At 62.8% G+C, this 57,671-nt stretch carries 39 protein-coding genes, 2 tRNA genes and 1 pseudogene; 11 read left to right on the forward strand and 31 right to left on the reverse strand.

All coding sequences use genetic code 11. The features are described from left to right. The 7 genes from JQ629_RS23925 to JQ629_RS23960 form a co-directional block, all read right to left on the reverse strand. A partial coding sequence (locus JQ629_RS23925; protein WP_212414742.1) for a beta strand repeat-containing protein occupies window positions 1-1,599 on the reverse strand: 1,599 nt, incomplete at its 3' end. Between the two features lie 1,620 nt (window positions 1,600-3,219). Beyond that, complete coding sequence (locus tag JQ629_RS23935; protein ID WP_212414744.1) at window positions 3,220-4,251, reverse strand: alpha/beta hydrolase family protein; 1,032 nt, start codon at window positions 4,249-4,251, stop codon at window positions 3,220-3,222. A 94-nt stretch (window positions 4,252-4,345) separates the two neighbouring features. After that, window positions 4,346-6,481: a caspase family protein gene (locus JQ629_RS23940; RefSeq protein ID WP_212414745.1), complete on the reverse strand. Its 2,136-nt coding sequence runs from the start codon at window positions 6,479-6,481 to the stop codon at window positions 4,346-4,348. A 47-nt stretch (window positions 6,482-6,528) separates the two neighbouring features. Beyond that, window positions 6,529-7,638, reverse strand: coding sequence for a ComEC/Rec2 family competence protein (locus JQ629_RS23945; protein ID WP_212414746.1), 1,110 nt, complete (start codon window positions 7,636-7,638; stop codon window positions 6,529-6,531). Further along, window positions 7,635-10,163 carry a caspase family protein gene (locus JQ629_RS23950; protein WP_212414747.1) on the reverse strand — a complete coding sequence of 843 codons (2,529 nt, stop codon included), beginning with the start codon at window positions 10,161-10,163 and terminating at the stop codon, window positions 7,635-7,637. The genes JQ629_RS23945 and JQ629_RS23950 overlap by 4 nt, the downstream gene beginning before the upstream one ends. Window positions 10,164-10,522: 359 nt before the next feature. Then, window positions 10,523-11,008: an anthrone oxygenase family protein gene (locus tag JQ629_RS23955; protein ID WP_212414748.1), complete on the reverse strand. Its 486-nt coding sequence runs from the start codon at window positions 11,006-11,008 to the stop codon at window positions 10,523-10,525. Between the two features lie 2 nt (window positions 11,009-11,010). Next, the gene (locus JQ629_RS23960; protein WP_212414749.1) at window positions 11,011-11,832 is read right to left on the reverse strand and encodes an NmrA family NAD(P)-binding protein; all 822 of its coding nucleotides are present in this window, start codon (window positions 11,830-11,832) and stop codon (window positions 11,011-11,013) included. A gap of 99 nt (window positions 11,833-11,931) precedes the next feature. Between JQ629_RS23960 and JQ629_RS23965 the strand changes: the two genes are divergently transcribed. Continuing rightward, complete coding sequence (locus JQ629_RS23965; RefSeq protein ID WP_249135242.1) at window positions 11,932-12,588, forward strand: TetR/AcrR family transcriptional regulator; 657 nt, start codon at window positions 11,932-11,934, stop codon at window positions 12,586-12,588. 46 nt (window positions 12,589-12,634) lie between these two features. Here JQ629_RS23965 and JQ629_RS23970 read toward each other — a convergent pair whose 3' ends face one another. Further along, complete coding sequence (locus JQ629_RS23970; RefSeq protein WP_212414751.1) at window positions 12,635-13,561, reverse strand: SDR family oxidoreductase; 927 nt, start codon at window positions 13,559-13,561, stop codon at window positions 12,635-12,637. 106 nt (window positions 13,562-13,667) lie between these two features. Beyond that, entirely contained in the window at window positions 13,668-13,925 is a 258-nt protein-coding gene (locus JQ629_RS23975; protein WP_212414752.1) for a hypothetical protein, read from the reverse strand. Between the two features lie 252 nt (window positions 13,926-14,177). Between JQ629_RS23975 and JQ629_RS23980 the strand changes: the two genes are divergently transcribed. Continuing rightward, window positions 14,178-14,357, forward strand: coding sequence for a hypothetical protein (locus JQ629_RS23980; protein ID WP_212389300.1), 180 nt, complete (start codon window positions 14,178-14,180; stop codon window positions 14,355-14,357). Window positions 14,358-14,431: 74 nt separating this feature from the next. On the opposite strand, the gene JQ629_RS23985 is transcribed toward JQ629_RS23980, so the two are convergent. The 8 genes from JQ629_RS23985 to JQ629_RS24020 all read right to left on the reverse strand — a co-directional run bounded on the left by JQ629_RS23985 (window position 14,432) and on the right by JQ629_RS24020 (window position 27,037). Then, window positions 14,432-14,505, reverse strand: a tRNA-Cys gene (locus JQ629_RS23985). Between the two features lie 124 nt (window positions 14,506-14,629). Continuing rightward, a complete protein-coding gene (locus tag JQ629_RS23990; RefSeq protein WP_212414753.1) occupies window positions 14,630-16,462 on the reverse strand; it encodes a carbamoyltransferase family protein in 1,833 nt (610 codons plus the stop codon). Between the two features lie 147 nt (window positions 16,463-16,609). After that, window positions 16,610-17,029, reverse strand: coding sequence for an SxtJ family membrane protein (locus JQ629_RS23995; protein WP_212414754.1), 420 nt, complete (start codon window positions 17,027-17,029; stop codon window positions 16,610-16,612). A gap of 80 nt (window positions 17,030-17,109) precedes the next feature. Then, window positions 17,110-17,856, reverse strand: a complete 747-nt coding sequence (locus tag JQ629_RS24000; RefSeq protein WP_212414755.1) for a tRNA-uridine aminocarboxypropyltransferase — start codon at window positions 17,854-17,856, stop codon at window positions 17,110-17,112. A gap of 57 nt (window positions 17,857-17,913) precedes the next feature. Further along, window positions 17,914-21,027, reverse strand: coding sequence for an efflux RND transporter permease subunit (locus JQ629_RS24005; RefSeq protein WP_212414756.1), 3,114 nt, complete (start codon window positions 21,025-21,027; stop codon window positions 17,914-17,916). Further along, complete coding sequence (locus JQ629_RS24010) at window positions 21,027-24,173, reverse strand: efflux RND transporter permease subunit (protein WP_212414757.1); 3,147 nt, start codon at window positions 24,171-24,173, stop codon at window positions 21,027-21,029. The genes JQ629_RS24005 and JQ629_RS24010 overlap by 1 nt, the downstream gene beginning before the upstream one ends. Before the next feature lie 10 nt (window positions 24,174-24,183). Further along, window positions 24,184-25,602, reverse strand: coding sequence for an efflux RND transporter periplasmic adaptor subunit (locus JQ629_RS24015; RefSeq protein WP_212414758.1), 1,419 nt, complete (start codon window positions 25,600-25,602; stop codon window positions 24,184-24,186). After that, window positions 25,592-27,037, reverse strand: a complete 1,446-nt coding sequence (locus tag JQ629_RS24020; protein WP_212414797.1) for an efflux transporter outer membrane subunit — start codon at window positions 27,035-27,037, stop codon at window positions 25,592-25,594. Before JQ629_RS24020 ends, JQ629_RS24015 begins: the two co-directional genes overlap by 11 nt. A 583-nt stretch (window positions 27,038-27,620) precedes the next feature. Between JQ629_RS24020 and JQ629_RS37960 the strand changes: the two are divergent. Both JQ629_RS37960 and JQ629_RS24025 read left to right on the forward strand, forming a co-directional pair. Next, window positions 27,621-27,746 (forward strand): annotated as a pseudogene (locus JQ629_RS37960) (SAM-dependent methyltransferase); the annotation flags it as partial. 135 nt (window positions 27,747-27,881) lie between these two features. Beyond that, window positions 27,882-28,922 carry a cysteine synthase A gene (locus tag JQ629_RS24025; protein ID WP_212414759.1) on the forward strand — a complete coding sequence of 347 codons (1,041 nt, stop codon included), beginning with the start codon at window positions 27,882-27,884 and terminating at the stop codon, window positions 28,920-28,922. A 111-nt stretch (window positions 28,923-29,033) separates the two neighbouring features. On the opposite strand, the gene JQ629_RS24030 is transcribed toward JQ629_RS24025, so the two are convergent. Genes JQ629_RS24030 through JQ629_RS24045 form a run of 4 tightly spaced genes read right to left on the reverse strand, consistent with a single transcriptional unit; the run spans window position 29,034 to window position 33,552 of the window. Then, window positions 29,034-29,777 (reverse strand): amino acid ABC transporter ATP-binding protein, encoded by a 744-nt coding sequence (locus tag JQ629_RS24030; protein WP_249133123.1) that lies wholly within the window; start codon window positions 29,775-29,777, stop codon window positions 29,034-29,036. 10 nt (window positions 29,778-29,787) lie between these two features. Next, a complete protein-coding gene (locus tag JQ629_RS24035) occupies window positions 29,788-31,311 on the reverse strand; it encodes an amino acid ABC transporter permease (protein ID WP_212414760.1) in 1,524 nt (507 codons plus the stop codon). Beyond that, window positions 31,311-32,513, reverse strand: a complete 1,203-nt coding sequence (locus tag JQ629_RS24040; RefSeq protein WP_212414761.1) for an amino acid ABC transporter permease — start codon at window positions 32,511-32,513, stop codon at window positions 31,311-31,313. Before JQ629_RS24040 ends, JQ629_RS24035 begins: the two co-directional genes overlap by 1 nt. A gap of 22 nt (window positions 32,514-32,535) precedes the next feature. Further along, window positions 32,536-33,552 (reverse strand): amino acid ABC transporter substrate-binding protein, encoded by a 1,017-nt coding sequence (locus JQ629_RS24045; RefSeq protein ID WP_212261510.1) that lies wholly within the window; start codon window positions 33,550-33,552, stop codon window positions 32,536-32,538. An 842-nt stretch (window positions 33,553-34,394) separates the two neighbouring features. Here JQ629_RS24045 and JQ629_RS24050 point away from each other — a divergent pair. From JQ629_RS24050 to JQ629_RS24065, 4 genes are read left to right on the forward strand one after another with little or no spacing between them, the layout of a single operon-like run. Further along, window positions 34,395-34,712 (forward strand): CpaB family protein, encoded by a 318-nt coding sequence (locus JQ629_RS24050; RefSeq protein ID WP_212414762.1) that lies wholly within the window; start codon window positions 34,395-34,397, stop codon window positions 34,710-34,712. 17 nt (window positions 34,713-34,729) lie between these two features. Next, window positions 34,730-36,226: a type II and III secretion system protein family protein gene (locus tag JQ629_RS24055; protein WP_502753271.1), complete on the forward strand. Its 1,497-nt coding sequence runs from the start codon at window positions 34,730-34,732 to the stop codon at window positions 36,224-36,226. A gap of 37 nt (window positions 36,227-36,263) precedes the next feature. After that, entirely contained in the window at window positions 36,264-37,001 is a 738-nt protein-coding gene (locus JQ629_RS24060; protein ID WP_212414763.1) for a CpaD family pilus assembly protein, read from the forward strand. Continuing rightward, a complete protein-coding gene (locus tag JQ629_RS24065) occupies window positions 36,998-38,281 on the forward strand; it encodes a CpaE/TadZ family protein (RefSeq protein WP_212414764.1) in 1,284 nt (427 codons plus the stop codon). The genes JQ629_RS24060 and JQ629_RS24065 overlap by 4 nt, the downstream gene beginning before the upstream one ends. Window positions 38,282-38,330: 49 nt before the next feature. Here JQ629_RS24065 and JQ629_RS24070 read toward each other — a convergent pair whose 3' ends face one another. Then, complete coding sequence (locus JQ629_RS24070; protein WP_212261519.1) at window positions 38,331-39,161, reverse strand: tetratricopeptide repeat protein; 831 nt, start codon at window positions 39,159-39,161, stop codon at window positions 38,331-38,333. A 158-nt stretch (window positions 39,162-39,319) separates the two neighbouring features. Further along, window positions 39,320-39,568 carry a PilZ domain-containing protein gene (locus tag JQ629_RS37790; RefSeq protein WP_192735824.1) on the reverse strand — a complete coding sequence of 83 codons (249 nt, stop codon included), beginning with the start codon at window positions 39,566-39,568 and terminating at the stop codon, window positions 39,320-39,322. A gap of 315 nt (window positions 39,569-39,883) precedes the next feature. Here JQ629_RS37790 and JQ629_RS24080 point away from each other — a divergent pair, with 315 nt between their 5' ends. Further along, window positions 39,884-41,575, forward strand: a complete 1,692-nt coding sequence (locus JQ629_RS24080) for a Na/Pi cotransporter family protein (protein ID WP_212414765.1) — start codon at window positions 39,884-39,886, stop codon at window positions 41,573-41,575. Here JQ629_RS24080 and JQ629_RS24085 read toward each other — a convergent pair. From JQ629_RS24085 to JQ629_RS24110, 6 genes are all read right to left on the reverse strand, one after another. Then, complete coding sequence (locus JQ629_RS24085; protein WP_212414766.1) at window positions 41,572-41,910, reverse strand: lipid-A-disaccharide synthase N-terminal domain-containing protein; 339 nt, start codon at window positions 41,908-41,910, stop codon at window positions 41,572-41,574. The two genes, JQ629_RS24080 and JQ629_RS24085, sit on opposite strands and share 4 nt — an antisense overlap. Continuing rightward, window positions 41,910-42,665 carry a glycosyltransferase family 2 protein gene (locus tag JQ629_RS24090; protein WP_212414767.1) on the reverse strand — a complete coding sequence of 252 codons (756 nt, stop codon included), beginning with the start codon at window positions 42,663-42,665 and terminating at the stop codon, window positions 41,910-41,912. The genes JQ629_RS24085 and JQ629_RS24090 overlap by 1 nt, the downstream gene beginning before the upstream one ends. 77 nt (window positions 42,666-42,742) lie before the next feature. Further along, window positions 42,743-43,588 carry a phosphatase PAP2 family protein gene (locus JQ629_RS24095; RefSeq protein ID WP_212414768.1) on the reverse strand — a complete coding sequence of 282 codons (846 nt, stop codon included), beginning with the start codon at window positions 43,586-43,588 and terminating at the stop codon, window positions 42,743-42,745. Between the two features lies 1 nt (window position 43,589). Further along, window positions 43,590-45,332, reverse strand: a complete 1,743-nt coding sequence (locus JQ629_RS24100; protein ID WP_212414769.1) for an ArnT family glycosyltransferase — start codon at window positions 45,330-45,332, stop codon at window positions 43,590-43,592. Window positions 45,333-45,428: 96 nt separating this feature from the next. Next, complete coding sequence (gene pbpC, locus JQ629_RS24105; protein ID WP_502753272.1) at window positions 45,429-47,540, reverse strand: penicillin-binding protein 1C; 2,112 nt, start codon at window positions 47,538-47,540, stop codon at window positions 45,429-45,431. A gap of 107 nt (window positions 47,541-47,647) precedes the next feature. Beyond that, window positions 47,648-52,855, reverse strand: a complete 5,208-nt coding sequence (locus JQ629_RS24110) for an alpha-2-macroglobulin family protein (RefSeq protein ID WP_212414770.1) — start codon at window positions 52,853-52,855, stop codon at window positions 47,648-47,650. Between the two features lie 291 nt (window positions 52,856-53,146). On the opposite strand from JQ629_RS24110, the gene JQ629_RS24115 reads away from it, so the two are divergent. Then, window positions 53,147-53,223, forward strand: a tRNA-Arg gene (locus JQ629_RS24115). A 195-nt stretch (window positions 53,224-53,418) separates the two neighbouring features. Here the strand turns inward: JQ629_RS24115 and JQ629_RS24120 are convergent. Both JQ629_RS24120 and JQ629_RS24125 read right to left on the reverse strand, forming a co-directional pair. Further along, the gene (locus tag JQ629_RS24120; RefSeq protein ID WP_212261584.1) at window positions 53,419-53,664 is read right to left on the reverse strand and encodes a hypothetical protein; all 246 of its coding nucleotides are present in this window, start codon (window positions 53,662-53,664) and stop codon (window positions 53,419-53,421) included. Between the two features lie 204 nt (window positions 53,665-53,868). Next, window positions 53,869-54,051 (reverse strand): Trm112 family protein, encoded by a 183-nt coding sequence (locus JQ629_RS24125; RefSeq protein ID WP_312011001.1) that lies wholly within the window; start codon window positions 54,049-54,051, stop codon window positions 53,869-53,871. Window positions 54,052-54,664: 613 nt separating this feature from the next. Between JQ629_RS24125 and JQ629_RS24130 the strand changes: the two genes are divergently transcribed. Then, the gene (locus JQ629_RS24130; protein WP_249135243.1) at window positions 54,665-56,989 is read left to right on the forward strand and encodes a hypothetical protein; all 2,325 of its coding nucleotides are present in this window, start codon (window positions 54,665-54,667) and stop codon (window positions 56,987-56,989) included. Window positions 56,990-57,671 lie beyond the last annotated feature (682 nt).

The raw sequence follows: 57,671 nt of genomic DNA on the forward strand, positions 1-57,671 counted from the left end.
ATTGTTGAGCGTGTAGGTGTAACTGCCGTTGCTGTTGATCGTCACCGACCCATAGGTGCCGGCAACCGCATTTCCGACGTTGCCGGCCGAGCCGTTCACCGCCGCAACCGTCTTGGTGGCCCCGGTGTCGACGTCGGTGTCGTTGCTGAGCACATTGCCGGTGGCGGACGGATCGCCGCCGAACGGCGTGTTGCCGGGATTGACGCCGGACTCGGTGACCGCATCACCCGCATTGGTATCGGCGACCGCGACGGGCCCGTCGTTCGTGCCGGTAATGTTGATGGTCAGCGTCGTCGACGAGGTCGCCCCGAACTGGTCGGTCACCGTGTAGGTGAACACCTCGCTCGCCAGCACGCCCTGCGCCAGCGCCTGGGTGTCCGGATCTGCATTGTTGAGCGTGTAGGTGTAACTGCCGTTGCTGTTGATCGTCATCGACCCATAGGTGCCGGCAACCGCATTGCCGACGTTGCCGGCCGAGCCGTTCACCGCCGCAACCGTCTTGGTGGCCCCGGTGTCGACGTCGGTGTCATTGCTGAGCACGTTGCCGGTGGCGGACGGATCGCCGCCGAACGGCGTGTTGCCGGGATTGACGCCGGACTCGGCGACCGCATCACCCGCATTGGTATCGGCGACCGCGACGGGCGCGTCGTTGGTGCCGGTGATCGTGATGGTCAACTGCGCGGTATCAGTAAGCCCGTCCGGGTCACGAACTGTGTACGTGAACGCCTCCGTGACTGTGACCCCGACCGCCAGCGCGTTGGTGTCCGTATCGCTGTTGTTGAGGTTGTAGGAGTAGCTGCCGTTGGCATTCAAGGTCAGTGAGCCATAGGTGCCCACCAATGCAGTTCCGACCGTGCCGGCAGTTCCCGATCCGGATTCCGGACCGGTCCGGACCGCCGACACCACCAGCGACGCATGGCAGTCGCCGGAATCCGTATCATTAAGCAGCACATTCCCTGCAGCCGAGGAGTCGCCGGGAAACGATGTATTCCCTGGGCCAACGCCAGCCTCTCGCACGACATCGGCACCATTGGTATCGTTGACGCCAACCGGAGAAGTGGGGTCGACAGCGAAAGCAACCTGCTCGATCGCCGAGACTTTGAGATTGATACTCGTGAACGTGAATTCTGCCTGGCCTGCTTGACCGGTATTCTTGTTCTTGTTTGCGGCAATAAAGGCCTGAAATTGCGTGATTTCAGCGTTCAACGCCGCCATAAAAGTCGCATTAAGTAACTGCGCGTTGCTCAAATAGATAACGAGCCTATCGATTTCGGCAGTGCCCTGGGCAGCATTGCCATTGCCGCCGTCGTAAATGTCGTAACCGGAAAAGGCCGTTTGTCCGACCGTAGTCCCTACGCCGTAGACCTGGCTACCGATCTTGTATTGGTTTTCCCACGCTCGATAGATGAGCGTATCCGCGCCTGACCCACCGAGGACGGTGTCAAAACCACTGCCGCCATCAAGCGTATCGGCCCCTGATCCGCCGTTAAGGCGATCGCTGCCAGCGCTACCGGATAACGTGTCGTTGCCTGACCCGCCGACGTAATTGTCGTTGCCGCTGGTGCCTGTAAGTGTGGTGGTGCCGCTGGCGCTTGCCATTGATGCTCCAATATCAAGTTAGTGAAGAATCCTGCTTGTGAAAATTCGCGCGACTAACGGGTGGTTTGCCCCTGCGACAAGATGGATGTCGCGACTGCGGCCTGGCAATTTCGAAGGATGTCTTGATGAGACGGCAACGAAACGACGGAGTCGTCTGAAGCGAATGCCGGTGGATCATTTGATGGAGTGATCGACGGTCCGACCGGAGAACCAGAACAGCGGCAACCAGAATTTTCCTGGTGACACGATTCGATCTCGAACCAGTCGACTGCCTCTGTCTTTTTAGTGAACGCAACGCGACCCACGGCTCACTCCTCTGCTAACGCAGAGCAGGTGCGATCGCACTCGAAAGGCAACTCACAAGAGACCGCCGACCTTCGGCGCGCGATCTACACAAACGCGCTGACACTAGAGAGAATCTGGAACTATTGTGAATTTACTACGAACGCCATAATCCCTGCCCTATTCATGTCGAGTCTGAAAGGACCGCGCATGTTCGAAAATTTTTTTTGTCGCGTCTCTTGATTTGATCAGAGACAAAGTCGCAGACGTCATTCATTCGTGCTGCTATTCGCGAGGCCGTCCCTTAACTCAATGAGTGCAACTTGTCGCAAGTTCTCATTACCGTCTACATGAACGCGACATGGATTGATTGAACTAAATTGAGCGACCGTAAGACTACGGACGCAAGCGGCGAAAGAGGTACCTCGAAATAGCGATTGAAAGCAGCACAGCTCGTATTTGCCACTCCGCGGGCTCCTCCGGAAACTGCAAACGGCCCAACGAGGGATTTCGCTTTCCTTGCAACACGAGAGGATTAAGCGCGCTTCGTCACAGATGACAGCAGTGAGCTGCTAGGTGCTCGCAAATGAAATTGTGACGCTGAAGTCACCTACGCAAAGATTGCCCACTTCGCTGGCGACTCCAGCCCGGAGCGCCAGCATCCAATCTCATATTTGCCCGGCGATCGTTCATTCTCGCTGAGATGGCCTCACCGAGATCAGCCAAATCGAAGCCGCCGGCGTGCACCGGCGGGTTCGGAAATCAAGAGTCCGGCTTGGCTTATGGCTTTCGCAGGCACAAACCAACGGTCGGTGCCGTCCCGCATTTGGCGCCGTCAGCGGCGCCGCCACCCGGGCAGAACACCGACACCAAAATTTCCGTCGATTCGCAGCTTACCGCAGCGTCGGCCTGAACGGCTCGGACGGTGGCGACGCCTGCGTCGCCCTTGGGACCCGCGTCACCCTTGTCACCTTTGGGGCCCGGCTCACCCTTGGCACCCGGCGCGCCCTGAGGGCCCTGAGGCCCTTGTGCGCCGGGCTGGCCCTGCGCACCCGCGATACCCTGCACGCCTTGCGCCCCTTGAGGGCCGGCCGGACCCTGCGGACCTGCATCGCCCTTGGGCCCAGGATCCCTCCCGCATGCGCCTAGTGCCAGAGCCAAACCAATCGCGAGTATCGGGAAAATCCTCATGCGACGCCCCCTTTGTCATTTCCGCCGTTAATGGCGGTTGCAACACTATGCCTTCAACCACGCCGAAGCTCTAGTGTTGACGGCCGTCCAAAGGTCGAATGAACGCCCCAAAGCACTGATGACGCGTGTCGCCCTGTCTCACCGCAATCAAGGCCGCTTGAAGAATCCGCAACGGAAGAGAAAGTGCAGCAACCGCACGAACATCAGAACATTGAACGGCGCCCGCGCCAGCGAGTAGTGCCCGCACGGAAGTCGCATCCATCGATAATCCACCTTGCAGTGCCTTAGACGCTCGATGAATTCCCGCGTCAGATGGGGTTTGACCACGGTATCTCGGGTGCCGGAGAAAATCAGGGTGTCGTGACCGCAGCGCCCGAGCTCCCTGGCGAACGTTCCGGTGCTGATGATCGACCACACGGATTTGAGTTCATCGAGCGTCATTGCGGGCTCAACCGCGCGGCGAATGTGCTGCGTGGCGCGGCCGCTCCATACCACGTCGGCGAAATCGCCAGCGGTCAGAAGCAAAGCAGTGCAACGGATGCGCGGATCAAAAGCACCCGCCAATCCCGCAATGCACGACCCAAGACTAAAACCGATCACGGCGACCCGGTCATGGCCGCGCTGTCTCAGCCAGGTCACGACATCCTTGGTATCGATCACGGCCTGACGCACGGAGCGAATCGTCCGCCCGAGATTCGGACTCAGGAAATGATCCGAAATGAGGGACCCTTCCCGCATCCGCAAGCCGTGATACGGCGGCGCGAATTCGACGGCGGTAAGGCCGAGCCGGGCGAAATACCCTGCCAGGTTCTGGTAACCCCAGGTCGGCGCGCTCCAGTGCGGAACTATGATCACCGCCGATCGCTGCCGCTTCGACTCCATGACGCGCGCGCGCACCAGATCGCTGTTCGGCGTTTCGGTCGCGATCGCGCTTTGAAATGTGAGCAGATCCCCGTCAAACCGGAAGTGCTCGCTTGGCCTGGACGGCGAGGCATAGAACTCCGTCGCGCGGCTGCAATGTTTCAGAACAAGTTGCTGGAGAACCGCCAAGCCGGCGCTGTCAGGGGCTTCATCGAACGCCAGCGAGGCTCCCAACGCGACATGTTCCACAAGTTTGGCCGCGTCGTCCTGTGCGGCTTTCGCTTCATCCCACTGATCGAGAGACGAGAAATAGGACATCCGTAATTCCAGCGACTTTCAACTTGTCAGTTTGGCAGGGCAACTCCCGGCAAATGCGCTCCGGCGCGGGCGGCGGCGTTCGGAGTGCAAGTGATCAGAGCGACGGACCGCCTTTGCCTGCACCGTCCAATTGATCGTCCATGGAGCGCTTTCTGAGCCCCGGCAACAAAACAATAATGACGGCAACATAAGCCAGCGTTACCAGTGGGATGCTGCCGTAACCGATAAAAATCCCGGTTGCGACAGAGCCAACCAGGATTGCTCCGAGATGTTTGTACATCGGGAACACGGCTGCCATAAACGGCTGCCGACTAATATCCAGGACTTCCTGTTTGCTGTGCTCGATTCCCATCGTCAGGCGCCATTGGTCTTTTCTGATGTTGTCCAAAAAGTACTGCTTCGCTTTTGCCAAGGTGCTGTAAAGAAAAAAGCATGCAGCAAACACCATCAGCAGCGTGAACATGATTTCCACCAAGCCGGTCCACGATGACGGCACGGCCAAGGTGTCGGCGATCGATTTGCTGCTGTCCGGAGGCAGTCGTCCCATCCAGCTCAACACATCGCTGAAAAGGAGATCCGTGACGATCGAATAATTCGTCACGAGATAAACAGCCTGGAGCCGCATCAAGAATCCTGCACCCAATCCCAGGATTGCGGAACAAAAGATAATCATGCCGATATCGGAAAAACGCTTTCCGAACGTGGCGTCGCGCAAGACCAGACGAAATTCGCCCGTGGGATCGGCGACGGTATTCAAGAAAAAACAAATGGTCGCCGCATAGACGAGGATGGCCAGGTAAACGTACAGGGCAACCGCCATGTAGAAATAGGCCATGAACGAGAACGCTATCGATGCGGTCGCGGGGATCGATCTATCGACCGTTGCATATGTGGACCAGTCGATGACGCTGACCTTGCCGCCGAAAAACGGCATCAGACAGGTTTGGACCCATTCATTGCCGGCGTGGATAGCGATGATGACCAGCATGATCCAGAGCAACAGCGAAACTTTTCGTAACGCCTGTTTCCATGCTGCAAAGAATACTCCTTCAGTAATGGGCCGTCCTTTTGCGTCCACCACCAGCCGTTGCTCGACAAGGCTCGCCAGCGTAACCTTGACGCGCTCGGTCAGCGCGGCAAACAAGCAAAGGTAGAAAGGGAAAAGAAGCGTATAGGTGACCGACCAATTCGGCGCGGCCATGAATCCGATTTGCTTGCCCTGATAGGTTATCCACCCAAGATGGAGAATATTGCTGACGAGCATGAGTACAAACGCGACTGCAGTCGACATACCGCCGAGCAGAAGCGGACCGGTCTTCCGCGCCGTGGATTCGATTGCTGCGGCCAGACTCCATACTTCGACGACAGGTTGAGCCGGTACCGTATTCGTATCTTCATCCCCCGATGGGGGCTTCGCATCCTTGTCAGCCAATGGGAGCGCAACACCCGTAGGAAGCGACATCAATCCGCCAACGTCGGGCCAACCCGGGGGAACACGCACGCCTGCTCTTAGCTGCGTGCTAAAGTAGAATTCGCTCGTCAGGGAATCGTTCGACCACGGCACCTGCTTTCCGCCCGTCGCTTCGCGCACCGATTTTTTTACCCGCCGGATCATTTCGGTGACTCCCAGATAGGGCGTCTCGATATGCTCTACCAGCGCCATGGTGAAAGGACTCAAACCTCCTTCGTCTCCCTCGGTGGCGGTTTGACCTTGCTCCGCAGCGAATGCGATCAGGGCATCTTTCAATTCCGTCGACGCGATCGCCTTCAATCCGGCCTGCTTGACCACAACCCCTTTCGTGCCTGGCACCGCACCTCGCTCCTGGACCTTGAAGGGATCGTCGCGACAGGCGTCGAGGAACACCAGACTGACACCGGCCCTGCTGCGCATGGCAGCGAGTTGCGGCGTGACCGCGAATGCCAGCCGATCAAGGTCCTCCGGCCCCTCCAGTCCTGCATCCACCGGAATAAGATAGTTTTCGCCATCATATTGAACCGCGTGGCCCGAATAGAAGAAAAGCGCCACCGTAGCGCCACCGATGTCCTGTGAAAAATCACGAAACGCCTTGTGAAATTCATTGATCGTACAATTGCGTACAGCCCTCACGTCGAAACCCAGCCGATCGAGCGCTTCGGTCATTTTGTCAGCGTCGTTGACCGGGTTTTGGAGAGTGGTCGCGATTTCGTATTCGGCATTGCCGATCACCAGAGCGATTCGCTTTTCCGGCATGTTTGCCTCGTGAAGTTGCTAAGGTGGCTCACGTCGCAGTCGCGCGATTACAGATTTCGGATATCGATGGTCAGCCCCGGCTCGTCCTTGGGCGGGATCTCGCAGGAATATTTGTATTTTTCCTTCAGGTCGTCCTTGTTCCAGACGGTTGCGTGCTTCTGGTGTGTGTTGAAGTAGAGTGTCTTGTGCCGCGATGGATCGTTCACGAGGATGCGCGCAATCGTTTCGCCGTCCGGATGATCGTGCTTGGTGCCGTCGGTGGAGATCGCGAAGTTCACGCAGTCGATGATCTTCAGCAGGGTCGGTGAGGTGTTGGCTTTGCTGCCGTGATGGCAGAGCTTGAACAAGTGCAGCTTCAGCCGGTTTGTCTCGCTGTAACCGAGCTTTCGAAGACGCCGTTCGATCACTCCCGGATGGGCGTCGGCTCCGAGCAGCACCCGTCGCCCGCCGAACTCGGCAAGAAACGCGATACTCGATCCATTCGGCTCGGCCGCGTCCTCGACGAACGGCTTCTTTGCCAGCGCTTCCACGTTCACGCGTGAAAGCACCTCGAGTTCGCCGGACTCCTTGTCCGGTTGTTCGTCTTGATCGTCGGGATCGAGCGGCCGGAGATTGGCCAGCTCGAGCTCCTTCATCCAGACCGGCTCCAGGGCCGCAAGTTCCTCGTCGCCTGGCGAAACGAGGGTCACTTTGAGGTTGCCGGCGAGATCGATTGGATGTTGCCCTTGCGGGCTAGCGATCGAAGCAATTCCGTTCGACCCGAATGCGGAATTCCACGGCCAGCGAAAACGAACGATTCCGACTGATAGTTTTTCGCCTTGCTTGGCGCTTAGAGACTCCAGTTCCTCTGCGCGTTCCAGCCGGGCGGCTGCGTTCTTGAGGTGATGCCAGGCGTTGAACCAGACATCCCGCGGCTGGAAAGGTGCACTCGATTCTTTTACGAGTGGCATCGCGCCGGCGATGTGATCGGCATCGATGTGACTGATGGTGAAAAGCTCGAATTGCCCGGTTTGTTTCAAGGTCGGCCGCAACGTCTTGTAATCGCGGGTACGTCCCAGATCGATCAGGGCATGGAAGAGCTTGCCCTCCTCGCCCCAGCTGAGCGTCAAGGCGTCGCCTTCCGAAGCCGGATGCATCACGAGGCGAAAAACACTCATGGCGCTGACCTCGGTTGAACGGGAATCCGCAGCACCGTGAAGGCACGGGCGGGGTCACAGAGCTGTGCAAAGCGCCACATGGTTTTGGCCGGCGTTGCCACGTCAGGATCGCCGGCGAAATCGGCCAACCCCTGTGCAAGCCAGTCTATCGACAGGGAAAAGACGGGGACGCCGCGGCGATACGCGTCGAGCAGAAGCGCTTTGGCTTCCGCGCGCTTCGCCACATCCTTGCCGCCCTGCGACATGAGATGCCGCGCCAGGATGACCGGACCGTCCGGCAGTTGCGGAAACCAGTTCGCGAGGTTGCGCAACCAGGCTTCGGGAATCTTCAATTGGTCGAGTTGATTGGTCGCGACGGCGACCAATGCGCCGGCGGTGGCGGCCAACGGATTCTTGACCTTGAGCACCAGCGCGGTTTTGGCGCTGTTATTCGCCAGGATATCTCTCAGCGCGATTGCGCTGAGCTCGAAATCGCGCTGCGCCAGGAACGCCAGCAGCCCCGCCCATTGGCGCGTGTCGACAACCACGGCGAGGTGGGAGCCGGAGGCTTTCGGGTCAGGTTCAACAACCAGTACAGGCGTCCAGCTGTCCCGTTTGCCTGCGGGATCGTTTTGAAACTTGCCCTGGGCGCCGAGGGACGGTATCGCCGCGATTTCGTGCCAGTCCCTGCCGATGGCCGCCACCCAGACGGGTTGGTCGTCGGGGGTGGGTACGGCGGGCGCTCGGTCTCGATCAGGTAAGCGGCGGGACACGCTGTCCTGGATGGCGAAAACATTGCTCGTCTCGGCCTTGAGCTGCACCGGTGCTGGAGCGGTCGCGCCACCAGCCGCGATACCACGATCCGCTGCGAGCACCTGCGCGAAGGACAAGGGTATCGGCGCAGCAAAGACATCCGCCACAGGCGATCCGTTGCCGACGATTTGTTTTTCACTGGCACCCAGTTGCGTCAGCCGCGCACGTAAGTCGGCTTCGGATATTTCCAAAGCGGCTTTCGCCCCCCTTCTCGCAGGCCCGGCCGCCTTGGCCATAGCGGGTGCCATTCGCGGAGGTGTCCCGGGCACCGGCACCGGCAGTTGCAACATCACCGTAGCCGTGGCTCCGGCCTTCACCTGAACCTCGCTGGAGAGCGTTTGACTATCGGACACACCGAGACTGATGTCATACCAGCCGGGTTCGATCTCGACGGCCGCCTCGTCTGGGCTTGCCGGAACTGCAATCATCAGAGGTTTGGCTGCTTGGACTCCGCGCGGCCTGATCACGGCAACAAGGCGCTTGGGCACCGGTGTCCCGGCAGCAGCAGCAATGGAGAAGACGACCTTCCCCTTCCTCGAATCCTTGCCGATGCCCTTCGCAACGGGTGCGCGGCTCACCCTCACCTGCTCGGGAAGTTGCCTGAATGCCACGGGCGGCACCGGCTCAATCCGGGTTTCGCCGATTATGGCGTCGTTGGCGTCAAACGCGACGATCTTGCGAACTTGGTACTGGGGTAACTGCAGGCGCACGAACGATTCAATGCCGCTGGTCCCGGCGACCTCTTGCAGCACGGTGGTGCCATCCATCACCTGAAAACGGCTTGTCGAGAACTTGTGTCCCGGTGCCAGCGAGACGAAAACCGAAGCAACATTTGTCGGCGGCACAGCGCTGACGACAAAAGGTGCGTTGAGTTGCATATCCGGCTGCTGCAGCGGTTGACCATCGCGCACGTGCAGCTCCAACAGACGGGCGACAGTGCGGGCCAGAACGTAATTGTCGATGATCCAGTTCTCATTCGACGCAGCCGCGAGGCCTCTGAGCGCATCCAGCAATACGTTTGCGAAAATAGTGCCTTGCTTGAGCCCATAGGCTTCGCCGCCTAGTCCCGTGGATCGCAAGACATGTGCACGCTTGCGGCCACCACTGGCCACCGGCTCGATCAGCTTTGTCCCAAACTCCTTGTCGAACCCGAGAGCCAGCGGGGTCGGTGTCCGGCAACAATCAAAGATCAGCAATTGCTCATTGGCGTCAACATTTGCCAGTGCCTCGACGAACTGCTCGACCTCCGACATCCCCGCTGTCGCGTTGCGCTTGTTCGTCCCGTAATCCTCCAGCAGGAATGCGGTGCGCCGGCCAAAGCTTTCACCATGGCTCGATACGAACAGGAACAGGAAGTTATCCGGATTGGACCCAGCCCGATCGATCCAGTCCCACACTGCCTTCTGGACGTTTTCGAATGTCGCCCGCGGGACATCCGCACCGGCAACCTGAGAACGCGCACCTTCCGGAAGTTCCGACAACAGGACACTGAGGCTGCCGAGCGGCTTTGCCGGATTATCGAAACCACCGGGCGTTTCCGCGCGCGTTCCGTCGAGAAACCATTCCGTCACCAACCGCGCGGAAGCGGGCGGAGAACTCACCGGCGACAAGCTTTTCGACGCATACTGGCCGACGCCGATCACCAGTGCATGGGTTGCGGGCACGGCCTGGAGCCCGTCGTCACGGTAGACGACGCCAATTTCGCGATCAGCTTTCGAAGTAACGATCCCCATTGCGTCCGCGCGTCCGCAGCTTGCCTCCAGTCCCCGGGGGAAAGACGAAGGCATTGGAAATTGATTGATCGCCGCCCAACTTCTGCCCCCAGCAGAACCCTGTTGGTCAACGGTCGATGCGCCAGTTATTCTTTTTATCGAAAAGTCTTTTAGTGGAAATGGTTGTCAGTCCAGAAGCGTAACATCGGTACGTGTACTTTGAAAGCTGTCGTTCGGAACACGCGCTGGTTTTGCTCCGCCATTTCCTCGCCAATGGATCGGCGGATCGATCTCCCGTTCATGCGACGCTACGCAGCGGTAATATTGCACCCCGGTACACAAGGTTGATCGTCACTGATCCGCCATGTGCCGCCCCACACCTATCTCACCGCGATCGTCCAGATGAACAGCGCACACGCCAGCGTGGATGAAATCGTCCGGACATGGTTCCACAGCGTCCAGTCGGTCAGATAGCGCGCCCATAGCGGTGCGGCCTCGGTACTTGCGGGTTCGACGGCGGCCAGCGCGTTGTTCAGGGGCACGTTGAAGACGGCTGTGCATACGAACATGCCGATCACATAGAGCACGCCGCCGGCCAGCATCGCGATCGCGCCCGGCTCACCCCAGCGAAGCAGGCCTGCAACAGCCAAAAGCAGACTCGCAAGCGTGGTCCCAACAAAGAGCGGCATAAACAGCGACTGCACGATTACGGCGTTGATCGCGTTCATGGCCGTGATGCCTGGCACCTGACCGATGCGACCGAGCGCGGTCATGATGAAGGTCGAGAAGGCGAAGTAGAGTCCCGCGATCAAACCGCAGCCGATCGCGGAAAACCACAGCAGTCCGGTGATAACAGATTGAAGCATGGTCATCCCCTCCAGACGCCGGTCGCCGCGGTCCTGCGGGCATAATCGGCAAAATCGCGGGCCGGACGGCCAAGCGCCTGCGCGACGCCATCGGCAATGCGGCTGTTGCGTCCGTCGAGCACGACGGTGAAGAGTTCGTCCATGAGAGCGATGATCTCTTCAGGGACGAACGGCCGCATGCCGGCGGCAAACGCTTCCGGTGAGATCTGCCGGTAGCCGATCGGCCGGCCGGCGGCGGTCGATATCTCGGCCACGGCTTGTGCAAAAGTGAGCGCGCGCGGGCCCGTCACTTCATAGAGCTTGCCGGCGTGACGCTCGTCGTTGAGCGCCGCCACCACCACGTCGGCGATGTCGTCGGCGTCGATGAAGGGTTCAAGCACTGCGCCCGCCGGCAACGCGACCTCGCCTGCCTTGACGCCGTCGAGCAGATAGCCTTCCGAGAAATTCTGGTTGAACCAGCTGGCGCGGACAATGGTCCATGGCACGCCGGAGGCCTGCAACGCCGTCTCGGCGCGTTGCGCGCCGGGCTCGCCGCGGCCCGACAGCAGCACGAGGCGCTGCAGCCGGTTTTCGCGCGCGAGCCGGCTGAGTTCGGTGATCGCCTTGGTCGATCCCTCCACCGCCAGATCCGGCTGATAGGTGACATAGGCGCTGGATACGCCGTCCAGCGCGGTAGGCCAGGTCTGCGGATCATTCCAGTCGAACGGCACGGAAGTGGAGCGTGAAACCGGGCGGGTGGCGACGCCTTGCGCCTGCAGCAGCGCGCCAACGCGCGCGCCGGTCTTGCCCGTACCGCCAATGACCAGGATCGGGAGTTGCGACATCGGAATTCCCTTTCATTAAACACGAGGAGATCTCGTATTTGTAAAATGCGATAAGTTCTCGTATTGATTTGGTCAAGGGCTTTTTGAATGGGGTGCATTATGGCGGTGAAGAGGAAGACCGGACCGGGCCAGGCGGATGCTGGCGCGCAAGGCCTGGCGCGGCTGGTCCCGACGCAGCAACGCAGCCGCGAGCGGTTCGAGCGCATCCTTGAAAGTGCAGCGGAAATCATGGCCGAGAAGGGCAGCGAAGCGTTCCGGATGAGCGACATTGTGGAGCGGACCGGCGTGGCCTTCGGCTCGCTCTATCAGTATTTTCCGGACAAGACCGCGATCATCGGCACGCTGGCGGAACGCTACAACGCCGTTGGCCGAGACTGCGTCCGCCGCGATCTGGCGTCGGTAAAAAGCGCCCGGGACCTGCATCCGGCGCTCTGCCGTATTGTCGACAGCTACTACCGGATGTTCATCGACGAACCCGTGATGCGCGACATCTGGCAGGCCACCCAGGCCGACCGGGCGCTGCAAAAACTTGACGAGGAAGACGGTGCCTATCTCGCCGGTCTGCTCGACGAGGCGCTGCGGCGGATCGCGCCGGACGCGCCCTCGCCCGCGCTGGCGTCGTTTTCGCAACTGGTCATGACGCTGATCGCAGCCGCCGTGCGCCACGCGATCGCACTGGAGCCGAAGCAAGCTGCGCGCATGCTGACGCTGTTCAAGCGGATGCTGCCGAAGAATCTGGCGGCGCTGGAGATGTGATGACCGGCCGCGCCCGAGTCAGAATTAGCAAGTCAGCACTGGCAAGTCAGCGATAGCCGGTGACGTCGGCGGGCCGACCGGCGTCCTGGACCTCGACGACGTACCGCCACGCATCGGGCCGGCTGCCGTCGAGATCGGTGAAGCCGTAGATTTTCCCCAGTTCCCCGCTCGACAGCGATTTTCCGTTCCAGCGCGCCACGTCGGGATCGCCGGCAAGTGCGGCGACGGCGCGGCCGACGAAGGCCGGACTCTCCGATATCGCAAAGTGCGGCTGGACCTTGGTGGCATCGCGCCAGTTCGCTTCGGTGACGCGGTAGGCATCGAGCATGGCTTCCGACCGCAGCCAGCCCGGCGTCAGCGCAACAGCCGTTCCGCCGTGCGGCGCCAGTTCATGGGCTAAAGCGAAGGCCATGCGGTTCACCGCGGCCTTGGCCAGATCGTAGAAGAACGAAACGCGGTAGTTCGCGGCGTTGTAGGCGTCGGTACCGTCAGTCATCTCGACCACCAATCCGCCGCGTGTCTTGATCAGCAAAGGCGCGGCGAAATGGCTGGTGATGGCGTGGGTATCGATGGCGAGGCGGAGTGTACGCAGGCCATAGTCGAGCGAGGATTCCCAGACCGGCTTGTTCCACTCCATCCGGGTGGCGCCCCAGATGTCGTTCACCAGGATATGCAGGGCGCCCTGCTCGAATGCGATGCGATCGAGCAGGCCCTGCACCTGCGTGGGTTCGAGATGATCGACCTGAACCGCGATGCCGTGGCCACCGGCCGCATTCACCAGATCGGCGGTTTCCTCGATCGTCTCCGGCCGGTTCATTTCCGATTGCTGCTGTCGCGTCGTGCGCCCGGTCACATAGACCGTTGCTCCCGCCGCTCCCAATTGAACGGCAATGCCGCGGCCGGCGCCGCGGGTGGCGCCTGCGACCAGCGCGACCTTGCCCGCAAGCGGGCCCTTCAATCCAGTGGCTTTCATGGACGGCATCGCTCCCTGAATGCGAAGTTTTCATCGCATCTAAGGAAATGATCCCGCTTCGTAAAGGGAACGGACGTCGCGCCCTGGGGGCCGGTGCAGCAGCTGGCTACTGCTCGAACACCGCCGCACAGGCCGGGCTCAGGCTTGCCTTCTGCCGGCGCAGGCAGGCGGTGATGGCGCGCGCGTTGGGGATTTCGCCGGCGCACAGGCGGTAGACGTCGGGCGTGCAGGCCCGGCGTTGCTCAGGCGTGCCCTGTTGCGCGTTAGCCGACCCCGCTGCGAACAGCGCGAGGAACAGACCGACCATCGAAGCGCGGCGGACCCGGCTGCGTACCGCTCCAACTCGCGCCACGTGCGTCTTCATGTCCGCATCTCCCTGGTCGGCCCGGCTTGACAGCACGGACGTCATCCGACCGAATACGCGGAATAATTTTCGTGGAATGTGATTTTTCTCACACTTTATGCTGGGCGTTCGGGTCTACCGTGCCCCTCGGGGAATCAACCATTTAGTAACTACGTTTGCCGCGATTGGCCGATCGATAAAATTGGATCGATCCGTTCAATCTGGAAACAAATCGGTTTTGAGAACGTGCGCTCTGGAACCCCGGAGAGCGCGATGAGCGAAGTTGAGTTCGACCTATTGCTGGACGCCGTGAAAACGGCCATTGCGCCCGTACCGGAGGATGATTTCGTGGCCCAGACCCTGCCCTTTCGTCGAACGCCGCGCCCCGCCAACGACAACCGCGCCCCTTGGCCGCTGGTTCCGTTTCCTGAAGGCTGGTACGCCTCCTGCTAAGCGCCTGAGCCTGACGACGGCCTGAAGTTCGTCCGGCCTCTCATATAATCGATCTAAGTTATTGATTATATGGATGGAGGCCACGACCAGAATTGAACTGGTGTACACGGTTTTGCAGACCGTTGCGTAACCACTCCGCCACGTGGCCCCATCGGGGCGGATCAATACAGCCCGCCAATGGGTTAGGCAACCTTCCTCGTTTCCCCATCGACAAAGTTCTGCAACTCCAAATCCGTGGATTTCCGAAACGCGCGATCCGCCTCGCTGTTCGATCAATCGAGTTCGAACGCATTCTTGTAGTCGAGCTTCAGCGACGCCGGCTGATCTTCCTTGAGCAGGAAGCAATTGCCGACCACCAGCACTTCGATATCGCTGCCCATGAAGCAGCGGAAGGCGTCTTCCGGCGTGCACACGATCGGCTCGCCGCGGACATTGAAGCTGGTGTTGACCAGCACCGGGCACCCGGTTTCGGCCTTGAAGGCCGTCAGCAGCGCATGAAAGCGCGCATTGGTGTCGGCATGCACGGTCTGTATCCGCGCCGAATAATCCACATGGGTCACGGCCGGGATGTCCGAGCGCGGGATATTGAGCCGTTCGATACCGAACAGCTTTTCATCACCGGGATTGGCGGGCCGACGGTGCTTCTTCAGCACATCGGCGACGATCTGCATGTACGGACTGTCGCCGTCGAGTTCGAACCATTCGGCGACATCCTCGCGCAGCACGGCCGGCGCGAAGGGACGAAAACTTTCGCGGAACTTGACGCGCAGGTTGAGCGAGCTCTGCATCCTCGGTGAGCGGGGATCGCCGAGGATCGACCGCGCCCCAAGCGCGCGCGGGCCGAATTCCATCCGTCCCTGGAACCAGCCGACTGCTTTCTCCGCAACCAGCGCTTTGACGGTGCTTTCGATCAGCGCGACATCGGTGAGCGCAGTGAACACCGCCCCCGCCTGCGCCAGGCGCTGCTCGATCTCGGCTTGCGCGAATGACGGCCCGAGATAGCCGCCCGCCATGGCATCGCCGGCGGGCGCCGCCCGCGTCTTGCCGGCAAACTGATAATACGCCGCCAGCGCCGCGCCGACCGCGCCTCCGGCGTCGCCCGCGGCAGGCTGCACCCATATGTTCTTGAAGGTGCGCTCACGCAGGATTTTTCCGTTGGCGACGCAGTTCAGTGCGACGCCGCCGGCCAGGCACAGATTCTCCGATTGCCCCTCGCGGGCCAGACTGCGGGTCAGCCGCAGCACGATCTCTTCCGTCACCTGCTGCACGGAAGCGGCCAGATCCATGTGGCGCTGGTCCAGGCGCTCGGACGGCTTGCGCGGTTTGCCGCCGAACAGCTTGTCGAACCGCCCGTTGGTCATGGTCAGGCCGGTGCAATAATCGAAATATTGCAGGTCGAGCCGGAAGCTGCCGTCGTCCTTGAGGTCGACGAGATGGTCGAGGATCAGTTTGGTATATTTCGGCTCGCCGTAGGGCGCGAGGCCCATCACCTTGTACTCGCCGGAATTGACCCTGAAGCCGGTGTAATAGGTGAAGGCCGAATAAAGCAGCCCCACCGAGTGCGGGAAATTGATCTCGCGCGTCAGGTCGAGCGTATTGTCCCTGCCGTAGCCGGCCGACGTCGTAGTCCATTCGCCGACGCCGTCCAGCGTCAGGATCGCGGACTCGGCAAACGGCGAGGCAAAGAACGCCGAGGCCGCGTGGCTCTGGTGATGATCGGCGAACAGCAGTTTCGCTTCCCAATCGACGCTGCCGTCGATCTCCAGGAGATGGTCGCGGAGCAGGCGTTTCTGGAACAGCTTCTCCTTTAACCAGACCGGTATCGCCTTCCGGAACGACTGAAAGCCGCGCGGCGCGAAGGCAAGGTAGGTCTCGAGCAGGCGTTCGAATTTGAGGAACGGTTTTTCGTAGAACACGACGTGATCGAGTTCGCTTGCGCTGATGCCCGCCGCCGACAGGCAATAACGGATCGCGGCGGCCGGAAAATTCGGATCGTGCTTCCTGCGCGTGAAGCGCTCTTCCTGCGCAGCGGCGACGATCTTGCCGTCCACCAGCAGAGCCGCGGCGCTGTCGTGGTAGAATGCCGAGATGCCGAGGATGCGCACGTCGCCACTCAAAACAGGGTACAGACGAACGGCGTCAGCGCTGAGCCGTTGTTCACGGCCGGCAATCCTTCCATTAGGGCATCACGCGAACCAAAAAGCGATCCCGGAGAGGCAAATGGCTCGTGCAGGCACGACATCAGGCAGACCTTAGAACTGCTGCCGCATGGATTGCGATGGTGGTCTCGGATCGGAGCGCGGCAGCCAATAGGTCGACGATGAACGATCCCTGGCGAGATTGAGGAAATCCTTGCCGAACAGGCGCATGGCCAGCCCAATCGGCAGGATCGTGCCAAAGAAAAGCAAGGCCATGATGACGGGGTTGACCACGCGATACATCAGTAGCCCGAGCTTCAGCCATGCCCGGTTGGCGGGGTTCAGGGTCCGCGGGCGCCACAAGGTCAGGCCTGCGAACACCGCGGCGGCGCCCAGCCAGAACGGCGCATGAGACGAACCCTGGTAGAGACCGTAACCGCCGATCAGCGAAAAAACCGCGGCCATCGTGAACCCGAAATTGCGGTCGCTTGGCCCGACGACAACCTCGTCATGTTGCGACTCAAGCGATTGCATCGGTACTTTCTGCTGATGTTTTCGGCTTTGACGACAGACAACCCGGCGGTTCTACTGACCGCTCGCAACCTTCGCTAGCGTTATTTGGCGCGCCCTTTAACCCCCTTGCGGCGGCGATAATCGCGCTTCTTCGGCTTGGGTGCGAGTTCCGGCATGGTGGTCTGAACCTCGCGATAACGCGTCAGCAGCCGCTCGAAACTGCCGTTGAGCGTCTCGGCGATATCGGGCCGTTTCTCCAGCCCCGCCAGCAGCATCGCCGCGGCCTCGATCGTGGATAGCCCGTCGGCACGCGGCTCCTTGCGGAGCTTTCCATAGCGCGAGGCGCGCTTGGGCCCAAGAATCACCCGCTGGCATTTCAGCATCCACGCGTTGCGCCACCACAGCGCCTTGGCCTGGCTCCATGTGCCGTCGAGCAGCACGATGCCCTCGATATCGCCGAGGATGGCGCGCTGATGCGGTTCGATCTCGCCCTTGCGGTTGATCGCGACGATTTCGTTCTCGGTCTCGAGCTCGCTGACCTTGGCGGAACCAAGATACAGCACCGCCCAGCGCGAGGGATCGTCCACCGGCCGTCCCAGCGCCTTGGAGAGGCTTGGCCAGGACAAGCCGATCTTGAGCACGGCGTCGCCAAAATGGAGCGCCGTCAGGCGCGCCGTACCCAGCGTCCGGTCCTGTTCCTGCGGATGCTGCAGGATCAGGAGCGAAACCTTGTTCTCGATCGGCGTGATGCTGTCACAGATGCACAACGGCAGCGGTTTGCCGCAATCGGCGCACTCCGGCACTTCTTCTGCGTCAGGTGTGGCCTTGGCTTCGGATTGTTTTGACATCCGCCCGCTATACGCTGCGCCGCCCACCCCATCAACAATTCAGGGCCGATCCGGTAATTATTCCGCCGGCGCCTGGATTGCGGCCGGTTCGGACCATCGCCGCCGCAACCTGTCGATCAGAAGGTAGATCACGGGTGTCGTGTACAAAGTGAGGATCTGGGACACGAACAATCCCCCGATGATGGTGATTCCGAGCGGCCGGCGCAGCTCGGTGCCCGGGCCGGTCGCGATGACAAGGGGAATGCCGGCGAACAGGGCCGCCAGCGTCGTCATCAGGATCGGCCGGAACCGGGCGGTGCAGGCCTCGAAGATCGCGTCCGCCGACGACAGGCCGCGGTGGCGCTCGGCGTCGAGCGCGAAATCCACCATCATGATGCCGTTCTTCTTGACGATCCCGATCAGGAGGATGATCCCGACAAAGGCGATCACGGTCAGCGGCGTGTTGGTCACCTGCAGCGCGAGCAGCGCGCCGAGCCCCGCCGAAGGCAGCGTCGAGATGATGGTCAGGGGATGCGCGAGGCTCTCATAGAGCACGCCGAGCACGATATACATCGCCACCAGCGCGCCGAGGATCAGCAGCGGCTGCCGCCCGCTGGTCTTGTTGAAGTCGCCGGCATTGCCGTCGAAACTGCCGCGGATGCCCTCCGGCATATGCAGTTCGTCGACCGCGCGCTGGATGTTGGTGGTCGCGACCTCCAGCGGCACGTTGGGCAGCAGGTTGAACGACACCGTCGTCGAGGGGAACGACTGCGAGTGATAGACCGCCAGCGGCGACAGGCCGCGCTGATAGCGCACGACGGCCGATAGCGGCACCTGCGCGTCGTTGGCGCCGGCGACGAAGATGCGTTCGAGGTTCGACGGATCGGCCTGGAATTTCGGGTCGATCTCCAGCACCACCATGTACTGGTTGCGCTGGGTGTAGATGATCGAAATCTGCCGTTGCGCGAACGCGTTGTTCAAGGCGTTGTCGATGTCCTGGACGCGAACACCCAAGCTCGACGCCGTCTTGCGGTCGATCACCAATGACAATTGCAACCCGCCGGGATCGCGGTCAGAGGACACGTCGGTAATGCCCTCGACGGTCTCCATGCGCTTGCCGACGATGGGGGCCCATTTCTGCAGCAGATCGAGGTCGGTGCTCGACAGCGTGTACTGATAGTCGGAATCGCTCTGCCGTCCGCCGGTCCTTATATCCTGGGCGGCGAACATGAACAGGCGGATGCCCGCGACGCGATAGAGTGCCCGGCGCAGGCGATCGATCACGTCGGAAGTCGACTGCCCCGCCCGCTCCTCCGGCGGCTTCAGGCTGATGAACATGGTGCCGCGGTTGGAGCCGCCGCCACCGGGACCGCCGCCGCTGCCAAGCGAGGAGCCGATACCGGCGACCGCAGGGTCGGCCATGACGATATCGGCCAATTGCTGTTGCAGGCCGAGCATCGCCTGAAACGAGATGTCGGGGGAAGCACGGGTCGATCCGATGATGAAGCCGCTGTCATCGGTCGGGAAATAGCCCTTCGGCGTCTTGATGTAGAGCGTCACCGTCAATGCGATGGTGGCAAAGAACACGACCAGGGTAAGATACGGAAACTCCAGCACCCGCCGCAGCGTCCAGGTGTAGAACGACACGGTGCGCGAGAGCGTGCCCTCGACCAGCCGGTCGAACCAGGTGGCACGATCGGAAGTCGCCTCCTTGATGAAATGCGCGCAGATCATCGGGGTGACCGTCAGCGAGACCACGGTCGACACCACGATGGCAAAGGTCAGCGTCAACGAGAATTCGCGCAGCAGCCGCCCGACGATCCCGTCCATGAAGATCAGCGGCGTAAAGGCCGCGATCAGCGACAGGCTGATCGACAGCACGGTAAAGCCGATCTGCTTGGCGCCTTCCAGTGCCGCGGCGAGCGGCGCCATGCCCTGCTCGAGATTGCGGTACATGTTCTCGATCATCACGATGGCGTCGTCGACCACGAAGCCGACCGAAATCGCCAGCGCCATCAGCGACAGATTGTCGATCGAGAAACCGGCAAGCCACATCCCGGCGCAGGTACCGGCCAGCGCGAGCGGCACCGAGACGCCGGCGGCGATCGTCGGTGTCAACCGCCGCAAGAAGGCGAACACCACCACCATGACCAGGAACGCGGTCGCCAGCAGCGTAAATTGCATGTCGAGCACGCTGGCGCGGATGGTGCCGGTGCGGTCGACCAGCGTCGAAATCTCGACGCCGCCCGGCAGCCATTGCTGCAATTCCGGCAGCAGCGCCCTCACCCGGTCGACGGTATCGATGACGTTGGCGTCGCCCTGCTTGGTGATCTGGATCAGCACCGCCGGCTGCTTGTTGAACCAGGCGATCGAACGGCTGTTGCGGACGGAGTCTTCCACCTCGGCCACGTCGGAGAGGCGGACGAAATTGCCCCCCGAGCTCTTGATGATGATGTCGCGGAATTCGGCCGCCGTGCGCATCTGCTTGTTGGTCGAGATCGTCTCGCTCTGGCGGCCGCCGTTGAAGATCCCGACCGGGCCGAGCGGGTTGGAATTGACGATCGCCAGCCGGACCTCGTCGGTCGCGATCCCGGCGTTGGACAGCGCGACCGGGTTGAGCGCGATCCGTACCGCGGGCTGATCCGCGCCGCTGACGGTGACTTCGCCCACTCCCGGCACCTGCGAGATGCGCTGCGCGATCACGGTATCGGCGACGTCGTACATCGCGCTCGTCGTCAGCGTCTTCGAGGTCAGCGCCAGCACGAACACGGGCGCCGCGGACGGGTTGGCCTTGCGGAACCGCGGCAGTGACGGCAGGTCGCTCGGAAGATCCGCCAGCGAGGCGTTGATCGCCGCCTGCACGTCGCGCGCGGCGCGGTCGATGTTGCGGCCGATCGCGAACTGCAGCTGGATGCTGGTGGTGCCGAGCGAACTGGTCGAGGTGATCTGGTCGATGCCCGAGATTTGCCCCAGCCGCCGCTCCAATGGGGCCGCAACCGTCGACGCCATGATCGAGGGGTCGGCGCCCGGGCGCGTGGCGGAAACCCGGATCGACGGAAAATCGACGTTGGGAACCGCCGACACCGGCAGAAACACGTAGGCGACGACCCCGACCAGAAAGAGCCCGATCGCCAGCAGCGTGGTGCCTACCGGCCTGCGGATGAAGGGCTCCGAGATCGAGATCGATGCCATTACTGCATCCCCTCGGTGGCGCCGGCGACCGGCGGCCCGGCAGGCCCCGGCTCCGGCACCGCCTTGTCGATTTTGCGGTTGAGCCGGTCGAGCGCCAGATAGATCACGGGCGTGGTGTAGAGCGTCAGCAACTGGCTGAGCAGCAATCCGCCGATGATCGAGACGCCGAGCGGGAAACGCAATTCCGCGCCGGTGCCGCTTTCGAGCGCCAGCGGCAGCGCGCCGAACAGGGCGGCCAGCGTCGTCATCATGATCGGGCGGAAGCGCAACAGGCAGGCCTGCACGATCGCTTCGTTCGCAGACATGCCCTTGTGACGCTCCGCCTCAAGGGCAAAGTCGATCATCATGATCGCGTTCTTCTTGACGATGCCCATCAGAAGAATGATGCCGATCAGGCCGATCACCGACAGGTCCTGGCCGCACAGCATCAGCGCCAGAATGGCGCCGATGCCGGCCGAGGGCAGCGTCGAGAGAATGGTGATCGGGTGGATGTAGCTCTCATAGAGCACGCCGAGCACGATGTAGATGGTGACCAGCGCAGCCAGGATCAGCCATGGCTGCCCGGCCAGCGATTTGGCGAACTCGGCCGCGTCGCCGGCATAGACGCCGACGATGCTGCCGGGCATGCCGATGCGGGTTTCGATCGACTTGACCGCCTCGACGGCGTCGCCGAGCGCTTCACCCGGCGCCAGGTTGAAGCTGAGCGAGATGGCGGGGAATTGTGCGTGATGCGAAATCGCCAGCGGCGCGGTGGTGCGCGTCAGCGTCGCGATCGCCGAGATCGGTACCTGCCCGGCCGGGCTCCCCGGCGTTGCCGCCACACCCGGCACGTAGAGCTTAGAGAGGATCGAAGGATCGCGCTGATACATCGGCATGGCTTCCAGCACCACGCGGTACTGGTTGGCCTGGCCGTAGATGGTCGATATCTGCCGCTGCGCAAAGGCGTCGTTCAGCGTATCGGTCACGACCTGCAGGCTGACGCCGAGCTGGCCGGCGCGCTGGCGGTCGATGTCGAGCGCGGCGCGCAAGCCGCCCTCCTGCGCTTCCGACGAGACATCGCGGAACAGCGGATCCCGCCGCATCTCGGCGACGAGCCTGTTGGCCCATTTGGTCACTTCGGCGGAATCGGTGCCGGTCAGCGTATACTGGTATTGCGAGCGGCTCGACTGGGTCGAGATCTGCACATCCTGCACCGGCTGGAAATAGATGGTCATGCCGGGGATCGAGGCCGTGCGCTGCTTCAGCCGATTGACCACGACCATGATGTCGTCGTGCCGCTCGCCGCGCGGACGCAACGTCATCACCAGCCGGCCGACATTGGTGGTCGGATTGACCGAGCCTGCGCCGATCACGGAGACCACGCCGACCACATCCGGATCGGCCTGGATCGCGGCGGCCGCCGCCATCTGCCGGCTTTGCATCTCGGCAAAGGAAACGTCGGGCCCGGCCTCGGTCACCGCCGTGATCGAAGCCGTGTCCTGCAGCGGCAGAAACCCCTTCGGCGCGACCACGTACATGACCAGGGTCGCGACGATGGTGAGGAACGTCACGGCGAGCGTGGCGCGCTGGCGCTGCAGCACCCACAGCAGCGTGCGGTGATAGAGTTCTACCGTGCGATCGATGAAGCGGCTGACGGCGGCGAGCCCCGGAACGGCGAATTCCTCGTGGACGTTCTTGAGCAGCCGCGAGCACATCATCGGCGTCAGCGTCAGCGAGACGACCGCCGACGTCACCACCGCGATCGTCAGCGTCAGCGCGAATTCGCGGAACATGCGGCCGACCAGGCCGGACATGAACAATAGCGGGATGAACACCGCGATCAGCGACACCGTCAGCGAAATCACGGTGAAGCCGATCTCGCTGGCGCCCTTCAGCGAGGCCTCCATGACCGACTCGCCGTCTTCCATGTGGCGGACGATGTTCTCGATCATCACGATGGCGTCGTCGACCACGAAGCCGGTGCCGATCGTGAGCGCCATCAGCGACAGATTGTCGAGGCTGAAGCCCGCGAAATACATGATCCCGAAGCTCGTGATCAGCGACAACGGCAGCGCCACTCCCGCAATCAGCGTGGCGCGCAGCGAGCGCAGGAACAGCAGCACGACCAGCGTCACCAGCACCACTGAAAGGATCAGCGTGAACTGCACGTCATGGACGGAGGCGCGGATGGTGACGGTGCGGTCGCTGACGATGGTCAGCTTGACGCCCGCCGGGATCGCGCGCTGCACCTTCGGAATTTCCTCGCGGATCTGGCGCACCACCTCGATCACATTGGCGCCGGGCTGCCGCTGGATGTCGATGATGACGGCCGGCGTGCCCTGATACCAGCCGCCGGTGCGATCGTTCTCCAGCCCGTCGATGATGATGGCGACGTCGCCGATCGTGACCGGTGCGCCATTGCGATAGGCGATGATGATCGGCTTGTAGGCCTCCGCGGCCGCGATCTGGTCGTTGGCGGCGATGGTGTAGGATTGCTGCGCGCCGTCGAGCGATCCCTTCGGGCCCGAGACGTTGGCCCCGGCAATGGCGGCGCGCAGATCCTCCATCGAAATGCCGTAGGCAGCCAGCCGCGCAAGGTCGGCCTGCACCCGCACCGCAGGCTTCAGCCCGCCCAGCACCGCGACGCGGCCGACGCCGGAAATCTGGCTGAGCCGCTGGCCCAAAATCGTGTCGGCGATATCGCTCATCGCGCGCAGCGAAATGGTGTCCGACGTCAGCGCCAGCGTCATGACGGGCGCATCGGCCGGGTTGACCTTGGCATAGGTCGGTGGGTACGGCAGGTTTTTGGGCAGGATGCCGGCCGCCGCATTGATCGCGGCCTGCACGTCCTGGGTGGCGCCGTCGATGTCACGGTTGAGATCGAACTGCAGCGATATCTGGCTGACGCCGAACGAACTGGTCGATTGCATCGACGATAGCGACGGGATCTGGCCGAGCTGACGCTCCAGCGGCGCCGTGATCAGCGACGCCACCACGTCGGGGCTTGCGCCCGGCAGTTGCGTCGTGACCTGCACGGTCGGGAAATCAACCTGCGGCAGCGCCGACACCGGCAACGCCCAGTAGCCGAGCGCGCCGCCGATCAACAGCGCGATCCCGAGCAACGAGGTCGCGATCGGCCGGCGGATGAACGGTTCGGAGACGCTCATGGTTGCGTCCTCATGGCTGCGATTTCGCAGGCCCACCCGATTGTTGGCCTGCCGGTGCCGGCCCGGTCTGTCCTTTTTGATCGCCCTCGCCGCGTTCGCGCCTGCCGCGGTGTTCGCCGTCTTTGGCCTGGCCTTCTTTGGCTTGGCCGCCCTGACCACCCTTGCCATCGGGGCTGCGGCTGCGCTTGCGCGGCGCGAGGTCGGCGGTCGGCGCCCGGTCATCGGTGCCGATCAGCACCTTGGCGCCGTCTGACAGATTGGCAAAGCCCGTGGTCACCACGCGGTCGGAGGTCGAAAGCCCGCTCGCGATCACGGCATCGTGCTCGTTTTGCTGCGTCACCACCACCGGCTTGGCGGTTGCGATATCGCCAGGGCCTATCACGTAGCTGAACGTTCCGACGGGTCCGCGCTGGACCGCTGAGGTCGGCACCACGATCGCCTTGTCGAGCGTTTCGACCTTCAGCCGCACATTGACGAATTGGCCCGGCCAGAGCTGGAATTTGGCGTTGGGAAATTCCGCCTTGAGTTTCAGCGTTCCCGTGGTCGGGTCGACCTGGTTGTCGATGCCTTTCAGCGTGCCGGTGTCGACCACGGTGACGCCGTCATTGCCGAAGACGTCGACGGCGAGTGCGCCCTTGGCGGCGGCGGCATTGACCCGCACGATCTGTTGCTGCGGCAGGCTGAACTGTACCGCGATCGGCTGCAGCTGGGTGATGATGACGAGACCGGTCGCATCCGACGCCTTGACGATGTTGCCCTGGTCGACCTGGCGCAGGCCGGCGCGTCCCGACAGGGGTGCGATGATCTTGGTGTAACCGAGGGTGGCTTGCGCATTGTCGATCGCGGCCTGGTCGGCCTTCACCAGCGCTTCCTGCTGGGCCACCAAAGCGCGCTGCGTATCGGCCTGCTGCTTCGATCCGGCGTTGGACGCCGCGAGCTGCTGGTAGCGGGCGAGATCGAGCTTCTGGTTGGCGAGCTGGGCTTCGTCCTGCGCCTTCTTGGCAACCGCCTGATCATATTGCGCCTGGTAGATCACCGGATCGATTTCACCCAGCACGTCGCCCTTCTTGACGTCCTGGCCTTCGGTGAAATTCACCGAGATCAACTTGCCGTCGACCTGGGCGCGCACGAGAACATTATTCAGCGCGCGGACAGCGCCGACGCCATCGAGATAAACCGGCACGTCCTGGGTGCGCGGCGTCGCCGCCAGCACCGGCACCGGAAGATCGAGGCGCGCGCCGCCGCGACCACCGCCGCCGCCGCCACCCGGCTTCGGCTGAAACGCGTACCAGCCGATGTACCCGAGACCGCCGAGGATCACGAGCGTCACGGCCAACGACACCATGCGCTTGAGCACGCGCGACCAGAAACCCGGCTTGCGTACCTCAGGGGTTTTGGCGTCTTCCTCTGACTCCGGCTTAAAGAGCATCGACCGGCCTTTCCATCCTAGGCTCCCAGCCGCCCCCCAGCGCCTGATACAGGCTGACGATCGCGAGCAGCCGGGCCAATTGGGCCTGCGACAGCGAATCTTCCGCCTGGAATAACGTCAATTGCGTATTTAGCACAGTTACGATGTCGGCAGTTCCGGCCCGCAATTGCTGCTCGGACAGTTGAAACGCCCGCCGCGAGGACGCCACCACCTCGCGCTGCAGCCGCAGCCGCTCCGTGGTCTGGCGGATCGACATCAACGCATTGTCGACATCGGCAAAGGCCTGCACCACCGTCTTGCGATAGGTCTGCAGCAGTTCATCCTGCCGGGCCTTGGTGTATTCGAAATTGCCGAGGATCCTGCCGCCGTCGAAGATCGGCTGGGTCAGGCTGCCGACCATGCTGAAGAACGCTGCGTGCGGCTGAAACAGCGACGTCAGTGCAGAGCTCTGATAGCCACCCTGCCCGGTCAACTGAATGCTCGGGAAAAACTGCGCACGGGCGTTGCCGACATTGGCGGTGGCGGATGCCAGCTGGGCTTCCTGGCGCCTGATGTCGGGGCGTTGCGTCAGGAGTTCCGACGGCAGTCCGGGCGTGACACGGGGCGAGGCAATCTGGTTCAGCGTGCCGCCGATGACGCGCACCGATTCCGGCGGCCGCGACACCAGCGTCGCCAGCGCGTTGATGTTCTGGTCGAGCGTTTGCCGCAGCGGCGGCACCAGCGCGCGCTGGTTGGCCACGACGGTTTCCTGCTGGGCGACGTCGAGATCGTTCCCGGTGCCGGCCTGCAGCCGCTGCTTGATCGCATCGAGGATCCGGATCGCGCTGGCGATGTTGCGCTCTGCGGTGCGAATCCGGTCCTGCGCCGCGAGCACCTGGAAATAGGCGTTGGCGACCGTGGTCAGCGTTGTCAGCGCAATGACGTCGCGGTCGAAGCGGTTGGCAACGGCGGTCTCTTCCGCCGCCTGGGCGGCGTCGCGATTCTTGCCCCAGAAATCGAGCTCATAGCTGGCGCTGAGTGAGGACTGATAGTTGACGACCTCGCGGCCGCCATTGGTCAGGCCGCTCGCGCTCGAGCCGGAGGTGCGCGAATAGCTTTCCGAACCAGTGCCGCTCAGATTCGGCAGCAACGCCGCGCCGGCAATCCGGGCCTGCGCATCGGCCTGCACGAAGCGTGCGGTGGCGGCGGCAATGTCCAGATTGACGGTCTGGGCCTCTTCCATCAGCGTCGTCAGTTCCCGCGAGCGGAAACCGCGCCACCAATCGAGCGTCGGCGGCGCGTCCTGCGGCTTGGTCAGGCGGGCGGCCTTGTAGCCGTCGGGGACGTCGAGCGCGGGATCGGGCAGATCCTTGGTCAGGATGCAGCCCGCCGAACTGGCGACCAGCCCTACGACCGCGAACGACCGCGCCAACCGGCTTACACCTGGAAACCGCATTCGCCAGCCTTCAACCACAGCCCCCGGTATTCGCTGGGTCACACCGGTTCTCCACCGGGCAAATTCCGGCGTGGCCCGCGATGAACGCTTGTTTGAGTGGTCTGCGACCCGTTCACGGGGGTGATGCTTCCGTTGGAACCGAGCCGTCATACTACCCTTGCGATCAGGGCGCGGACAGTCCCGGAACCATCCCGACGATCGCTGGCGCCAGCGCGCCAATCGGCGATCAAAAGTGCAAGTTAGCCTTATTTTATCGGCCTTGGAACGCGATCGGGATGATGTCGGATCGTCCAAACCTTACGAAGATTTCACGGGTTTTTTCCGCTATTCCCACAGCCCAAATCCATCTTCGCGCATGAAAACGCGCCTGCGGCCGATTCGATACTCCGGGAACTCCCTGCGCAGCTTCCACGAAGGGGACAAATGCGGGTCGCCTGGTGTCGGAAAGGAATCGCCGGCAATGCTGCGGCCTCGATCCTATCGAAGCATTATCCAGTCATTGACCGCGAACTCCGGCCTGGCGGACACAGTCACATTGTCATCAACGGCTCCGTGAACTTTGTCGCCTTCCTCAGCAACCGTCGCCTCGCTCGGCGAACGGCTCGCTTTTCCCGTCATCCGCAAGCGCTTTTCCGGGCAAGATTATGCCAAGGCGCTCGCGATCTGGCGAAGCAATTTCCGCGCGCCCTGGCCGAACCTGATGCCGTCAGCGAAATATCGAGGCGCGTCAGGTGGTGTTCGCAAATCCGGATGCCCGGCGGCGACTTAAGCGCTGGCTTGTATGCCCAGCGGCGGTCCTTTAGGGTTCGCTCAACGAATAGGCAAAGCAAACCGGCAATTCCAAATGACCTTCAACAAAGACGTCATCGAAGCGATCGGCAACACGCCGCTCATCAAGCTCAAGCACGCTTCCGAAGCGACCGGCTGCACCATTCTCGGCAAGGCCGAATTCATGAATCCCGGCCAGTCGGTGAAGGACCGCGCCGGCAAATGGATGATCCTGGAAGCCGAGAAGCGCGGCGACCTCAAGCCCGGCGGCCTCGTGGTCGAGTCGACCGCGGGCAATACCGGTATCGGTCTTGCCGTCGTAGCCAGCGCGCGTGGTTACCGGACAATGATCCTGATCCCGGAGACCCAGAGCCAGGAAAAAAAGGACATGCTGCGGCTATGCGGCGCGGAACTGATTGAAGTGCCGCAGCTGCCGTACTCCAATCCGAACAACTACCAGCACGTCGGACGACGGCTCGCCGCGCAGCTGCGCAAGAGCGAGCCGAACGGCGTGCTGTTCGCCGATCAGTGGAACAACCTCGATAACGCCAAGGCGCACTACGAATCGACCGGCCCCGAGATCTGGCAGCAGACCGGCGGCAAGATCGACGGCTTCATCTGCTCGGTCGGCACCGGCGGCACGCTGGCCGGTACCAGCCGCTATCTGAAGGAAAAGCATCCGGGCATCGTCAACGCCTGCGCCGATCCCCATGGCTTTGCGATGTACGAGCTGTTCAAGAACGGCACGGCCAAATCAACACCGGGAGACTCGATCACCGAAGGCATCGGACTCGGGCGCGTCACGCCGGTCATCGAGACCGCGAAGGTCGACGACGCCTTTCTGATCTCGGACGAGGAAGCCGTAAAGGTGATCTACGACCTAACCGAGCACGAGGGCCTTTGTCTCGGCGGCTCCACCGGCGTCAACATCGCGGGCGCGATCCAGCTCGCCAAGCAGCTTGGGCCCGGCAAGACCATCGTGACCATCCTGGCCGATTCCGGCGGCCGCTATCAGTCAAAGCTGTTCAATCCGGCTTTCATGCGAGCTAAGAATCTGCCGGTGCCGGAATGGCTGGAGAAGCGCCCGAAGGTCGATCTGCCGTTCGAGAAGGTGTGAGGCGGGCGCGAAATCGCAGGGTGGGCAAAGGCGCATTGGCGCCGTGCCCACCATCTATCCAGATATCGTATCTTGATGGTGGGCACGCTTCGCTTTGCCCACCCTACGAAGCTAATGCCGCAATATCTGGCTGAGGAACAATTTGGTCCGCGCGTGCTGCGGATTGGCGAAGAAGTTTTCCGGCGTGTTGGATTCGATCACCTGGCCTGCGTCCATGAACACGACGCGATTGGCGACTTCGCGCGCGAACCCCATTTCGTGCGTGACGACCAGCATGGTCATGCCTTCATTGGCGAGATCGACCATGGTGTCGAGCACTTCCTTGACCATTTCCGGATCGAGTGCCGAGGTCGGCTCGTCGAACAGCATGACCTTGGGGTTCATGGTCAGCGCGCGGGCGATCGCCACGCGCTGCTGCTGACCGCCTGACATCTGCCCCGGATATTTGCTGGCCTGGTGCGGGATCTTGACCCGCTCCAGATATTTCATCGCGGTCGCCTCGGCGTCCTTCTTGGGGATATTGCGCACCCAGATCGGCGCCAGCGTGCAGTTCTCCAGCACGGTCAAATGCGGAAACAGGTTGAAGCTCTGGAACACCATGCCGACTTCGCGCCGGACTTCGTCGACGCGCCGCAAATTAGGCCCAAGTTCGATGCCCTCGACGACGATCTCGCCTTCCTGGAATTCCTCCAGCGCATTGATGCAGCGGATCAGCGTCGACTTGCCCGAGCCTGAGGGACCGCAAATGACGATGCGCTCTCCCTTGGCGACACCGAGGTTGATGTCACGCAGGACGTGAAAGTCCCCGTACCATTTGTTGAGAGCCTTGATGCCAACGATCTGATCTGTGCTCATGCTCATTCACTCAATTGCGGCGATGCGCGTTCAGCCTGTTCTCGACGAACAGCGAATAGCGCGACATGCCAAAGCAGAAGATGAAGTAGATGATCCCGGTGAACGCAAAGCCGGTGAACAACGTGGTCGGCGTCGACCAGTTTGGATCGGAAAACGACGCGCGCAACGATCCCAGGAGATCGAACAGCGCGACGATCGAGACCAGCGAGGTGTCCTTGAACAGGCCGATGAAACTGTTGACGAGGCTGGGGATGACGTGGCGCAACGCCTGCGGCATCACGATGAGCCCGGTCGTTTTGGCCCAGGACAGGCCGAGCGCGCTCGCCGCCTCGCCCTGCCCGCGCGGGATCGCCGCCAGGCCGCCGCGAATGTTTTCCGCCTGGTAGGCGCCGGTGAACAGCGCGATCCCGATCAGGGCGCGCACCAATCCGTCGATGGTGAACCCCGCCGGAACGAACAGCGGCAACATATAGGTTGCGAAGAACAGCACCGTGATCAGCGGAACGCCGCGCCAGAACTCGATGAAGGCGATCGAGAAAATCCGGATCAGCGGAATCGACGAGCGCCGGCCGAGCGCGAGCGCAACGCCGATCGGCATCGATGCGACGATGCCGGTGACCGCCACCACCAGTGTGACCAGCAACCCGCCCCATAGCCGCGTATCGACAACGGGCAAGCCACCACGGTCCAGTCCCATGACCGCGATGACGATGCCAATGCCGGCGAAGATCGCAAGGCAGGTGATCAGAGGACGTGAGCCGGCGCGCAAGCCGCCAGTGAACCAGAACACCAGGGCGGAGACGATGATGGTGGTCAATGCGAAATCGGCCCACAGCGGACTGCCAAAAGCCTGAACATGGTCGCGCAGCCAGGTCAGCGGCAACAGCAGCCAGGAAACCATCGTCGAGAGCAGCACGATCAGTTGACCGAGCAGCCAAAGCAGCGGTCCGATCACCGCCGTCGCCTCACCCGCGGCGGCCAGCTTACGCCCGCTGTCGCCGATGCTGTCGTTGAACCCCGACAAAAGCCCGGCGGTCCAGCTGACACCGAGGCCGCGCAATCCGCCGCCATGCAGCAGGAAGAACGCGATGACGGGCAATGCGATGAAGAACAGTCCGGCGTTGAGGCCCTTGGCCGGCGCCCGGGGAATCAGCAGCGGCAGCAGCAGGATCGCGGCCATGAGGAAGACCAGATTGACCCGCCAGCGCTCGGGCTCCGGATAGAAGCCGTAAATGAACTGACCGATTTTCGCCTGAATGAACGGCCAGCAGGCGCCAACCACGTCTCCGGCGTTTTTGGCGAGACACGCGGTGCGGTCGTTGCCGGTCCAGACCGCATCGATCAGCACGAATCTCAGCGCGGGCACGGCGACGAACCAGAGCAGCAACGCGCTGACGATCGTGATCAGGACGTTGGTCGGCGAATTGAACAGCCGCGTGCGCAGGAAGCCGACAAAGCCGGTGGTCTTGATCGGTGCTGGACGCTCGCCGACGAGTTCCCCGCGCACGAAAACGGATGGTGTGGTCTCGCTCATCACCCCATACTCCGGCCGATACGCCATCCGTAGAAACTCATGATCGCGCTCGTGACCAGCGAGATCACGAGGTAGACGCCCATAGTGATGCCGATGATTTCGATCGCCTGCCCGGTCTGGCTCAGCGTGGTGCCGGCAAACACCGAGACCAGGTCAGGATAGCCGATCGCCACCGCCAGCGTGGAGTTCTTGGTCAAGTTCAAATACTGGTTGGTCAGCGGCGGCAGGATCACGCGCAAGGCCTGCGGGATCACGATCAGCCGGAGCACCGAGCCCCGCTGCAGCCCAAGCGAGGAGCCGGCTTCCATCTGCCCCTTGTGAACGGACAAGATGCCGGCGCGCACGATTTCGGCGATGAAGGCGGCGGTGTAGGTCGACAACGCCAGTGTCAGGGCGACGAATTCCGGAATGACCCGTGAGCCACCGGAAAAGTTGAAGCCCTTCAGGGCCGGTATTTCAAACTTTACGGGCGGGCCGAAGATTTGCGTCGCAAGGAGCGGAAGAACGATCACCAGGCCCAGCGCATAGGGCCAGACCTTGATCACCTTGCCGCTCTGGAACAGCAGACGCCGGGAATAGCGCCACAACGCGATCGCAGCGACGATCGCGATCAGCAACGCGATGACGAACGGTTCGAAACCCGGCTCGCCGATCGGCTTGGGGATTACCAAGCCGCGATTGCTGAGAAAGAAGGTGTCGAGCACCGAGATGCTCTGCCTGGGATTGGGCAGCGCAGCCAGCACCGCCAGATACCAGAACAGGATCTGGAACAGCAGCGGCAGATTGCGGATCAGCTCGACATAGCCGCCGGCGATGCGCGACAGCAGCCAGTTCGGCGACAGGCGGCCGAGCGCCACCAGGAAACCAATCACGGTGGCGAAGAAGATTCCGATCACCGAGACCAGCAGCGTATTGAGCAGGCCGACCAGGAAAACGCGGATGTAATTGTCGGACCCTGAATACGCAATCAGGTTCTGGCTGACGTCAAAACCTGCGGTGTTGACCATGAAGCCGAAGCCCGCGGTGATCCGCTGCGCCTGCAGATTGGCGCGGGCATTGGCGACGATCTCGTAGGCGATCCAGGCCAGTGCGGCGACGAACACGAGCTGGATGACAAAACCGCTCCAGCCCGCGCTGCCACCCAGCGCCCTCTGCAGTTTTGGGAGCAACTGCGACGGTGGTTTTCGGGGTTCGATGGCCATCGCCGCAGCCCTCCGCTGGCGATCAGCGAATCGGCGGCGCGTACTGGATACCCCCCTTGCTCCAAAGCGCGTTGATGCCGCGGGCAATTCCAAGCTTGGAGCCGGCGCCGACATTGCGCTCGAAGGACTCGCCGTAATTGCCGACCGCCTTCACGATCCGCGAGACCCAATCCTTGGTCAGGCCGAGCTGTTCGCCAAGATTGCCATCGGTGCCGAATACCCGCTTCATCTCCGGCTTGTCCGATTTCGCCATCTCATCGGCGTTCTTCTGGGTAATGCCCAGCTCTTCCGCCGTGATCATCGCGTAAAGTGTCCATTTCACGATGTCGAACCACTGGTCGTCGCCATGGCGCACCATCGGGCCGAGCGGCTCTTTCGAAATCACTTCCGGCAGCACGACATGATCGGCCGGGTTCGCGAGTTTCAAACGATCGGCATAAAGGCCGGACACGTCTGTCGTGAAGACGTCACAGCGCCCGGACTCATAGGCCTTGACGGCCTCGTCGTTGGTGCCGAATGCGATCACCTCGTACTTCATGTTGTTGCCCTTGAAGTAGTCGGCCAGATTTTGCTCGGTGGTGGTGCCTTGCTGCACGCAGACCGACGCGCTGTTCAATTCCAGCGCGGAATTCACCTTCAGCGCCTTCTTCACCATGAAGCCCTGGCCGTCATAATAGGTCACGCCGGTGAAATTGGCGCCGAGCGAAGTATCGCGCGACAGCGTCCAGGTGGTGTTGCGCGACAGCACGTCGATTTCGCCGGACTGCAGCGCGGTGAAGCGATCCTTGGCCGACAGCGGCACGAACTTGATCTTGCTCGGATCGTTGAAGACCGCAGCTGCGATCGCTCGGCAAATATCAACATCCAGCCCGGTCCAGTTGCCCTTGTCGTCCGGAGACGAGAACCCCGGCAATCCCTGGCTGACGCCGCAGGAAAGCATGCCACGGTCTTTGACCGTTTTGAGGGTTTGCGCCGAGGCGGCCTGGACCGAAAGGCCGGCGGCAACGGCAAGGGTGAGAACCAGGGATACGCGTTTCATGGGCAAGGCCTTTCAGGGGTCGTGCGGGAACGTTGGCTTGTCGTTCTCGAACGCTGTTGGGCCAACCCGATGATCCCTCGCCCAAAAAAGCGCCAATCTGACCCGACAGTTTGACACGCAATACGGGTCGGACAGGGATCGAAGGTCGCGGCAGGCCCCTCAACGTGCGGCGACTGGTAGTTGTGCCGTATCACAATCCGACTGGCGAGCCGGGTCAAGGGGTTGACGGCCGACTTCTGTATTCTGTGAGTAACTAAACCGGCCCCGCCCCCGCCGGCCGGCGGTGTTTTGGCCATCTGTCGTGGCTGCGGCAAAACGTCTTTGATGGCGCGAACGCCTGAGTTTTTCGAACGCCCGACCGTCCAGACCGCAAAATCCGAAACCAGACTGGCACCTAAGGCCGCGACGCCAAAGCCCGGGTGGGCTGTGCGAGCCTCGTCATTCCCTGCGGCAGCGATCGCCCGGCGCCGGGCGGCCTGACGCTGCGGCTTCACATCGGGCTCGAGATGTCGATGACCTCAAGGCCGATCTTGACCGGCGCTTCATGGCGTTGAAGGCCGCCAACCAGCGCCGCGATTTCTGCAAACAATCTCCGCGATCCGCTGCTGCACAGCGGCGGATGCGGCGCGTGCCGCGACGGTCTTATCCGTAGAAACCCGTATTCTTGCAGGCGCGGACACTAACCGCGCGTTCACCATGACGGCGAATCCCGCCGTTCTCGCCCGCAAATCATTCACCCCTCAAGTTCCCTTATACCATTGCCCCGTTAGTCATGCCGGGTGGGACGGCGATCGACGCCATGCGGATGATGGCGCCCAGCGTAAGAGTAGACAGTAAAGCGTATGAATGCTGCCCGTACCGTAGGTCTAGCCAACGCGCTCAGTGCGGGCGGCGTTGCGGCCTATCTCGCCCGCGGATCGGACGAGAAACCCGCCGCTGCCGAGCCGGTCGCGCAACTGCCGACCACGGACATTCTCATCGCCAAATCCGGAATCGGCCTTGGCCAGTCGGTGAACCCCGGGGATCTGCAATGGCAGACCTGGACGGCCTCGAGCTCCAGCAACAGTTTCATCGGATCCGACGACCATGCCCCGAAGCGGGGCTCAAGCATCAACGTGGTTCGCTACGGCATTGCGAGCCAATCGACGGCACAGAAGTGACCGAAAGGACGCGGGGAATGAAGTTCGGGGGTAATCAGTCAGCGATGCGAACGGCTGCGGTCGGGGCCTTGTTGTTTTCGGCCATCGCCACGCTGGCGCTCAGCCCGTTGGCATCTGTCGTAGCGGCCGAGCTCGACAAGGAGCTGGCCAGGGAGCTGTCGAAGGATTCAGGCCAGGATCCGGTGACGACTTCTGCCATCGGCTCGGTCAAGCAACGCTTCCTCTCCCTCGGCGTAGGCAAGTCCGTGGTGGTCGACCTGCCGCGCGACGTGAAGGATGTACTTGTCGCCGATCCCAAGATCGCCAACGCCGTCATTCGTTCGGCGCAGCGCGCCTATATCATCGGCGCTGCGGTCGGTCAGACCAACGTGGTGTTCTTCGATGCCGACGGCCAGCAGGTCGGCTCCTACGACATCGCGGTCAAGCGCGACCTCAACGGTGTGCGGGCGGCGCTCCGGCAAACGCTGCCGGGGATCAATATCGAAGGCGTCGGTGACGGCGTCATCCTGACAGGCTCGGTGTCGAGCCCGATCGAGGCGCAGCAGGCCGGCGACCTCGCCGCGCGGCTGGTCGGCAGTGCCGACAAGGTCGTCAATTCGATCGCCGTCCGCGGCCGCGACCAGGTGATGCTGAAGGTCAACGTTTCCGAAGTGCGACGCGACATCATCAAGCAGATGGGCGTCGATCTCAGTGCCAGCATGAATTACGGCACCGCGGTCGTGAACTTCAACAACAGCAATCCCTTCACCGCCTACGGCCGTCCGCTGGTGGCTGACAATGGCCTCGCCGCCTCGAGCATCCTCAAGGGACTGCCGACGGTCACCGCGACCATGCGCGCGATGGAATCCGCCGGCGTGGTCCGCACGCTGGCAGAACCGAACCTGACGGCGATATCCGGCGAGTCCGCGACCTTCATCGCCGGCGGCGAATTTCCGATCCCCGCCGGTTATTCCTGCGATCCGGTCACGCATATCTGTACGACGCAGATCCTGTACAAGAAATTCGGCATCTCGCTGAACTTCACGCCTGTCGTGCTGAGCGAAGGACGGATCAGCCTGCGGGTGATGACCGAAGTCTCCGAACTGTCGACCGACAATGCCATCACCCTGAACCAGAACGGCGCTGCGCTGACGATTCCCTCGATCAGGACCCGTCGCGCCGAGACCACGCTGGAAATCCCCTCCGGCGGTTCGATGGCGATGGCCGGCCTGATCCAGCAGCAGACCAAGCAGGCGGTCAACGGATTGCCAGGCGTCAACCAGCTTCCGATCCTGGGCGCCCTCTTCCGCAGCCAGGACTTCGTCAACAACGAGACAGAATTGATGGTTCTCGTCACGCCCTATGTGGTCCGCGCGGTTGCGCAGAAGGAATTGTCACGCCCCGATGACGGGTTTGCACCGGCGTCCGATTCCCAATCGACGCTGCTGGCCCGCATCAACCGGATCTATGGCCTTGCCGCCCGCGTCGGGCCGGTCGGCGCCTATGAGGGCAATTTCGGCTTCATCATTGACTGAGACGGCACGGCTCCACGGACGGGGTGAGGACAGAACGATGACAACCCAAACGAAGGTCGATCGCCGTCACAGCTGGCGAATGCTCGGCGCGCTGATCGGCCTGTCCGCTGCGCTGGGGGCCTGCCAGCAGACCGGCGAGATCGTGACCGCGACCGTTCCCACCGATTACCGTCAGCGGCATCCGATCGCCGTTCAGGAAGGTAACCGCTCGATCGTCATTTTCGTCGGGCACGCCCGCGGCGGCCTCTCGGCCCCGCAGCGCAACGATGTCATGGGACTGGCCCAGACCTGGGCCCGCGAAGGCACCGGCGCGATCATCGCCGACGTGCCGGTCAACACCGCCAATGCCCGCGCGGCCGAGGCAACGTACCAGGAAATCCGCGCGATGCTGACCGCGGGTGGCGTGCCGTCAAGCGCGATCAGGCTGCGTCATTATCAACCGGATAGCCCACAAACGCTTCCGACCATCAAGCTGATCTATCCTAAGATCTCCGCGGTGGCCGGCCCCTGCGGCCTGTGGCCGGAGGACCTCGGTCCCAACATCTACGACACCGGTTACAATGAAAACCGGCCGTACCACAATTTTGGTTGCGCCACCCAACGCAACCTCGCCGCAATGATCGACAACCCGGCGGACCTCGAGCAGCCGCGGCCCGAAACCCCCGCCTACACGATGCGTCGCAACGCGGCCTTCGAAAAATACCGCAAGGGTGTGTCGACCACCACCACCTATCCCGAATCCGACAAAGCCAAACTGAGCGATACAGGTAAATGATCAGCCGGTCCCGAAAAGACTCCGAACAAGAGCACGACCTTACGCGGCCCGCCGATGAATACATTTCGCCGGCGCCGCGCGTATCGGTGCAGGCCTTTTGCGCATCGGCCGCGACCGCCACAACCGTGCGGTCGGCCAGCGAAGACCGCCGCCTTGGCAAGGTTCACCTGTCCGTTCATATGGGCGGCATCGCCGCCGCCATCGATGCCTACCACAAGGCCCCGACGCCGAACGTGATCATGCTGGAAACCGAAGGGTCCAGCGACATGCTCGACGGTCTCGATGAACTCGCCACCGTCTGCGACGCCGGCACAAGGGTCGTCGTGATCGGCAGCGCCAGTGATGTCACGCCCTATCGCGAACTGGTGCGTCGCGGCGTCAGCGACTACGTGGTCGGGCCGGTCGAAACCCTCGATGTGGTGCGCGCGATCTGCAGCCTGTTTTCCTCGTCCGAAGCCGTCGCGGTCGGTCGGATGGTTGCTGTCGTCGGCGCCAAGGGCGGCGTCGGTTCATCCACGGTGGCGCACAATGTGGCCTGGGCCATCGCACGCGACCTGGCGCTGGATTCCGTCGTGATCGACCTCGATCTGGCGTTCGGCACCGCCGGCCTCGACTACAACCAGGACCCGATACAGGGCATCGCCAACGCGCTGTTCCAGCAGGATCGGCCCGACAGCGCGCTGATGGAGCGCCTGCTCGCGAAATGCTCCGAGCGTCTCAGTCTGCTGGCAGCCCCTGCGACGCTCGAACAGGTCTACGATTTCGGTGCGGACGCCTTCGATGCGATCTTCGATACGCTGCGCATGACCACCCCCTGCATCGTGCTCGATGTCCCGCATCAATGGTCGGCATGGACCAAGCGCGCGCTGGTCGGCGCGGACGATATTCTGATCGTTGCCGAACCTGATCTCGCCAACATGCGCAACGCCAAGAACATGCTGAACGTGCTCAAGGCAGCCCGGCCCAACGACCGGCCCCCGCTCTATTGTCTCAACCAGGTCGGGATGCACAAGCGCCCGGAAATCACGCCGCGCGAATTCGCCAAGGCGATCGAGGGCCAGCCCATCGCGACCATCCCGTTCGATTCAAAGATGTTCGGCACGGCGGCCAATAACGGCCAGATGATCCAGCAAATCTCCGCCGGTCATCGCACCACCACGATGTTCCTGCAGATGGCGCAACGCCTGACGGGTCACGCCGTGACCAAGAGATCACGCGGTTCGCTGCTGGCGCCGATCATGCCGATCATCAACAAGCTTCGCGCCGGCGGCAGCCGCTAAGGCGCGGCGGGCAACGGGACGGCTCACGCCTCCGCCCGTTCGCCCGCGGTCAATTCGAGCGCCCGGACGCAGCGCCCGGCATCTTGCCGCCCATCTCGGCGCGCGCATTCTCCTTGCGCGACAGCATGAGCTTCAACTGCGCGACGTTGGCGGCCGCTTCCTCGGGCGGAAGGTCGGCCTTCGCGATCTTCTCAGCCTCGGCCGTGTTGCCCCGCAGGCCGACCACCAGCGCCAGATTGGCCCGCACGCGCGCGTCGTTGGCCGCACGGCTATGGGCGCGGCGCAACGTCTCCTCCGCCTTCGGCAGGTCCTTTGAAAGCACGTAAGACAGGCCGAGATTGGAAAGCACCGACGGTTGGTCGGGCGTGATCTTCAGCGCGCTCGAATAATACTGCCGCGCTTCCTCGAACCGGCCGAGCTGGTCGAGCACCGCACCTTGCGCTGAGAGTATCCGCCAATCCGGATTGTCGGGGGTGTGGGCGCGGCCGAGCACGTCGAAGGCCTGCTGGAAATTGCCATTGTCGGCGAGCGCGCGGCCGTAGCCGGCGAGCAGCGCCTTGTTGCTGGAATGGGCGATGGTCGCCTGCTCCAGCACCGCGACCGCCTGCGACTTCTGTCCGGTGGCGCGCAACGCCTTGCCGTATTGCAGGGCCGCGTCGGCATCCTTCGGGTTGGCGCGATAGCGCGCCTCGAAAACCTCAACGTCGCGGCGCGGGTCGGCGGCGCGGCTGGTTTCGGCTTTCTCACCGAGCGAGCCCGTGACATCCGACGACGTAACCGCGGTCTGGCAGCCGCTAAGCCCCAGTGCGAGAATCGCCGCGGATGATGTACACGCAAGAAGTCGCGCGAATTCAGATGGTTGGAACAATTTCTGGAACATTTACTGGACCCGCGTCGGCGACTGTCCAGAATGCTCACAGCTTAACCCTAAATTCGGGTTAAGCAGGCCGTCTTTACGGTAATGGGCGGCCGCAATGGCCTGTTTAGCATCGGCCACGCGGCTGCGAACCGGGCTCCCGGCCTCGCCGCATTCCTTTACTAGTCGACGAATTGAGCGCCGAGTTCGCAGCCGATCCGCCATGCGAGCTTGCACTGGCGCGGCCGCTGACCGGTCGAGAAAATCACGGTGAACTCGGGGGGAATCTCCGGATATTCGGCGATAATCTTCACTCCGCCGTCCGACACGTCCGTGATCATGCAGTCGCGCGGCAACCCGCCGGTCCCAAACTGTATCTTCGCAAAGTTTCTGCACACACGACGTTCGCTTCTGCGGCGATTCGCTAACATCTTTGCCCCTGGCCCTGATCGAGAAAACTGGTGTCTCTCGTTTACAGAAGAATTGTTGGAATTGGCCTAGCGGAACCGATCGCAATGTAATCGAAATGTAGCGGTTGTTTTCCAGCTCTGCTTACCCTGCGCTCGTGCAGACACGCTCGCGGGTTCGGCAAGCCACGCCGATCGCGCCATCGATAGCTGCCTTTGCCTCCTGCCGGCACTTCTCAGCCACGGCCACGTCAGCAATTTTCGGCAAATTAAAGGGTTGATCCGCGGCCTTTTGGCGATAGCCTGAACTTTCGACTCGCGCTGCCGGAAACTATTCGCATGGGAACCGTCGTTCTTCTCGACCTGATGGGTGGCGTTGCGCTGCTGCTGTGGGGCCTGCACATGGTCCACAGCGGAATCCTGCGCGCGTTCGGCCCTGACCTGCGTCAATTGCTGGCGAAGGGGCTCAACAACCGCTTCACCGCCTTTGCGACCGGCCTCGGTCTGACGGCGCTGCTCCAAAGCAGCACCGCGACGGCGCTGATCACGAGCTCGTTCACGTCGGAAGGCCTGGTCAGCCTCGTGCCGGCGCTTGCCATCATGCTCGGGGCCAATGTCGGCACCACGCTGATCGTGCAGATCCTGTCGTTCAAAATCGCCGCCGTCGCCCCCGTCCTGTTTATCATCGGTCTGGTCGCCTTCCGCACCGGGCCGCGCTCGCGCATCAAGGATATCGGCCGCGTCTCGATCGGGCTTGGGCTAATGCTGCTGGCGCTGCATATCCTGCTCGACACGCTGGCGCCGGCCGAAAACGCGCCGGGCATGCGTGTGTTCATGAACGCCATCACCGGCGATCCCGTGCTCTGCATCGTCGTCGGTGCCGTCGTCACCTGGGTGGTGCATTCCAGCGTCGCCAGCGTGCTGCTGGTGATGTCGCTGGCATTTGCGCATTTCATTACGCCGGTGGCGGCATTGGCGCTGGTGCTCGGCGCCAACCTCGGCAGCGCGATCAATCCGATTGTCGAAGGCGCCCGCCGCGACAACCCCGCCAGCTACCGCCTGCCGCTGGGTAATCTCGCCAACCGGGTGATCGGCATCGCACTGGTGGCTCCGTTCCTGAACCCGATCGCGGATCTGCTGCAATCGTGGCAGCCGGACCCCGCCAAGGCCACGGCGCAATTCCACATCGCGTTCAACGTCGTGATGGCGCTGCTTTTTATCGGCCTGCTCGACAGCATCGCGCGGCTGCTGAAAAAACTGCTGCCGACGCGCGTCCGGGAGACCGACCCGCTGCGGCCGCGCTATCTCGACGAGAGCGCGCTGGAGACCCCTTCTTTGGCGCTGGCGGACGCCGCGCGTGAAACGCTGCATATGGGCGACCATGTCGAGGTCATGCTGCGCAAGGTGATGGCGGCGATGATGACCAACGACCGGGCGCTGGTCGACCAGGTCTCACAGATGGACAACAGCGTCGACAGCCTCGACGAGGCGATCAAGCTCTATGTCACCAAGCTCACCCGCGGCAGCCTCGATGAACGCGAGGGACAGCGGGCGATGGAGATCGTCTCCTTCGCCATCAACCTCGAACATATCGGCGACATTATCGACAAGAATTTGAGCGAGCTTGCGACCAAGAAGATCAAGCGCCGGTTCCAGTTCTCAGCCGAGGGCGCCGAAGAGCTCTCGGCCTTCCACAAGCGCACGATGGATTCGCTACGGATCGCGTTCGGCGTCTTCATGTCCGGCGACGTCAATGAAGCCCGCAAGTTGCTGGCGGAGAAGGCCGCGCTACGCAACGCCGAGCTTGCCGCCACCGAGCGGCATCTCGACCGGCTGCGCGAGGGCCGGCCCGAGACCATCGAGACCACCTCGCTTCATCTCGACGTGCTGCGCGATCTCCGGCGGATCCACTCCCATATCTGTTCGGTCGCCTACCCCGTGCTCGACGCCGCCGGCGAACTGGCGGCCTATCGTTCTTCCGAAAGCGATATGGCGGCGCTGCCCGCACCGGCCGCGGGACGCAGCGGTTAGCGATCCAGCGTCTTCGACGCGCTGGCGCGATTCTTCACGATCAGCATGATGTTCCGGATGTAGATGATGGTGGCCAATGACTGGCCGAGGATGATGACGGGTTCGCGCTTGGCGATACCGTAGACCAGCGTCATCATCCCGCCGCCCATCGAGAAGAACCAGAACGCCATCGGCACCACGCTTTGCCCGACGCGCTCGCTCGAGATCCACTGCACCAGGAAGCGCGCGGTGAAGAACAATTGCGCGACCAGGCCGAACGCCAGCCAGAAATCGAACTTGGCGACGAAGACGTCGTAAAGGTAATCGCCGAGCGCCTGCCCGTATTGAATCAGCATCAGATCACCTCGGTCGCTACGGGCGTCGGCTTCTTGCGGCGGATCAGCCACCAGACGCCGGCCAGATCCATGATCCCGATCCATAGCCGGTCAAAGAAGCCGTAATTTGATACGCCGGAATGGCGCGGGCGGTCGATCACATCGACGTAAGCGATGCCAAAACCCTCGCGGCGCACCAGCGCCGGCAGAAAGCGATGCAACCCTTCGAAATAAGGCATCGACAGGAAGACCTCGCGCGGAAAGGCCTTCAGCCCGCAGCCGGTGTCGCGGGTGCCGTCGCGCAAGATTCCATTGCGTACGGCATTGGCGATCCGCGACTGCATCTTCTTGAAACCGGTGTCCTTGCGCCCGACCCGCTGCCCCGCGGCAAGCCCGATGCGGCCGCCGCCGCTTTCGACCGCCGCAACCAGATCCGGCAGAAACGCCGGATTGTTCTGTCCGTCGCCGTCGAGCGTCGCCACGATGGCGCCGCGCGCCGCGCGAACGCCGCTGCGCACCGCCGCCGATTGTCCGGAGGATTTGTCATGCCGGAGCTGCCGGAGGTTGCCATGCACCTTCATCAGTGCGGCCAGCCGCTCGGCGGTGGCATCCGTCGAGCCGTCATTGACATAAATGATCTCATAGGCCCAGCGGCCATCCAGCGCGGCCGTGATTTCCGTAATCAGCGGCGCGACGTTGTCGGCCTCGTTGCGCACGGGCACAACGATGGAAACGGCGACCGCGGCTTGGTCGGAAGAAGGCAAATCGGCACTCATCGGTTGGGCTGGGGTTGGATCGGCTTGCACGGACCTGAACCGGAACCGGTTCCGTCAGGCCTGCGCGGCGTCCGCTTTTATGGGGCGAATGCGCCCCGGGCAACCCTTTTGAGGCGTCCCGAGGAAGGCCCTACCAGCGGCAGAATTGTGCCGTCGCGGTGGATCGCAAAGCCGAGCCGCCGCGCTGCGAACCAGTAGCGCACGAACATCGCGCCGATCGTGCCAACCAGCGCGCCTGCGACCACGTCGCTCGGATGATGGGCCAGCAACACCAGACGGGTTGCACAGATGACGAGGGCATAGACGAGCATCGTGGTCCGCGCCTGCGGCCACAACGCCGAAACGGCAAAGGCCAGCGCGAAAGCGCAGGTCGCATGGCCCGAGGGGAAGCTTGAATAGGCTCCCGTTCCGGCGAAGTGCGAGAAATGGAACACGTTACCTTCACCGCCGACGAATGGGCGGCCACGGCCGACGCACCATTTGATTACTTCGGTGATCAACGTCGACACCAGCACCGCGCAGAACAGGAACTGCAAACGGGTGCCGAGACCGAGCAACAGCGAGCGCTGAATGCCCCTGAACGCGGGTGCTGCTATCGCAACCAGGATCAACAGCGCGCCCAGCGCCGCCAGCACATATTCATCCTTGCCGAAATCGGTGACTATGCGCATCCACCACAGCGAGGGCGTACCCCGCTTCGGCATCTGGCCGATCTCCCAGGCATCGAGCACAAACATCAACGCGATGATGGCGGCGCCAAGGCCGGCCGACAGCAGCAACGCGTGACGCGCCGCCCGGCGGCCCGCCTCGGCCCGCCGCGAGTGCGACGGCATACGCACGAGCTGGGCCAGCGAGCGCCACCCCAGCACCACAAAGCGCGAAAAATAGTTGCGGGATTCGGCGATGACGGTTGGCGCTGGCATCTTATTCGGTGCCTTCGGAGCGGAAGATTGCGATTGAAACCGCCTTGCCCTGCGAGATGTTATAACCCTCGACACGCGTCGCCACGTTATAGCGCAGCCCGATCGCTTCGGCGCGCTGGACAAAACCGCGCTCCGAGCGCGATTCCACCAACGCAAAGCGGCAGGTGCCCTGCCCCAGGAAATCCGCAGCGCCCGATCCGTCGGTCAAAAGCGTGCTGGTTCCGGTCATGAAGACGAGACTGGGCTCGTGGAAGCCGGCAGCCGCGGCCTTCGGCCCGACGCAGACGACGTTGCGCAGCGCACGCGCGACGCCTGCGCTCGGAAACAGCGTCGTCAGCGACGGCAACACGATGCCATAGACGGCGATCGCCAGACACATCGCTGCAATCACGGCATGCAACAGCGAGCGCTCGGCGCGGCTTTCCTCGAACAGCCACCAGGCGATCAGACCGAAGATCATCGCCGCCGCCAGCACCGGCCAGGCCGGAAACACCGGCTGATGCGTCAGCTTGATCGCCGCGACGATCGCGATCACGGCCGTAATCGCGGGGATCGCAAACCACCAGGCCGCGCCGCGCCTCAGCCATGAGCGCGACAACACGCGGCGCTCCAGGGCGCCGACGGTCAGGATGGCGATGGCCGGATAGAGCGGCAGCACGTAGTGCGGAAGCTTGGTCAGCACGAGTTCGAACACGATCCACGACGGAACCAGCCACGCCAGCAGATACTGCGCACCAGGCTCGCGCCGGGCCCGCCACACCGCCGGGGCCGCCATCCCCGCCAGCGGCGCACCGGGCCAGAACGTGACCCAGAATAGCAGCAGATACAGGCCGGGCGGCGCGCCATGGGACTCCTGTGCGGCGAGCTTGCTCAGCATGTCGCCGCCAAGCGAATTGGTGAAGAACGCATCGCCCGCGCGCCAGAAAATCGCGACGAACCACGGCAGCACCAGGACCAACGTCCACATCAGGCCCCAGACCGGGCGCATGCGCCAGAGCCAGACCGCCGAGCGGTCGAGGATCGCAAGCGCCGCGATGGTCAATCCCACGAACATCAGGATCAGCGGGCCCTTGAGCAGGATGCCGCCGGCCAGCGCGGTCCAGAAAATCGCGGGCGAACTCCACGGCGGACGTGCCGGATCCTCGCCGCGCTGCCAGGACAGGTAGACCCGCGCCATCGCCCCCATCGCGGCGGTGACTGACAGCAGCAGCATCGCATCGGTTTTGGCCAGGCGCGCTTCGGCGCCGAGCAAGACGCAGCTGCACATCATCAACGCCGCCAGCGTGGCGCCGCTCCGGGTCACGAAGGCGAGCGCCGTCCAGTAGGTCAGCAGGACCGCGCCGATCGCGCCAATAAGAGAGGGAACGCGATAGAGCCAGATGCGCAATTCCGCCCGCGGCAGGCCGAGCTTCGAGGCGGTTTCGACCACGGCGGCCTGCATCCAGTAAATGCCGACCGGCTTCTTGTAGCGGACGTCATCTTGAAAGCGGATGTCAACGTATTCGTCGCTTTCGACCATCTGCTTGGTCGCCTGCGCAAACCGCGCCTCGTCGCGGTCGATGGCCGGAATCGAGAAGAAACCGGGCACGAAAAGCACGATGGCGCACAGCGTCAGGAAGATGATCGCGCGGAAATGGCTGGCCGTGGCGAAGTCAAACGCGGCGAGCAGCCTGCGGCTGGAATTCGCAGGTTTCACAGACTGTTGGCCTGCTCCAAATCGCCGGGGTTGCACGGTTTCAACCATCTTGTTCGCATACGATGAAACCGCACTGCAAACAACACCGCAGTTCCCGCTATCCGGCGGTGTTCCCGGCCCCCCGATCGGTCAAATTGTACCTGTTTATTGCACCCGGATCACCACGGTGTCGGCGGCGCCGGTCGCGTCGATGACCGTGAGGCGTGCAAAGCCCGGTCCGGGCGGCTCGACCAGACGTTGACGCCGGCTGCCGATCTCGCCGACCGCGATACCGTTCACCAGCATGGTCAGCGGCAGCACGCCGCCGGCGACCTTGACCGGCATCGCCGAGAATTGCCCGTCGTTGGAACGGTCGACGTCGATCCGTGAACCGTTCAGCGGAAACTGGATGCGCGGCGCCTGATCGCTGCCGGTGCGGACCAGTTCGCCAATGGGGCGGAAGCGCCGCAGCGGCACCGGAAGCTTGGCGTTACCAGCGATCAGCGCGCCCTTGGGCGGTTTCGGCAATGGCGCAAAGGTTTTTCCGGTGCGCGCGAAGGCGTCGAACAGGATCGGCGCGGCGGCGGTACGGCCGACCAGCCCGGCCACCGGCGCGCCGTCGGGACGCCCGACCCATACGCCGATGGTGATGCGGCCATCGAAGCCGACCGACCAGGCGTCGCGATAGCCGTAGCTGGTGCCGGTCTTGAACGCGATGCGGTTGTGCACGCCGTTTTCCGGTGGCGGCGTGCCGATCAGGACGTTGCCGACCTGCCAGGCCGCGGCCTGATCCATCAGCCGCATCGGGTCGCGCTCGTCCTTGCCGATCATGATTTCGCGCAAGGGCTTGGTGGTGCCGAGCCGCGCCAGCCCCGCATAGAGCTGCGCCAGATCCTGCAGGGTAACGCCGACGCCGCCAAGGCCCATGGCAAGGCCCGGCGCTTCGTCTTTCGGCAGCACCAGATTGCCGCCGGCCTGCTTCAGCCGCGACGACAGCCGGCTTGAGCCGACGCGGTCGAGCAGCGCGATCGCCGGCACGTTCAGGGACAGTTGCAGCGCCTTGCGCACGGGAATCGTGCCCTGAAACGTCATGTCGAAATTTTCGGGCGCGTAGGAGCCGAAGCGGATCGGACGATCGTCGATCAGGCTCTCCGGATGCACAAAGCCGTCTTCAAAGGCGAGACCGTAGATGAAGGGCTTTAGCGTCGAACCCGGCGAACGCACCGCGCGGGTCATGTCGACCTGCCCGGCGCGCCGCTCGTCGAAGTAATCCGACGAGCCGACACGCGCCAATACGTCGCCGCTTTCATTATCGACCGCGATCATCGCCACCGAAATGTTCGGCCCCTGCGCGATCGCGCGGTCGCGCGCCAGCGCTTCAAGGGTCTTCTGCAGGCCTGCTTCCAGCGTCAGCTTGATGACCGGCGTATCCTTCACCGTCGCCATCGACTGATCGGAGGAATGCGGCGCCAATATCGGCATCGGCTTGCGCAGTCGGGGCACGGTGACGGCCTTGGCCTGAACCGCATCCTCTTCGGTTACGCGCTGCTCATTTGCCATGCGTTCGAGTACGCGGTCGCGCGCGGCGCGGGCGACCTCGGGATGGCGGTCGAGGCGGCGGGTCTCCGGCGATTGCGGCAGCGCCACCAAGAGCGCCGCTTCCGCCAGCGACAGCCGCTTCGGCTCCTTGCCGAAATAGGCGATCGACGCGGCGCGCACGCCCTCCAGATTGCCGCCGAACGGCGCCAGCGCCAGATAGAGATCGAGGATCTGATCCTTGTTCAATTGCCGCTCGATCTGGATCGCGCGCACCATCTGGCGCAGCTTGGCGTAGACCGAGCGCTCCCGCCGCGGCTCCATCAGCCGCGCCAATTGCATCGTAATCGTCGAACCGCCGGAGACGATGTGGCCGCGCGTCACCAGTTGAAGCGCAGCGCGGCCGAGCGCCAGCGGATCGACGCCGCGATGCGAGTGGAAGCGGCGGTCTTCGTACGCCAGCAGCAGCTTGAGGTAGCCTGGATCGACGCCGGTTTTGGCATCGACCGGCAGCCGCCAGCGGCCGTCGGCCATCGCATAGGCCCGCAGCAGTTTGCCGTTGCGGTCGACGATCGAGGTCGAGACCTTGCGCGCCTGCTCCAGCGGCAGCGGGCCGAGCGAGGCAACCCAACCGGCGAACGCGCCGGAGATGGCGAGAAGTACGACAGCCATTGCTGCCGCGAAGCGAATGATGCGTCGCTTTCCAGCACCGTCATGGCCGGGCTTGTCCCGGCCATCCACCTCTTGCTTTGCATCAACAAAAGTCGTGGATGCCGGGGACATCCGCGCGAAGACGCGCTTCGCGCTTTTGCCCGGGCATGAGGACTGCTGCTGGTTAGCGGGCGCACTCATTTGGCCGGACGCACCTCCACGGTGCCGGTGCCGGTGCGGCCATAGCGCGAGGGATTGTACATGTCCTCGACATAGGCCTGCGGCAGCACGTATTTGCCGGGGGAAACCGCGCGCACGACATAGGCGACGGTGAACACCGCCGTATCGTCGCTGGCGCGATCGATAGCCGCGGTGAAGCGGTCATCACGAAACTCGGTATTCTCCGGCTCCTCGCCGTCCTCGATCCAATCCAGCGTGTTTTTGTCGCCGGAAGACACCAGCCGCGGGTTGTCGATCTCGAGGCCGGCCGGGAGATAGTCGGATACCATGATGTGCCCGTATTCCGGCTTGGCCTCGGTGATCTTCAGCACCACGGCGAAGCGATCGTTCTGCTTGGCCTTGCTGATATCGGCGGGCTTGCCATCGAGCGTGAAGTAATTGCGCTCGATCTTGAAGCCGTTCGAGGCCGCAGGCTCCGGCGTGACCGGCGAACCCGAGACCGACACCACCGCCTGCACCGGCGCATCGCCGGTGTTGGTGATCTTGACCGGCTTGCCGACCATCTGCTCGGCCTTGTAGCTGCGATAGGCCGCCGTCTTGATCGGCGAACCATCGATATCGAGCGCCATCGTCTCCTTCGACAGCGCGCGCGAGGCCAACACCAGCCAGGCGTTTTCCTGCGTCGAGGTGTAGGGCGTCAGTCCCCGCGCCACTTCGACCCGCTGCACCGCCTGCGTCAGCGTCGCCCGCGGGGCATTGCCTTCGCTGGCGAGCGAGACCAGCGCTGCGGCATCGCGTAAAGCGCTGCCATAGTCGACCCGGCCGAACTCGATCACGGGCTTCGGCGCCAGTGCATCGAGCGCGGCGCCGTAGACGCGTTCCGCCCTCGCCTTGTCGCCGACCAGGGCCAGCGCCGCCGCCAATTGCGACTTCGCAATCGGCGTCGCCAGATTGCTCAGCTTGGTATCGGCGAGGTAGCGCAGGTCGCCGATCGGGGCGGCGCCATTGCGTGCCAGCACATAGAGGCCGTAGGCCAGGTCGCGGCCGCCGTCCTTTTCGGGCTCGTTGGCGTTCACCACCGAGTTGCGGATCCGGTCGAGCGAGCTCTTGAACAACACATCCGGCACCGCAAAGCCCTTCTCACGGGCGCGGGTCAGGAAGTCAGTCACATAGGCGTCGAGCCAGGCATCGTCGCCGCCCGCCGACCACAGGCCGAACGAGCCGTTCGAGCCCTGGCGCGCCAGCAGCCGCTCGATCGCGTCCTTGATGCGCTGATCGACCGCGGTGTCCATCGCCAGATGGGCGCCCGCGGCGAGGTCGTTGACGTAGAGCAGCGGCATCGCGCGGCTGGTGATCTGTTCGGAGCAGCCATGCGGATAGCGATCCAGCGCTTTGAGGATGGTCGCCGCATCGAGTGCGGTGGACAGGCTGACGGAGAGCGACACGCTGCCCGTTCCCGACACCAGGTCGGTGAACATGTCCGAGGTCAGCGTCAGGCTCTCGCCCTTGGCCAGGGTCCGGATCGAACGGCGCGCCAGGACCTGCGTCGCCGCCTTGACGTCGAGCGCATAATGCCGCGCCAGCGCCAGGCCGTTCGGACCCTTGATGTCGACGTCGAGATTGGCGGTGCCGGCACCGCCACCGTCGATCGCCAGCGACATCGAGGTCCGCTGCTTGGCGGCGAGCTTCACCGTGGTGCTGGGATTACCCGACACCTTCACCGGGCCCGTCGTCTTGACGCTGATGGTGTAGTCGCCGGCTGCGCCCTCGACGTTGTCGAGGTCGAAGCTCATGGTGCCGCGGTCGCCATTGAGCAGGAAGCGCGGCAATGTTGCGGTCAGCACCACGGGATCGCGCACGGTGACGTCGATGGTGGCGCGGCCAAGCCTTGTCGCACTCCAGGCCACCGCCATGACACGCGCCGTGCCGGCGAACTCCGGAATGTCGAAGCTGATCTCGGCGGACCCGTCAGGGCCGACCGTGACGATGCCAGAATAAAGCGCGAGCGGTTTCTGGGTGGGCGGGCTGCCCTGCAGCTCGGCGCCGGCACCGTCACCGCCGGTCTTGAGCTGGCCGCGGGTACCCTGCATGCCGTCGATCAATTGCCCATAGAGGTCGCGGATCTCGGACGTGAGGCGGCGCTGGCCGAGATAGAAATCATCCGGCGCCGGCGGCTTGTAATTGGTCAGGTTGAGAATGCCGACATCGACCGCGGCGACCACGATCTTGGCGTCTTCGCCGGGGTTGAGCCCGCCGAGCTTGACCGGAATCTTCAGCGCGGTGCCGGGGCGGACCAGCGGCGGCGGCGAGAGCGCCACCTGCAGCGTGCGGGCCTTCTTGTCGATGCCGAACCATTTCAGGCCGATCGCTCGTCCGGGCATCCGCAGGGCTGCGGCGTCGAGGGGACGGCGCAGCGTCGCCAGCACATAGGCGCCGGTACCCCAATCCTTGCCGACTGACAGCTTGACCTGCTGGGTGCCTTCCTTGACGTCCACGGTCTGGGTGGTGAGCAGGCGGTCGCCCAGGACGTTGATGGTCAGCTTGCCGGCCGTGCGGGCGTTGACCGACACCACCATGGTATCGCCGGACGCGTATTCCGGCTTGTCGATCGAGGTTTCGAGGAGATCGGGGGTGTCGGCGCTGCCGTCCGAATACCAGCCGACGTCGAACTGGACCGAGGTGACCGGCCCGTCCGCCTCTGATGATTTGACGTCGAGGCGATAGCGGCCGGGCTGCGGCGCCAGCGACACCCGCGCCGCCTTGTCGGCCGTGAGCGTCAGGTCGCCATCGGCGACGCGCGAGGTCGATTTGACCGGCTCATATTCCCAGGACGAATTCTGCCGGTACCACTGGTAACGGGATTCCATCTTCAGGAGCTCGTAACGCAGGCCATCGCGCGGCAATTGTTTGCCGTCAGGGGCGACGAACACCACGTCGAATTCGGCCTTGTCGCCCTCGGCGACGCTCTTGTCGCCAAACAGCGGCTTGATGCCGATCAGGGGCGTGGCAGGCGCCACGGGGAGTACCAGCTTGCGCTCGACGGCGCGGCCACCGGCCTCCGCCATCCGGACGAAGATTTGCGCCTCCTGCGGGCGGGTCGAAGTTGGCGCCTTGGCCAGCGACACCGGGAACGTCGCCACGCCATTGGCGTCGGCCTCCGGCAGGTTCTCGATCGGGGTGCGCTCGTTGCTGGCGGTTTCCTCGTCGGCGACGCCGAACTGGTAGCCGGGATAGCCCGGCCGCCCGGAGGCTGCCGAGGTGACCAGCATGTCGCCTTCGAGCTGCAGGCCGGAAGCCGGCGCACCGTAAAGGAAACGGCCATCGACCTTAAGTTCAACTGGAACTTCAGCTTTGATCATTTTCTCCTTGCTGGAGATGTTGAATTCGATCCGTTCGGGGATGTAGTCCTCGACCATGAAGGTGGTCTCGCCGACCGCCGACCCTTTGGGGTCCGTGAAGGCGCGTACCCGCCAGGTCCCGGTCGGGACCGCGGAATTGAGCGGAACCACCATGCTCCGGCCACCGGCGCCCTGATCGGGCAGCACGGCGCGGCGGAATTCGACGCCATCCGGGCGTTCGATGACGAGGGTAAGCGGCCCGCCCGCCATGGCGTTGCCCTGCCCGTCGCGCAGCAACGCGGTGAGATAGACGGTCTCGGTGGAACGATAGACCCCGCGCTCGGCGTAGACGAACGCATCGGCGCCCGCCGGCACCACCCGACCTGACACGCCGCGGTCAGTGAGGTCGAACGCATTGGTTTTGAGGCTCAGGAAAGCGTAGTCCGACTTGTCGCTCATGACCGTCAGCAAGGCCGGCGACAGCCCGCCCTCGCCGCGCGCCAATCCAGCCTCGAACAGCACGTGGCCGGAATCGTCGGTCTTGCGGGTCGCCAGGATCTCGTTGTTGCGGGCGATCAGCCGCACCTCGGCCTTGCCGACCGCCTCGGTGGAGGCCAGCGAATTGACGAAGACGTGGATGCCGTCATTGCCTGAAAACGCCGACAGACCCATGTCGGAGACGATGAACCACTGCGTCGCCAGCCGCCCGTCATCATCGCTGCCGGGGCCTTTGGCTGACGCCGTCATCACATAGACGCCCGGCTGCAGGTCGCCCAGCGCCTGGTCGACCGGGAACGCGGTAATGACGTCCTGGTTGAGCGTGCTGGCGGTGGCGAGTTCGCCGGTCCAGACCTTTACGCCCTTCTCGTCGCCGAGATCGCCGAGCTGGTAGCTCGACAGCGTCTTCTGGAAGTCGCTGTCGATCACCGTATTGATCAGGTTACGGTCGCCGATCCGGAACACGTTGACGTTCACCGCAGGCGTATTGACGCTGACCAGCGGGATGCCGCGCTGGCCGGTACGCGGCAGGACATAGGCGCGGCCGGTAAAGCGCACGAACGGCTTGCGGTCGCGGACATAGATGTTGAATTCGGCCGATTTCGGCAGGGTTTCCTTGACCGTGGACGGCAGGCCGGCACGCAGATTGATGTTGTAGCGCTCGCCATGCTTCAGGCCGTCGACGCAAAGCTGCTTGCCTTCGGCCGACAGCGCCGGCTTGTCGGTGCCGGCCAGCGCCAGGAACGGCGCAAAATCCACCCGCTTGGCGAGATCCTCGGAAAACTGGAAGCAGGCCCGCGGCGAGGCGCCGTCGGAGTCCACGGTGTAATCCAAAAGACGAAAACCGTGCTGATCGCGCATCTTCTCATATTGGCCGCGCACCTCGGCGACCTCGCGCATGTCGAGCGACAGCCGCAGCGCATCCAGCGCCGGGCGCCAGAGCTTGCGGTCGGACATCGCCCGGCCCAGCACCGCCAGCGCATCGGCTTCCTCGGCGGCGTTGCCGGCGCGCTGATAGGCGATGTAGGCCGCGGTCGAGGCGCGCTCGAGCAGGAAGGTCTGTTCGCTCGAACTTGCGGATCGGATCTGGAAGATGGTCTTGGCGAGTTTGAGCCAGTTGGCGCTGTCCTCGGGCGTGGTGGCCGCGATCTGTCCGAGGATTTGCAGGCCGGTTCGGAAGTCGGCACGCTTGAAGGCGGTATCCGCATCGGTCCGCAGCGTCGCGCTGGATTTGGCGACCGGCCCCGCCTCGCTCTTGATCTGGGCCTCCAGCTTGACCGCGGAATCGGCGAGGTCGTCGCGCTTAAAGGCTTTATCTGCTGCCTGCGCTGCGACCAGGCCAAGCGCCAGCGTGGCGCAAACGACTGTGGCGCGAACCAAACCGATCATGATGGAGCTCCTTGGGCGGACGACCGCCTCGTAACGGACGAAAAGTGCGCGAAAAGGTGACGGACTGATGGCGATGGAAGAGGCTTGCGAAAAAGTCGCATGCGGCATGGCTCTGGCAGTCCAAGGTCCCGGACCGCACCGGCAGGGGTTGCCGGCGCAGCATTGATTGATGGGCGGACCGATGGCAATGGTTCGCCGTCTGGCTTTGTCGCAGCCTGAAGGAAATCGGTTCGGAACGGACTTGGCTCCGAAGCGGATTTTTCATATTGGCAGTGCTAGAAAGACTCCGACGGTCCCATAGCTCAACTGGATAGAGTAACGGATTTCTACTCCGTGGGTTGCAGGTTCGAATCCTGCTGGGATCGCCAGTATTTTCAATCGGATAGCTGGTTTGTTCTCGAAAAATCCGTGTCGCATTCTGTGATGAAGAGAGCTCTTGGCTTTCATGGTTGTCGCTCGCCCGGTAACGGACCGAGCAGTCGCGGCTCGACATTCGCTGATCCGTCGAGCGCAAAGATGGCTTCGCGTGGCACCATAAGAAAGAGGCCGCCAACTGAGGCGGCCTACGGATCGATAATCCCGGTGCCATCGTCTTCAAGGCGGAACGTACCTCGGCAAGCCATATGATATTTTCGTCCTACAACTGGCATCTCATCTTCCTTGCTGAACGACGACACGTTCACCACAAGTCGCTTTACCAGAACCTCTTTGAACCCATCCGGCTCTTCCAAAATCACCCGCCAAGTCCACTCGCCGTTGGGCGATTCAGCCGCCATCGTATTGTAGCGGTAGCGGATGAGATCGGTCATTGATTGCAGGAGATCCGATTAGAGCCGTACCGCAGCGCCAAGGCTCAGGACGTAGAGGATGACCACAACCGCCAGCATGGCGAGTATCAGGTCAAAGGGGGACAATCTGAGACGCGACTTTTCCATGGCCGCTCGTCTAGCAATATGGAGCTGATGAATCAAACGGACGCTGTGTGAGACGGGATCTTTGGTAGACGAAAGACTTCAATCCAGCTTTCGCGCTTCTGCCGGCAGCATGATCGGGATGCCGTCCCGGATCGAGTATGCGAGGTGTGCCGAACGGGAGATCAGTTCCTGTTTTACCTCGTCAAACTCCAGCGGCCCCTTGGTCAGGGGACATACCAACAATTCAAGCAATTTGGGTGAGATCTTGCGAGGCTCGGCCATGGCCATCTCATAGACCGGGACTTCAATCATTTCAATTCAGACTGTCCGCACTCGGAACGCTCCGGCTGCTGGCGCATCTAGTACGGTGATGTTGAATTTTTCTGATGGAATATCGCAGCAAGAATTATTTGATCTTCAAAGGCGACGGGCCAAATTCGTGCCGATGGGTTGTGACGCTCGACGACCTCACACGAAAACAGGCGAAGCCAGGATGCGCAGCGCCGCCGTGACCCCGGTCGTGCTGACCGTTGACCGCCCGCTTGCTAAACCACATCCGCCCCGCTGCGCGTGGCGCATTTTTGAGCAACTAGAGAACGCGTGTTCGGTGGTGGCCGAGCGTGCAACACGCGCGTCAATCCCAGCGAATTGCTTCGCCGTTTTTTTTCAACGTCCGTGATCTGAATCACAGACAGATAGCGCCAGATTGCGATGCTGATCAGATCAGACGATCGTTTCGGCCTGCCGTTTGGATTTGATGATTTTCTAAGATGCTCGGTTTGTTTGGATGATGCAGGACTGAAGCTGGCTGCCTTGTTTTGAAGGCGACATCGATCGCGCTGTACGTTGGAAACGGCCCGGTATTTTCGACCAGCACATCACGAGGACGCGCATCATGGCTGCACCCGTCGTATCGATCGGCAATCGAAGCATGCTGTCCAACCACTGGCAGCGGCTGCAGTCCTGGATCAGCTATTCCGATGCCGACGGCAACCCGGCGGTAAGCTACCAGTTCTTCGATAGCGGCACGTCCGCAACCAGTGGCTATATCTGGACCTCTACCAACGACCATTGGCCCGCCGGCACCACGATTGACGTTCCCGCTTCGCAACTCTCCGACGTCTGGCTGCGTTCCGGCTCGGCCAGCGGCAGCGAGACGATGTGGGTACGCGCGTTCGACGGCTCCGACTGGAGCAGTTGGGCTTCGTTTACCCTCACGACGACGCCCAACGGAACCCCTCTTGCCACGATCAGCGACCAATCGGCGCACGTCAATACATGGAAGCAGGTGTCCACCCTGCTGAGTTACTCCGACCCCAACGGAGATGCCGCTACCAAATACCAGTTCTGGGACAGCGGCACGTCGGCGACCAGCGCTTATTTCTGGACTCCCACCAACTCGCATTGGGCCGCCAATACGACGATCGAAGTTTCCGCCGCTGATCTTGCCAATACCTGGTTCAAGAGCGGCTCGACGACCGGCTCCGAGACGTTGTGGGTACGCGCGTTCGACGGCTCCGACTGGGGCGCTTGGGACACTTTCACCGTGACGTCGACCAACGCAACGCCTGTCGCCACGATCAGCGACCAATCGCTGCACGTCAATACATGGAAACAGGTCTCAACTCTGTTGAGTTACTCCGACGCCGACGGAGATGCCGCCACCAAATACCAGTTCTGGGACAGCGGTACGTCGACGACCAGCGCCTATTTCTGGACTCCCACCAACTCGCATTGGGCCGCCAATACGACGATCGAAGTTTCCGCCGCCGACCTTGCCAATACCTGGTTCCAGAGCGGCTCGGCGATCGGCTCCGAAACGTTGTGGGTGCGCGCGTTCGACGGCTCCGACTGGGGCGCTTGGGACACTTTCACCGTGACGTCGACCAACGCAACGCCTGTCGCCACCGTCAACGATCATTCCTTACACCAAGGTCAATGGGCCAAGATCGACAGTTGGATCAGCGTGGTCGACGGCGACAACGATACGATCACCAAGTACCAGTTCTGGGACAGCGGCACGGCCGCAACGAGCGCCTATTTCTGGACTCCGACCAACTCACATTGGGCTGCCAACACCACGATCGAGATTCCCGCGGCCGATCGCGCCAATGTCTGGATCCAAGGCGGCTCGGCGACCGGCTCCGAGACGCTGTGGGTGCGTGCATTCGATGGCAACGAATGGGGGGCCTGGGATACTTTCACGCTGACGACGACGATCAATACCGCTCCCGTCGCGACCATCAACGACCAGTCGCTGCACGTCAATCAATGGATCAAGCCGCAGAGCTGGCTCAGCGCGACCGACGCGGAAGGCGACACGATTACCCAGTATCAATTCTGGGACGGCGGTGGAGCCGCAAACAGCGGCTACTTCTGGTCCTCCACCAATTCGCATTGGGCGGCGGGCACCGCGATCGATGTTTCGGCCGCCGATCTCGGTAATTTCTGGCTGCGCTCCGGTGCGGCCACTGGTTCCGAAACCATGTATGTGCGCGCTTTCGACGGCGCCGCGTGGGGGAGCTGGGACAGCTTCGCGCTGACGTCGACGAATGCAGCCCCGGTGGCGACGATCAACGATCATACTCTGAACGCTGCGCAATGGGCAAAACTCGTCAACTGGACGACAACATCCGACGCCGACAGCGATGCGGTTACGAAATACCAGATCTGGGACGGTGGCGGGGCTGCCAACAGCGCCTATTTCTGGACGCCCACCGATTCACACGTCGCGGCCGGTACGGCCGTTGATATCGCGGCGTCCGATCTGGCGAATGTCTGGGTGCAAGGCGGTACGGCGGGCGGTACCGACACCATGTACATACGGGCGTTCGATGGAACCACGTGGGGCAATTGGGACGCGTTCACCCTGACCACGCTGCCGAACCATGCGCCGGTGACCACGATCGGCAATCAATCCTTGCATATCAATGAATGGAATGAGATCGGCGACCTGCTGTCCTATTCCGACGCCGACGGACATACCGCAACCGCCTACCAGTTCTGGGATGGTGGCTCAGGCGCCAGCAGCGGTTACTTCTGGACGCCTGCGAATTCCCACTGGGCCGCCGGTATCGCAATCGACGTTAGCGCCGCCGATCTCGACGATGTCTGGCTTCGCGGTGGCGCTGGCACCGGCACGGAAACCATGTATGCACGCAGTTTCGATGGAATTGACTGGAGCGCGTGGCACGCGTTTGTGCTCACGACCATCATCTAGCGCGGTTTCGAGCGAAGTGGAAACCGGTCCGCGTCAAGAAAACGCATCAATCCCCGTTCGGATTCCATCGGAACGGAAAAGGCTCTAGACCGGCATCGAAGGTAGCTTAGCGTCCTCGCGCCTACGTCCGGATTCGTGTGCAGACCGATTCCCTCGCTACACGAATCGATGCAGATTTGGCGTGCGTCAGCCTCCTGCAGGTGGTCCAGACAAACGCCATCCGGCTGCACTGCCAATCCGGCCCGAGCACGGCGCTGGACACCGGCTCCGGATACGCCAGTCCGGTCGCGACACCGCCCGCGACGCAAGCGAACAAAACGATCGCTGCGGCGAGAACGACATTTTTAGGGGTGCACCAATTCGGGATCATGGCGGTCATTCCTTTCAGGACCTGCCGCAACATAGGCTCGCGCCGGCCGTCCTTATGTGATCGAATTCACAGTGTTTCGGCTTTCGGGGTGCGACCGATTGCACCGGCAGATTCGGGGCCCAAACAGGGCGGCGCTACCGATCGTATCGGGTTCCCTCTCCTGACATCCGACCGCGCCACAACCTGTGCGCTACCTGCCGGATCAATTCTGCAACACTCGCACGCCAAGATGCGCGGCAGGGGCATAAGTCCCGCAAATCCGTTGCGCGCGTGCGGAGGTTTGATCCACACTGTTGGTTCGGGGAAAGTGCG

This window comes from Bradyrhizobium sp. AUGA SZCCT0222 (assembly GCF_018130205.1).
GTDB lineage: Bacteria > Pseudomonadota > Alphaproteobacteria > Rhizobiales > Xanthobacteraceae > Bradyrhizobium.

Excerpts from the sequence above, each read along its gene's own strand:
- JQ629_RS24055 (WP_502753271.1), top strand. The coding sequence starts at position 34,730 with ATGAAGTTCGGGGGTAATCAGTCAGCGATGCGAACGGCTGCGGTCGGG.
- JQ629_RS24090 (WP_212414767.1), bottom strand. The coding sequence starts at position 42,665 with ATGAGTGCCGATTTGCCTTCTTCCGACCAAGCCGCGGTCGCCGTTTCC.
- JQ629_RS24095 (WP_212414768.1), bottom strand. The coding sequence starts at position 43,588 with ATGCCAGCGCCAACCGTCATCGCCGAATCCCGCAACTATTTTTCGCGC.
- JQ629_RS24110 (WP_212414770.1), bottom strand. The coding sequence starts at position 52,855 with ATGATCGGTTTGGTTCGCGCCACAGTCGTTTGCGCCACGCTGGCGCTT.
- JQ629_RS23970 (WP_212414751.1), bottom strand. The coding sequence starts at position 13,561 with ATGAAAGCCACTGGATTGAAGGGCCCGCTTGCGGGCAAGGTCGCGCTG.
- JQ629_RS24065 (WP_212414764.1), top strand. The coding sequence starts at position 36,998 with ATGATCAGCCGGTCCCGAAAAGACTCCGAACAAGAGCACGACCTTACG.
- JQ629_RS23950 (WP_212414747.1), bottom strand. The coding sequence starts at position 10,163 with ATGGGGATCGTTACTTCGAAAGCTGATCGCGAAATTGGCGTCGTCTAC.
- JQ629_RS37790 (WP_192735824.1), bottom strand. The coding sequence starts at position 39,568 with ATGTTAGCGAATCGCCGCAGAAGCGAACGTCGTGTGTGCAGAAACTTT.
- JQ629_RS24085 (WP_212414766.1), bottom strand. The coding sequence starts at position 41,910 with ATGCTGATTCAATACGGGCAGGCGCTCGGCGATTACCTTTACGACGTC.
- JQ629_RS24010 (WP_212414757.1), bottom strand. The coding sequence starts at position 24,173 with ATGAGCGTCTCCGAACCGTTCATCCGCCGGCCGATCGCGACCTCGTTG.
- JQ629_RS23995 (WP_212414754.1), bottom strand. The coding sequence starts at position 17,029 with ATGCAATCGCTTGAGTCGCAACATGACGAGGTTGTCGTCGGGCCAAGC.
- JQ629_RS23975 (WP_212414752.1), bottom strand. The coding sequence starts at position 13,925 with ATGAAGACGCACGTGGCGCGAGTTGGAGCGGTACGCAGCCGGGTCCGC.
- JQ629_RS24030 (WP_249133123.1), bottom strand. The coding sequence starts at position 29,777 with ATGAGCACAGATCAGATCGTTGGCATCAAGGCTCTCAACAAATGGTAC.
- JQ629_RS24045 (WP_212261510.1), bottom strand. The coding sequence starts at position 33,552 with ATGAAACGCGTATCCCTGGTTCTCACCCTTGCCGTTGCCGCCGGCCTT.
- JQ629_RS24015 (WP_212414758.1), bottom strand. The coding sequence starts at position 25,602 with ATGCTCTTTAAGCCGGAGTCAGAGGAAGACGCCAAAACCCCTGAGGTA.
- JQ629_RS24025 (WP_212414759.1), top strand. The coding sequence starts at position 27,882 with ATGACCTTCAACAAAGACGTCATCGAAGCGATCGGCAACACGCCGCTC.
- JQ629_RS24120 (WP_212261584.1), bottom strand. The coding sequence starts at position 53,664 with ATGACCGATCTCATCCGCTACCGCTACAATACGATGGCGGCTGAATCG.
- JQ629_RS24060 (WP_212414763.1), top strand. The coding sequence starts at position 36,264 with ATGACAACCCAAACGAAGGTCGATCGCCGTCACAGCTGGCGAATGCTC.
- JQ629_RS23955 (WP_212414748.1), bottom strand. The coding sequence starts at position 11,008 with ATGCTTCAATCTGTTATCACCGGACTGCTGTGGTTTTCCGCGATCGGC.
- JQ629_RS23980 (WP_212389300.1), top strand. The coding sequence starts at position 14,178 with ATGAGCGAAGTTGAGTTCGACCTATTGCTGGACGCCGTGAAAACGGCC.
- JQ629_RS24100 (WP_212414769.1), bottom strand. The coding sequence starts at position 45,332 with ATGGTTGAAACCGTGCAACCCCGGCGATTTGGAGCAGGCCAACAGTCT.
- JQ629_RS24070 (WP_212261519.1), bottom strand. The coding sequence starts at position 39,161 with ATGTTCCAGAAATTGTTCCAACCATCTGAATTCGCGCGACTTCTTGCG.
- JQ629_RS23940 (WP_212414745.1), bottom strand. The coding sequence starts at position 6,481 with ATGCCGGAAAAGCGAATCGCTCTGGTGATCGGCAATGCCGAATACGAA.
- JQ629_RS24005 (WP_212414756.1), bottom strand. The coding sequence starts at position 21,027 with ATGGCATCGATCTCGATCTCGGAGCCCTTCATCCGCAGGCCGGTAGGC.
- JQ629_RS24040 (WP_212414761.1), bottom strand. The coding sequence starts at position 32,513 with ATGGCCATCGAACCCCGAAAACCACCGTCGCAGTTGCTCCCAAAACTG.
- JQ629_RS23965 (WP_249135242.1), top strand. The coding sequence starts at position 11,932 with ATGGCGGTGAAGAGGAAGACCGGACCGGGCCAGGCGGATGCTGGCGCG.
- JQ629_RS24000 (WP_212414755.1), bottom strand. The coding sequence starts at position 17,856 with ATGTCAAAACAATCCGAAGCCAAGGCCACACCTGACGCAGAAGAAGTG.
- JQ629_RS24080 (WP_212414765.1), top strand. The coding sequence starts at position 39,884 with ATGGGAACCGTCGTTCTTCTCGACCTGATGGGTGGCGTTGCGCTGCTG.
- JQ629_RS24130 (WP_249135243.1), top strand. The coding sequence starts at position 54,665 with ATGGCTGCACCCGTCGTATCGATCGGCAATCGAAGCATGCTGTCCAAC.
- JQ629_RS24020 (WP_212414797.1), bottom strand. The coding sequence starts at position 27,037 with ATGCGGTTTCCAGGTGTAAGCCGGTTGGCGCGGTCGTTCGCGGTCGTA.
- JQ629_RS24050 (WP_212414762.1), top strand. The coding sequence starts at position 34,395 with ATGAATGCTGCCCGTACCGTAGGTCTAGCCAACGCGCTCAGTGCGGGC.
- JQ629_RS23945 (WP_212414746.1), bottom strand. The coding sequence starts at position 7,638 with ATGAGTGTTTTTCGCCTCGTGATGCATCCGGCTTCGGAAGGCGACGCC.
- JQ629_RS23960 (WP_212414749.1), bottom strand. The coding sequence starts at position 11,832 with ATGTCGCAACTCCCGATCCTGGTCATTGGCGGTACGGGCAAGACCGGC.
- JQ629_RS24125 (WP_312011001.1), bottom strand. The coding sequence starts at position 54,051 with ATGGCCGAGCCTCGCAAGATCTCACCCAAATTGCTTGAATTGTTGGTA.
- JQ629_RS23935 (WP_212414744.1), bottom strand. The coding sequence starts at position 4,251 with ATGTCCTATTTCTCGTCTCTCGATCAGTGGGATGAAGCGAAAGCCGCA.
- JQ629_RS24035 (WP_212414760.1), bottom strand. The coding sequence starts at position 31,311 with ATGAGCGAGACCACACCATCCGTTTTCGTGCGCGGGGAACTCGTCGGC.